The organism is Ferrovibrio sp., from assembly GCF_019636075.1.
GTDB lineage: Bacteria > Pseudomonadota > Alphaproteobacteria > Ferrovibrionales > Ferrovibrionaceae > Ferrovibrio.
Genome location: NZ_JAHBYG010000023.1, coordinates 1 through 55527, shown reverse-complemented (window position 1 = coordinate 55527; position 55527 = coordinate 1). Strand labels below are relative to the sequence as shown.

Below are 55527 nucleotides of genomic sequence, written 5' to 3'. Positions count from 1 at the left end.
GTGAACACCATCGTGGTGCTGGAAATCTTCTATCTGTTCAATGTGCGCTATCTGCGCATGACATCCTTCACCTGGCGCGGCGCGCTTGGCACGCCGGCGGTGCTACTGGCCCTGGTCGGCGTGGTGCTGGCGCAATTCGCTTTCACCTATCTGCCGATCATGCATGAATGGTTCGGCGCCAAGCCTGTTATGCTTTGGGATGGCTTGATGATCGTGGCTGCCGGCCTGGCGCTGATGCTGGTATTGGAAGTGGAAAAGGCAATCGTGCGCCGGTTCGAGCTGTTCGATCTACAGCAAGGTTGAGGCAAGGGAGACGCAGCATGAACGATCCGGCATGGCTGAACGGAAAACCCAGCAGTATTCTTCTGGCTACCGATCTGAGCGCCCGCTGCGACCGTGCGTTGGATCGTGCTGCCGCGCTGGCCGGCGAGTGGCAGGCGCGGTTGGTGGCGGTGCATGCCATCGAGGCGGCGCCGGACATGCTGGATGGCGAAGATACCGCCGTTGCGCATGATCTGGTGGACGCGCAGATCCGCCGTGATTTGCAACATCAGTTGCCCGATATCGGCGTTGTTGTGCAGGTGGGGCGGCCGGAAAAGATCGTGCTGCAAACCGCGCGGACAGAGCAGAGCGGCCTGATCGTTACCGGCATCGCGCGGGATGAATTGCTTGGTCGTTTCGGCCTGGGCAACAGCGTAGACAGCCTGCTGCGCGGCGCACGCACGCCTGTACTGATCGTCAAGCAGCGGCCCACCGGGCCTTATGGCGATATCCTGGTTGCCAGCGATTTTTCCGAATCCTCGGCCCATGCCTTGCGCCTGGCGTTGGCCTGGTTTCCGGATCGGCGGCTTACGCTGTTCCATGCTTTCGAGCCGCCGCCGCGCGGCCTGGCCGATACCACAGCCGCGGATATCGCCGCCCAGCGCGCCGTCTTGCAGGCCGAGGCTGCCGCCTTCCTGGATCGCAGCGGTTTGAGCGACGCACAGCAGCGCGGCCTCAATCTGTTGATCGAACCGGGCCAGCCGGCCGAATTGATTGCCAGCCATGTGCTTGATCGCGGTGTGGAGCTGGTGATCCTGGGCAGCCATGGCCGCAGCGCCGTGCTGGATATCCTGCTCGGCAGTACGGCCAAGGATATCCTGTCTGACCTGGCCTGCGATGCCCTGCTGGTGCGCGAGCCACGCGCGGCGGTGGCGGCGGATTGATGGCCGCGCTTTAGCGCTGGTAACGCTCCAGCACGGCTTTCAGCAGTAAGGTGATCACGGCAATAACGGTGAGCAGGCTGGCAGCGGCAAAGGCGCCCACGGCATTGTAATCGTGATAGAGCAACTCCACTTGCAGCGGCAGCGTGTTGGTCTCGCCGCGTATGTTGCCTGATACCACCGAAACCGCGCCGAATTCGCCGATCGCCCGCGCCGTGCAGAGCACTGCGCCATACAGCAACGCCCAGCGGATCGCGGGCAGGGTTACGCGGCGGAAAATCTGCCAGCCGCTGGCGCCCAGGGTGGCGGCAGCTTCCTCGGGATCGTTGCCTTGCACCTGCATCAGCGGAATCAATTCGCGCGCCACGAACGGGCTGGTGACGAACAGGGTGACCAGCACGATGGCAGGCCAGCTGAACATCAGACGAATGCCATAGCTTTCCAGCCAGCCGCCAAACAGGCCCTGGCTGCCGTATAGCAGCAGGTAGATCACGCCGGCCACGATCGGCGAAATCGAGAAGGGGAGTTCCAGCAGGGTGAGCAGCAGTTTCTTGCCGCTGAACTGGAATTTGGCAATGGCCCAGGCGGCGGCGATGCCGAACACGATATTGATCGGCACCACCACCACCGTGGTGGCCAGGGTGAGCAGCACGGCATGGATGGTGTCTGGGTCTTGCACGCTGGCCAGATAGAAGGCCAGGCCCTTGGAGAAGGCCTGCTCGAAGATCACGAAAATCGGCGTTGCGATGAAGCCCAGTGTCAGCAGCAGGCCGAGGCCGATCAGCAGTTTGGGCATTGCGCCGGCGGCCGGGATACGATGCGCCATGGCCTTATGCCCTGCCGTTATAGCGCAGATGCCAGGCCTGCAGCAGATTGGTCAGCAGCAGGGTGACAAAGGCGGCGGCCAGAACCACCACGGCCAGCGACGCAGAGGCCGGATAATCGAATTCCTCCAGACGGATGAAGATCAGCAGGGCGGTGATTTCGGTTTTCATCGGCAGATTGCCGGCGATGAAGATGATAGCGCCGAACTCACCCAAGCAGCGGGCAAAGCCCAATGCATTGCCGGTGAGATAGGCGGGCAGGATGGCGGGAAAGACCACCTTGCGAAACACCGTGAAAGGATAGGCGCCGAGCGTGCGTGCGGATTCCTCCACATCGGGTTGGATATCCTCAAGCACCGGCTGCACGGTGCGGATCACGAAAGGCGCGCTGGTGAAGGCCATGGCAATCGCCACGCCGATTATGGTGTAAACCACTTTGATGCCGGCAGGTTCCAGCACGGCGCCGAACCAGCCATTCTTGGCATAGAGCGCAGTGAGCGCGATGCCGGCCACGGCGGTGGGCAGCGCGAAGGGAATGTCGATCAATGCATCCACGATGCGGCGACCGGGAAAATCGTAGCGCACCAGGATCCAGGCCATCAGCAGGCCATAGAGCGCATTGAATGCGGTGGCGAGGGCTGCGGCGCCCAGGGTGATCTGAAAGGAAGCAAGCGCGCGCGGAGAGGTGACGATCTGCCAGAACCGCTCCGGCCCCACTTCCGCCGATTTCAGCAGCAGGGCGGCCAGCGGCAGCAGGATCAGCACGGCAAGATATAGCAGGGTCGCGCCCATGGTGAGCCCGAAGCCCGGAAGCACATGACGGGCCACGATGGACCCGTCATGCTTAACACTGTGAGACATGATGTTTTTCTAGATTACCGTTTTACAAAAACTTGATCGAGGATGCCGCCCTCGGCGAAATGGTCCTTGTTGGCCTTTTCCCAGCCGCCGAAAACCTGCTCCACCGTGATCAGCCGCAAGTCCGGGAATTGCGCCTTGTATTTTTCCTTCACCTTCGGATGGTGCACGCGGTTGAAATGCTTGGCCAGAATCTCCTGGCCGGCTTCGCTGTAGAGGTAATCGAGATACCCCTTGGCCACAGCCTGGGTGCCTTTGCGCTCGGCAACCTTGTCCACCACGCTGACCGGGAATTCCGCCAACAGGCTTACCGACGGCGTCACCAGTTCAAAGCCCTTGTCGCCGTATTCGCGCTTGATGCCGTTGGTTTCGGCCTCGAAGGTGATCAGCACATCGCCGATCTCGCGCTCCACGAAGGTGGTGGTGGAACCACGGCCCCCGGTGTCGAACACCGGCACATTGCCCAGCAAAGTCTTCACGAAGGCCTTGGCCTTTTCCTGGTCGCCTTTGTTCTGCTCCAGGGCAAAGCCATAGGCGGCCAGATAGGTGTAGCGCGCGTTGCCCGAGGTTTTCGGATTGGGGAATATCGATTGCACGTCGGCGCGCACCAGATCAGACCAGTCTTTCACCTTCTTCGGGTTGCCCTTACGGACCAGGAAGGCCGGCAGCGAATAATAGGGCGAGGCATTATTGGGCAGGCGCTTCTGCCAATCGGCTGCCACCAGATTGCCGCGATCATGCAGAATCTGCACATCCAGCACCTGATTGAAGGTCACCACATCGGCTTGCAGGCCTTCAAGAATGGCGCGGGCTTGGCGCGAAGTGCCGGCATGGCTCTGCTTAACATCCACGGTCTGGCCGGTCTTGGCCTTCCAGTCCGCGATGAAGGCGGGGTTGATCTGGGCAAACAGCTCGCGTGCGATGTCGTAAGAGACATTCAGCAGCTCCACCGGTTTATCCTGGGCGGCGGCCGGGCCCGCAAACAGGCCGAGGGCAAGCGTATAGGCGAGGAAGCGTTTCATGGCACTGTTATTCCTTGAGGGTGTTGTTAAAGGCTGCTGTGCAGAGCCGGGGCCTGCAGTTGTTGATCTTGCTGGTTGGCGGCATGCAAGGCGGGATGGAACACCCGGCCATGCTGGATATGCACGCGCACGGCATCGCCGCGGCGCAAGCTGCGGGCCAGCGGCGCCTCGCGCGGGATAATCACTTCCAGCGGTTTGGCATAGGAAGGCAGATCCACATCGAAGCGCAGCACCGGGCCGTTGGATGCAATGGCACGGATGCGGGCCGGCGCATCGCTGGCGGCTTCCAGCAGAATTTCATGCGGACGCACGAAAAGCTGGATGGCGCCGTCGCCGGCTGCCAGGCGTTGCAGCCCGTCGGTTTCCGCGCCGCTCACACTGATATGGCCATCGGCGATTTCGGCGGTGATTTCATTCACATTGCCCAGGAAGCGCGCCACGAAAGGGCTGGCTGGGGCGTCGTAGATTTCGTCGGGCGTGCCGATCTGTTCGATGCGGCCCTGGCCCATCACCACCACGCGGTCGGCCAGTTCAAAGGCTTCTTCCTGGTCATGGGTGACGAAGATGGTGGTCATGCCCAATTGCTCATGCAACTCGCGCAGCCAGCGACGCAGATCCTTGCGAATGCGGGCATCCAGCGCGCCGAAGGGTTCGTCCAGCAGCAGCAGCTTGGGCTTGATCGCCAACGCACGCGCCAGGGCCACACGTTGCCGCTGGCCGCCGGAAAGCTGCGAGGGGAAGCGGTCGCCGAGGTTGCCGATCTGCACCAGGTTGAGCAGTTCATCCACCTGGGCGCGGATTTCATCGGCGGCAGGGCGCTGGCCGCGCGGACGCACATTCAGGCCGAAAGCCACATTGTCGCGCACCCGCATATGCTGGAACAGCGCGTAATGCTGAAACACGAAACCGACATGGCGCTTCTGGGTTTCCAGCGCCAGCCAGTCGGTGCCATCCACCTGCACATCGCCCTGATCGGGCCAATCCAGGCCGGCCAGGATGCGCAGCAGGGTGGTTTTGCCCGAGCCCGAAGCACCCAGCAGGGCCACCAATTCGCCATCGGCGATATCGAGGTCGATGCCGCGCAATACGGGCGTGGTGCCGAAGCTCTTGGTGATGCCGCGAATGGCGATGCTCATGGCGTGCTCTCCCTATTGGGAATGAACGGTTGCGCTGACTGTCTGATTTTTATTTCACGGTGATAATATGGTTTCAATTTTATTTTACAATCAGAATGAACAAATATTTTTAAAATCATCATATTTATATGTGAAATAAGGTCATTTACACCTATTTGTTCCTATTTGTTTCACGTGAAACACGTCTGGAACCAGCCGATGACCGGCAAAAGGCGGCAAAGCTGTAGCGTTGGATTCATGAGTAAAACAGCCGGCAAGGGGCGGCGACCCCAGGGTCAGGCCGCCCCCGGCTGTCAGTTAATTGCTCGGCTGTGGCAGCAGGCCCAATTCCACCAGCACCTCGTTGGCGGCCTTGAAGGCGTCCAGGCCGGCGGGGATGCCGCTATAGATCGTGGCCTGCAGCAGGATTTCCTTGATCTCGTCCACGCTCACCCCGTTATTGATGGCGCCGCGCACGTGCAGTTTCACCTCAGGAATCTTCCCCAGGGCGGTGAGCATGGCGAGGTTGAGCATGCTGCGGGTCTTGCGTTCCAGGCCGGGCCGGTCCCACACATAGCCCCAGCACCATTCGCTGGTCACGCGCTGGAAGGCCATGGTGAAATCGTTGGCCTTGGCCAGCGACTGGTCCACATATTCCTTGCCCAGCACCTCGCGGCGGACCTTAAGGCCGCGCTCGAACAAGCTGTTGATCTGATCTTCGGCCATGTTGCCTCCTCCCGGTTGGAAAGCGGCAAGCATGGCATGAAGGGTCAGAAGCCGTATAGCGCGGCCGGATTGTGGCTGAGGATTTTTTCGATTGCCGCAGCATCCGGCGCCCAATCCAAAAGCAGGTCCAGCAAGGCCGCCTCGTCGGGATAGCCGAAGCGATGCGCTTGGGCATGAGGAAAGTTGCTGGCCCACAGCATGCGCTCGGGCGCGTGATGCGCCAGGATTTTCGCCAGTTGGCCGATATCGGCATAATCCGGTGCGCCGGATTGCGAGGTTTCGTAGATCGCCGCCAGCTTCACCCAGATGCGCCCGCTATCCACCAGCCGCAGCAGGCAGCGGAAGCTTTCATGTTCCGGCGGCACCGGCTGTTGGAATTTGCCGATATGATCGATCACCACCTTGCAGGGCAGGTTGCGCAGAATGGATTCATACTGCGGCAATTCGCGGCCATCCAGTTGCACGATCACATGCCAACCCATCGGCGCGATGCGATGCGCCGTGGCTTCCAGCTTGTCCATGCCCAGCGTGCCGCCCAGCAGCGCCATGATGCGCACGCCGCGCACGCCCTTGGCATGCAATGCCTGCAAATCCGCATCCGAGATATCCGGCGGCACCACAACGATGGCACGCGCGCAGTCGCCCAGTTCGGCCACCGCATTCAAGGTTACGGTATTGTCGAAGCCATAGGCATTGGGCTGCACCACCACAACGCGCTGGATGCCCAGCCAATCCATCACCTGCCGATAATCGGCCACGGTGGCGGCCGGCGGCTGCGGCGTGCCGGGTACGGCGGTCCAGCCCTCGGCATAGAAATGGATATGCGTGTCGCACATGCCGGCGGGGGCCTGCAGCTTGGGCTTCGGCCCGGTCAGGATGCGGGTATACATGCTGTGCCTCGCTATGAAACGCGGAAACGCGACAGGGTTTCGGGATCGGGGCGGAAGCCGAGGCCCGGTGCATCGGGAATGCGGATGCTGCCATTTTGCGGCAGCGGCATGTCCAGCCCGATCCAGCGCTCCGGCTTCACATAGAGGAATTCGAATTGCGCCACTGCCTCGCAATGGGCGGCCAGTTGCAGCGTGGCCCAATAGCCGGGGCCGAAATAGGGCGAATGCGGCATCACGCTGCGGCCCAGGCTTGCCGCATGCCGCACGGTCTTTATGAACTCGCAGATGCCGCCCAGCTTCACCACGCTGGGCTGTGGGAAGGCGAGGTTAGCCGACAGGCGTTCGAATTCCTTTGCCGTACAGGCGTTTTCGCCGGCTGCCAGCGCAACGCCATGGCGCTCGGCCAGCGCTGCATGGGTTTCATAATCTTCCGGCGGAAAGATCGGCTCTTCCACCCAATATAAATCCAGCGCCTTCATGCGCGGCAGCATCGCTTCGGCCTCTTCGCGGCTCCAAGCGCAATTCACATCGGTGATCAGTTTGATATCGGGGCCCAGTGCCGTCCGCGCTGCCGCGATGGGTTCGTAGGTGATTTCATGCAGCTTCACGCATTGATAGCCTTCCGCCGCCGCCTGCGCGGCCATGGCAGCAACCGGCCCCGGTGCGCCATAGCGCACCAGGCTGGCATAGGCGGGGATGCTCTCGCGCCAACGACCGTTTTGCCCGTGCCCCCCGAGCAATCGGCTGATGCTTTGGCCCGCGCGCTGGCCGGCCAGATCCCACAGCGCGATATCCAGACCAGACAGCGCGAATTGCGTGATGCCATAGCGGCCTTGGATATGCAGCTCCAATTGCAGCCACTGCATGAAGGCGGCGATATCGCTTATTTCACGGTTCAGTACGCGCGGCCGCACCATATCGCGCAGCACGGCTTCGGTGGCGGCGGGGCAGGCGAAGGCGAAAGCTTCGCCCCAGCCTTCATGGCCGGCATCGTCGGTCAGGCGCAGCAGAACATGATCGAACTGCGTCCAGCCGCGCGGCTTGTGGCGCGGCCCGGTATAGAGGTCGTCGAAAGGCAGATCGAGGCGCAGACTCTCGAATGCCGTAATCCGCATGGTCAGCGCGCCCTTTTATCGGCGTCGTATTCCTGGCTGCAGAACGGTCCGCCCTGATACAGATCGCCCAACGGATCGGGCGGCAATTTTGCCTGGCCGGCCATCGCAGCGGCCAGATGATCGGCCGAGCGGGCTTGCGGCTTGTAACCAAGCTCCAGCGCGCGGCGGTTATCCCACCAGGCCGAAGCATTGTCAGACATGCCATAGACCACTTCATAAACCAGGCCGGGCCGTTCCAGCCCGATGCGGATCAGCGATACCAGATCGTTCGGCTCGAGCCAGATCGACATGCGGCGCTGATCCAGCGGCTCCTCGCCCACATTGCCGATGCGGATGCTGAGCACGCCCAGGCCATGCTTATGGGCATAGAGCGCCCCCAGGCCCTCGCCGAACAGCTTGCTCACGCCATAGCGCGTATCGGGCAATGGCACGGTTTCGTTGCCGATCTTGGCATCGCGGCGATGAAAGCCGACCACATGATTGGAGGAGGCGAACACCACGCGCTTCACGCCCTGCCTGCGCGCGGCCTCGAACAGATTGTAGCAGCCGATGATATTGGCCTGCAGGATGGTATCCCACGGCCCTTCGATGGAATAGCCGCCCAGATGCACGATGCCATCGATGCCCTTGCCATCCGGGCCCGCGCAGGCCCGCGAAACCGCATCGGCATCGGCGAGATCGGCGGCGATGAATGTTTCATCGGGCCGCAGGTCCGCCGGCGGTTTCAAGTCGCTCAGGATCAGTTCGGGATAGAGTGGCTTCAGCAGCTTGCGCAGACGGGTGCCGACACCGCCCGAGGCGCCGGTGAGCAATACACGTCGCATCTTCGTCACTCCCTATTGCGGCCCTAGTTTGTCGATCAGGGCCTGCAGCATTTTATGTTCTTCGGGGCTGCAATCCACCAGCGGCGTGCGCACCGGCCCGGCATCATACCCCACCAGACGTGCGCCGGCCTTGATGATGCTGACCGCATAGCCCGGCCGCCGGTTGCGGATCGCGGCATAGGGCATAAAGAAATCATCCAGGATGCGGGTGGCGGTGGCTTCGTCGTTGTCGCGGATGGCGGCATAGAATTGCATGGCGGTTTTGGGAATGAAATTGAACACCGCCGAGGAATAGACCGGCACGCCCATGGCCTTGTAGGGCGCGGCGAAGAATTCCGCCGTGGGCAGGCCGCCCAGATAGGCGAAGCGGTCGCCCATGCGGCGGCGCACCGCCACCATCAATTCCAGATCGCCGATGCCATCCTTGAAGCCGATCAGGTTGGGGCAGAGTGCGGCCAGCTTTTCCAGCGCATCGGGCCCCAGGCGGCAGATGCCGCGATTATACACGATCACGCCGATCTTCACGCTGTTGCAGATCGCGGCCACATGGCGCGATATGCCTTCCTGGTCGGCTTCCACCAGATAATGCGGCATCACCAGCAAACCGGCCGCGCCGATCTGCTCGGCCTCGCGGGCATAGGCAATGGCCTGGCGCGTGCCGTAGCCGCAACCTGCGATGATCGGCACCTTGCCCTTGCAGGTTTCCACAGCCGTGCGTACCACCGCGCCATATTCATCGGGCGCCAGCGAGAAGAATTCGCCGGTGCCGCCGGCCGAGAACAGGGCCGTGGCACCATAGGGCATCAGCCATTCCAGCCGCCGGCGATAGCCCTTGGGCTCGAACTCGCCCGCCGCATCGAAATCAGTGACCGGAAATGACAGCAGGCCATGCGAAATCGCCGCCTTCAAAGCTTGCGGATCCATACTTCCCCCCGTTTAAGAATTGCCGCGATCCATGGCGCGGCGCAGCCTTTCGCGGCTGTTGCTGAGATGCAGGCGCATGGCCGAGCGCGCGGCATCGCTATCCTGCCGCGCAATGGCCTGATAAATGTCTTCATGCTCGCGGTTCACGCGGCGCAGGTAATCGGCGCGATCATCGGCGAAGAAGCGGAAGGTCTGCACCCGGGTGCGCGGAATCATCAACTGCCCGAGATAGCTGAACAGATGGGTGAAATGGCTGTTGCCGGTGGCTTCGGCGATGGTGCGGTGGAAATCCAGATCGGGCGACACGGCGTCGTCTTCCGCGTCGATGGCGGATTCCATGGCATCCAGGGCAACACGCATCGCTTCCAGGTGTTCGGGCTGCCGGCGCTGAGCGGCGAGGGCGCAGGCCTCGGCTTCCAGGCCGATGCGCAGCTCCAGCACGTTGATCACTTCCTTCAGTACGTTCAGGCCGGTTTCGTCAATGCGGAAAGGCTGGGCGAGGGCGGCCTGCTGCACGAACGCGCCGACGCCCTGCTGGGTTTCCACCAGGCCGGATGCACGCAAGCTCGAAATCGCCTCGCGCACCACGGTGCGGCTCACGCCGAAAGCCTCGATCAGCTCCTGCTCGCTGGGCAACTTGTCGCCAGGTCGCAATTCGCCGCGGGAAATGCGGTCGGTGAGGCTTTTCACCAATTGCGAGGTCAGGGTTTCGCGTCGACGGAGGGCCGTCACTGTCTCTCTCCCGGTTATTCTGCGGTTAGGTTTAGCACAGCCCATCTTGTATGACAACTGACATATGCTTGAGCGATTTTCTGTGGATAAACTGCGGTATCAAGCCCCGCCTTATAAATTAAGTATATGAAACTAAATATATATAATAAATTTTAGAGAATATTGATCGGCTTGCAATTTTCCAGATTGACAGAAATCATCGCTGATGTTGTATGATGACACTACGACTCAACGCCTTAAACGGCGGGTCACAAATGACGGCATCGGCATAGGCTGGGCCGCACCGGGAGGAATAGACGATGAAGCTCAAGCACACCCTTGCGGCCGCGCTCGGTCTGGCCGCCGTTTTCGGATTTGCCGCCCCGCAGGCGGCGATGGCCAAGGAATTCCGTTCGGCAGACGTGCATCCGGCCGATTATCCCACCGTGGTGGCGGTGAATTACATGGCCAAGCTGATCGGCGAGCGCACCGGCGGCAAGCATAGCATCAAGGTGTTCAACCAGTCGGTGCTCGGCTCCGAGAAGGACACCATCGAGCAGACCAAGATCGGTGCGCTCGACATGGTGCGCGTCAACATCTCGCCGTTCAACAACATCGTGCCGGAAACCATCGTTCCGGCGCTGCCCTTCGTGTTCAAGTCGAAGGAGCATATGCGCCGCGTGCTGGATGGCCCGGTGGGCGACGACATCCTGAAATCGCTGGAAAGCCAGGGCTTCATCGGCCTGGCCTTTTACGACAGCGGTTCGCGCAGCTTCTACACCACCAAGAAGCCTATCAAGTCGGTGGCCGACATGAAGGGCATGAAGATCCGCGTGCAGCAATCCGACATGTGGGTGGCGATGATGCAGGCGCTGGGCGCCAATGCCACGCCGCTGCCCTATGCCGAGGTGTATACCGCGCTGAAGACCGGCGTGGTGGATGGCGCCGAGAATAACTGGCCGTCCTACGACAGCTCGCGCCATTACGAAGTGGCCAAGATGTACAGCCTGACCGAACATTCCATGGCGCCGGAATTGCTGGTCTTCTCCAAGAAGGTGTGGGACACGCTGCCGGCCGACGAGCAGGCGGTGATCCGCAAGGCGGCGAAGGATTCCGTGCCGCATATGCGCGAAGTGTGGGATGCCCGCGAAGCCGCCTCGCGCAAGACCGTGGAAGGCGGCGGTTCGCAGATCATCTCCGATCTCGACAAGAAGTCGTTCCAGGATGCGATGGTGCCGGTCTATCAGAAGTTTGCCGGCGACGCGAAGCTGCAGGCTTTGGTCAAGCGCGTTCAGGAAACCAACTAAGCGTTCCGTCCACATTTAAGCGAACCCGGGAGTATCCATGCTGCGCTGGCTGTCGCCGATCAATGCCTGGATCTCCCGGTTTTGCATGATTGTGGCCGTGGTTGGCCTGCTTACCATCGTTGCCGTGGTGGCGCTGCAGGTTTTCGGTCGCTATGTGTTGAACGACACCCCCACCTGGGCGGAAAGCCTGGCTCTTGTGCTGGTGTTGTATGTAACCATGTTCGGCGCCGCCGTAGGCGTGCGCGATGCCGGCCATATCGGCCTTGAATCCATCCTGGTGATGCTGCTGCCCGAGCGGCATCGGATCTGGGTGGAAATCCTGATCCATCTGCTGGTGCTCAGCTTCGGCGTGTTCATGGCCTGGCATGCCGGCCTCATGGCGGAATCGGTGATGGGCTACAAGATTCCCACGCTGGGCCTGCCGGAAGGCCTCAACCATGTGCCGCTCAGCATCGCTGGTGTGCTGATCGTGCTGTTTTCCATCGAACACATATTGGCCCTGCTGGCGGGCAAAGAGGTGCGTCCGTCATGGCATTGACCATCCTGGCCCTGGCATTTTTCGGCCTGCTGCTGCTCGGCGTGCCGGTGGCTTTCGCCATCGGCCTGTCCGCTATCGCCACCATCCTCTACGAGGGCTTGCCGCTGGCGGTGGTGTTCCAGCGCATGACGGCGGGGATGAATATCTTTTCCTTTCTCGCCATCCCGTTTTTCATCTTTGCCGGCGAATTGATGCTGTATGGCGGCGTAGCCGACCGCATCGTGCAATTCGCCAAGAATCTCGTCGGCCATGTGCGCGGCGGCTTGGGTATGTCCAACGTCGTGGCCTGCACGCTGTTTGGCGGCGTGTCGGGTTCGCCGGTGGCCGATGTGTCGGCCATGGGCGCGGTGATGATCCCGATGATGAAGAAAGAGGGCTATGGCGCGGATTACGCGGTGAACGTAACCACCCATGCCTCGCTGGTCGGCGCGCTTATGCCAACCAGCCACAACATGATCATCTATTCGCTGGCGGCTGGCGGCAAAGTATCCATCGCAGCCTTGATCCTGGCCGGCATGATTCCGGCTGTGCTGCTCACCATCTGTATGCTGGTGGCGGCCTATCTGGTGGCGGTGCGGCGCGGTTATCCGGCCGGCGTGTTTCCGGGCTGGGATGTGGTGTGGCGTTCCGCCGCCGCTGCCGTGCCTGGCCTGTTCGTGGTGGTGATCATCATCGTGGGCATTCTCTCGGGCGTGTTCACCGCCACTGAATCCGCCGCCGTGGCTGTGATCTATGCCATCCTGCTGGCTACCTTGCTGTATCGCTCGCTCACCTGGAACCACTTGATCAAGGCGGCGGCCAAGGCGGTGAAAACCACCGGCATCGTGCTGCTGCTGATCGGCGTGTCCAACACCTTCGGCTATCTGATCAGCCTGTATTCGGTGGCCGATCTTACCGGCCAGGCGCTCAGCAGCATCACGTCCTCGCCCTGGATGATCTTCCTGCTGGTGAATGTGATCCTGTTCGTGCTGGGCACCTTCCTCGACATGGCCGCCACCATCCTGATATGCACGCCGATCTTCCTGCCGATCTGCATGCAATACGGCATGAGCCCGGTGCAGTTCGGCATGGTGATGCTGATCAACTGCGCGCTGGGGCTGAACACGCCGCCGGTGGGCACCACGCAATTCGTCGGCTGCGCCATCGGCGGGGTGAGCATCGGCACGGTGATGCGCACGATCTGGCCGTTTTACGGCGCCTTGATCGCCGCCATGCTGCTGGTGACATATGTGCCGGCTTTCTCGCTGTTTTTGCCCAATTACTTCCTGGGCGGCAGCCACTAGGCCGATGCACCAAGCCTCGTAAGCCGGGCGGCAACCTGCTATCCAGGATGGCGGACGGCGAATCGGCGCCGCCCACGGCATGGTTAGCTGACTGATGGCCTCCGATTCCGCCGCAGCGCTTGCGGCCCTGCACAGAGTTTTCGGTTTCGAGAGTTTCCGGCCCGGACAGGCGGAAATCGTGCAGGCCGTGCTGGATCGCCAGGATGTGCTGGCGGTGATGCCCACCGGTTCGGGCAAATCGCTCTGTTATCAATTGCCCGCCATTCTGATGAACGGCCTGGCCGTAGTGGTATCGCCGCTGATTGCGCTGATGCGAGACCAGGTGCGGCAATTGCAGGGCTTCGGCGTGAATGCCGCCGCGCTGAATTCCGCCACCGACGAGGCCGAACGCCAGCGTATTTTCCGCGACCTGCGGGCGGGCGACCTGCGCCTGCTTTATGTGGCGCCCGAACGGCTGGTGCGGCCCGAGACGGTGGCTTTTCTCAAGCGCGCCAATGCCGGCCTGCTGGCCATCGACGAGGCGCATTGCGTATCGCAATGGGGCCATGATTTCCGGCCGGAATATCTCGGTCTGGGGGCCATCCGCGAAGAATTAGGCAACCTGCCCACCATCGCGCTTACCGCCACCGCCGATGCGCCCACCCGCGCCGATATCGTGCAGAAGCTGTTCCAGTCCGGCCCGCGCGAATTCATCCGCTCGTTCGACCGGCCGAACCTGCATCTGCAGATGCGCCCCAAGGCCGCCGCGCGCAAGCAGATCGGCGATTTCATCCAGGCGCGCAAGGGCCTGAGCGGCATCGTCTATTGTTCGTCGCGCCGCCGCACCGAGGAAATGGCCGAGGCGCTTGTGGGCATGGGCCATCGCGCCTTGCCCTATCATGCCGGCATGGAGCAGGGCCAGCGCGATGCCAACCAGGATATCTTCCTGCGCGAGGATGGCGTGGTGATGGTGGCCACGGTGGCTTTCGGCATGGGTATCGACAAGCCCGATGTGCGCTATGTCTGCCATGCCGACCTGCCGCGCAATGTGGAAGCCTATTACCAGGAGATCGGCCGCGCCGGCCGCGATGGCCTGCCGGCGGAGACCCTCACGCTCTATGGCCTGGACGACATGCGCTTCCGCCGCATCCAGATCGAGGATGGCGAAACCTCCGAGGAGCGCAAGCGTATCGAGCGCCAGCGCTTCAATGCCCTGGTGGCGCTGTGCGAATCGCCGCGCTGCCGGCGACAGACTCTGCTGGCCTATTTCGGCGAGGCCTCCGAACCCTGCGGCCATTGCGATCTCTGCCAGGATGGCGTGGCCACCTTCGATGGCAGCATCGAGGCACAGAAGGCGATGTCGGCCATGCTGCGCACCGGACAACGTTTCGGCACCGAACATCTGGTGCAGATTTTGCTAGGCAACAGCACCGATGCCATCCTGCGCTATGAGCATGATCGTTTGCCCACTTTCGGCGTGGGCAAGGAGCATGATGCCAATACCTGGCGCTCGATCTTCCGCCAGCTTTACGGTGCCGGCCTGATCGAGCTGGATATCGCCGGCCATGGCGCCTGGCTGATCACCGATGAAGGCAAGGCGGTGCTGCGCAAGCAGCGCGATGTACAATTGCGGCGCGAGACCTTGCAGCCTGCCGAGCGCAAGCGGCGCGGCGCGGCGGCGGCCGTGGCGGAAGTCGGGGCGGCTGACCAACCGCTGTTGGCGGCGTTGAAGGAACTGCGTCGCAAGCTGGCCGCCGAATTGCAGCAGCCGGCCTATGTGATCTTCTCGGACCGCACCTTGATCGAACTCGCCGTGAAGCGGCCAACCGCGTTGCATCGGCTCACTGAAATCCACGGCATCGGCCAGGCCAAGCTGGAGCGTTTCGGCCAGGCCTTCCTCGATGTGGTGCTGGCGCACGGGACTCTCGAAGCGGCGGATTGAGCCCTTTTCCCAATCCGGAAGCCGCCACAAAAAAACGTCACCCTCGCAACAAGTGCGAGGGTGACGGTATGGAACTTCAGCCCAGCGTGGCTTCCAGGAAGGCCAAGCTGCGGCGGCGTGCCACGGCGGCGGCGAAGGCGTCGTAATTATTCGGCCGCTGATCGCAATTGAAGCCGTGATCGGCATCGTAGACATGCGTTGTGATGGTGGGGTGCTTGGCCTTCAGCGTTTCGGCCAGGCTGACCGGGATCATCCCGTCCTTGGCGCCGAAATGCAGCAGCGACGGACATTGCGGCGCGCGGTCGGCCAACTCGGCCCAGGGGCCGCCGTAATAGCCGATCGAGGCCGACAAGCCGGGCACCAGGGCGCCTGCCGCCCAGGCTACGCCGCCGCCATAGCAATAGCCGATAATGCCCACGCGGCCGGCGCTGCCGGCAGCGGCCACGGCGGTGGCGGTGTCCTTCATGCAATCGGCCCAGTTCATCTTGCCGCGCAATTCGCGGCCCTTGGCCACATCTTCCGCGCTATAGCCGAGATCGACATTGCGCTCGAAACGGTCGTATAGCGCCGGTGCCACGCAGCGATAGCCTTCGGCGGCATAGCCATCGGCCACTGCCTTGATATGGCTGTTCACGCCGAAGATCTCCATGATCACCACCAGGCCGCCCTTGGCCGGGCCGCGCGGCTCGGCGATATAGGCGGAAAAGCTGTGGCGGTCTTCGGCGGTGAGGCTGGTGATGCTGCCCATGGCGAAATGTCCCGATTGTCTATTGGCCCGGATGAATATTCTCGATGATCCAGGATGACCTGGAACGGTTACGGTGGCATGATCGTCACCGTCTCGCAACAATGCCTTTTTCCGTTCCGGTGCTTTTTCCTCCATGATCCTCTCTCCCCTGGTGATCGGCCTTGTGCTGTTCGCGGCGCTCACGCATGCGAGCTGGAACGCCATGGTCAAGAGCGATACCGACCGGCAGACCAGCCTGGCTCTGGTCTGCCTGGCCGGCAGCCTGTTCGGCGCTGCGTTGCTGCCCTTCACCGATCCTGATGGCATGACACCGGAAGCCTGGAAATGGGTGCTCGGTTCGGCGCTGGTGCATTGCTGTTATTACGCCTGCCTGCTGCAAGCCTATCGCTTCGGCGATCTGGGCCAGGTTTATCCGATTGCGCGCGGCACCGGGCCGCTGTTGCTGGCGTTGTTTTCCGGCGTGGTTTTCGGCGAGGCGCTGAACACCCGCGAATTCATTGGGGCCGGCATCGTATCGCTGGGTATTTTCAGCCTGGCCTTCGGCGGCAATGCCAACAGAACCCTGGCCGAGCGGCGCCATGCCATCGGTTTCGCGTTTCTCACCGGCTGTACGATTGCCAGCTATCTGATGATCGACGGGCGGGGCGTGCGCGCGGCCAATGATCCCTTTGCCTATATCGCTTGGATGAACATCATCGAGGGCCCCTGGGTGGCGGCCTTTGCATTGCTCACCCGCCGCACGGCGTTTATCTCGGCGGCGAAACGCGGCTGGAAGCGCGGCTTCGCCGGCGGTTTCATCGCCGCTTTGGGTTATGGCATTGCGATCTGGGCCTTCACCAAGGGCGGGGCGGCGCATGTGGCCAGCCTGCGCGAAACCAGCGTGATATTCGCCGCCGCCATCGGTGCGCTGCTGCTGAAGGAAGGCTTCGGCCTGCGCCGCATTCTGGCTGCGGCCCTGGTGGCCAGCGGCTTGATATTGATGAACTGGCGCGGCTGATTTCAGCGCGGCTTTCGCAAGCTCAGGCCGGTCTTCAACGCGGCTTTCGCAAGCTCAGGCCGATGCTGGTCATGGTCATGATCAGCGCGTCATGCTGGTTGAACACCTCGATCAGGAATTTTGCCGAGCCGATATCGGGCCGGCTTTTCGAGGGAGTCTTTTCGGTGCAGGTCCAACGCACGCGGATGGTATCGCCCGGACGCACCGGCTGTTTCCAGGTCAGATCGTCGAAACCCGGCGAGCCCAGCGAGGCGCGCACATCGATGGCGCTATCCACGATCAGCCGCATGGTTACCGAGGCGGTGTGCCAGCCCGAGGCGATGATGCCGCCGAAAATGTAATTCTTCGCTGCCGCCGGATCGGTATGGAAGGGTTGCGGGTCGAATTGCCTGGCGAAGGCGATGATGGCGTCCTCGGTGAAGGTGTGGCTGCCGGTCTCGATGCTGTCGCCGATATTGAGGTCGTCGAAATAGCGCATGGTTCAGCCCTCCTGGCCGGCCTGGGGCTGGGGGCGGCGGCCATACATGCCCTTGCCGCGCATGGTCATCACCACATCGCCATCCTGGTTGCGCATTTCATATTCGGTGGTGACAACGCCGCGATCGGGCTTGCTGGCCGATGCCTTGGTTTCCACAACGGTGCCGCGCAGGGTCAGCACATCGCCCGGTCGCACCGGCTTGATCCAGCGCAGGCGCTCCACACCCGGCGAGCCCATCGAAGCCGAACCGTTGATCAGGTGATCCACCATCAGCCGCATGGTCATGCCGATAGTATGCCAGCCCGATGCGATGATGCCGCCATAGGGCGTGCGCGCGGCGGCCTCGCGGTCGATATGGAAAGGCTGCGGGTCGTATTCCTTGGCGAAGGCGATGATTTCCGCCTCGCTCACCGGACGCGGCGGAAACTCGTTCACCTGGCCAACGGCGAAATCATCGAAATACCGCATCCCAACCTCCCTGAAACCGCCTCAGGTGTTGAAGCGGAAATGGAATACATCGCCATCCTGCACGATGTATTCCTTGCCTTCCAGCCGCAGCTTGCCGGCTTCGCGTGCGCCGGCCTCGCCCTTGCCGGATACGTAATCGGCATAGGCGATGGTTTCGGCGCGGATGAAGCCTTTCTCGAAATCGGTGTGGATCACGCCGGCGGCTTCCGGCGCGCGGGCGCCCTTATGCACGGTCCAGGCACGGGCTTCCTTGGGGCCCACGGTGAAGAAAGTGAGCAATTCCAGCAGGCCGTAGCCGGCACGGATCACGCGGGTCAGGCCGGTTTCCTCCAGGCCCAGATCAGCCAGGAAGGCCTGCTTCTCTTCGTCGGAATCGAGCTGCGCCACTTCCGCCTCGATGGCAGCCGAGATGATCACGCAGCCGGCATGCTGGGCCTCGGCCATCGCCTGCACCTTGGCAGTGAAGGCATTGCCGGTGGCGGCCGAAGCCTCTTCCACGTTGCACACATACAGCACCGGCTTGGACGTGAGCAGCATCAGCTCGCGGTAGATTTTCCGCTCGTCATCCTTGGGCGGTACGCTGCGGGCCGGCTTGCCATCGCGCAGGGCCACAAGGATGCGCTCGATCAGCGCCAGCCGCGCCTTGGCATCTTCATCGCCCTGCTTGGCCTTCTTGGCAAAGCCGTCCACGCGCTTTTCCAGGCTGTCCAGATCGGCCAGCATCAATTCGGTTTCCACCGTTTCGGCATCGGCCACCGGATCTACGCGGCCTTCCACATGGGTGATGTCGCCATCCTCGAAGCAGCGCAGCACATGGCAGATCGCATCCACTTCGCGGATATGTGCCAGGAACTGGTTGCCCAGGCCTTCGCCCTTGGAGGCGCCACGCACCAGGCCGGCGATATCCACGAAGCTGAGCTGGGTGGGGATGATCTTGGCCGAACCGGCAATGCCGGCCAGCACATCCAGCCGTGGATCTGGCACACCCACCAGGCCGGTATTCGGCTCGATGGTGCAGAACGGATAATTGGCTGCCTGCGCGGCGGCGGTTTGCGTCAGCGCGTTGAAAAGCGTGGACTTGCCCACATTGGGCAGGCCGACGATGCCGCATTTGAAACCCATCGTATCAATCCTTCGGTTTTTCGATCTTGGCAGGCTTGGGCGTTTCAGGCTTGGGCGGGGCCAGCTTCTGCGCCACGCGGGTGGCGAAGCCGGCATCGTCGCCCTTGCCGAGATAGGGAGCGAATTCGGCTATGGCATCCAGCAAGGGCTGCAGCCATTGCTTTTCTTCGCCTGAGAAATTCTGCAGCACAAAGCCCAGCACGCGCTCGCGGCCGGGATGGCCGATGCCGATGCGCATGCGGCGGTAATCCGGCCCCAATGCCGCATCCACCGAACGCAGGCCGTTATGTCCGGCATGGCCGCCGCCCAATTTGAGGCGGATCTTGCCCGGCGCGAGATCCAGTTCGTCATGCAGCACGAGGATTTCGGCCGGCGCCAGCTTGTAGAAATGCGCGGCTTCCTGCACGGCGCGGCCGGAATTGTTCATGTAGGTATGCGGCTTCAATGCCAGGGTTTTCACGCCGCCCAGCATGCCTTCCGCCGCCTCGCCCTGAAAGCGCTTGCGGAACGGGGCAAAGCCATGGCGTTCGGCAATGGCATCCACAGCCATGAAGCCGACATTGTGGCGCTGGTTTCGGTGTTCGGGGCCTGGATTGCCCAGGCCGACGAGAAGCAGCATGGGAGAGGTTCCGCCAGGCAGGGAAGAAAGGGGATACCGCGGCGGCCGGGATGATGATCCAGGCCGCCGCGGCGATAGGCGTTACTTCTTGCCGGCGGGCTTGGCAGCCGGCTTGGCAGCAGCGGCAGCCGGGGCAGCCTTGCCACCGGCAGCAGCGGCCGGAGCGGCCTTGCCACCAGCGGCCGGAGCGGCAGCAGCGGCAGCCTCGGCCTTCGGCTTCTCTTCCTCGGCCTTGCTCGGCGGGGCGATGGTGGCGACGGTGAAATCGCGATCCTGGATCACCGGCTTCAGGCTGTCGGGCAGATTGAAGGCGCTGATATGGATCGAATGGGTGATTTCCATGCCCGCCAGGCTGAGCGAGATATTCTCGGGGATCAGCTCGGGGTTCACGTAGAACTCCACCTCGTGACGCACCACGTTGAGCACGCCGCCCAGCTTCAGGCCAGGCGAGGCTTCGTGATCGGTGAACACCACCGGCACGAACACGCGGATGCGGCTATCCTTGCCCACGCGCTGGAAATCGACATGGATCGGCCGGTCGGAAACCGGATCGAGCTGCACGTCGCGGGCCAACACACGTTCGGAACGGCCGCCGAGATCGAGGTCGAACAAACGGGAGAAGAAGCTGCCCTTGTGCAGTTCCTTCATCAGTTCGCGGCTTTCGACGGAGATCAATTCCGGCGTCTTTTTGTCGCCGTAGATGACCCCCGGAACGCGCCCGTCGAGACGGGTTTTCCGGGCGGTCCCCTTGCCGGCCCTTACTCTCGCCGCAGCGGCGAGACTGGTTACTTCACGCATGATACACTCCTCTTGCGCTTTGCTCGCGGCCCGGCACCACGCCTAGGGCCGCTTCCGATGCCGGCCTCCAGGGGTGCCGCGCATCGAAACCGTGAAACTCTAAACCTCAGTCGAACAGGCTCGAAACCGAGCTTTCCTCGCTGATGCGGCGCATCGCCTCGCCGATCAGGGGCGCGATCGATACCTGCCGGATATTGCGGGCCAGCCGCTGGGCTTCGGTGGCCAGGATGCTGTCGGTGATCACCAGGCCTTCCAACTCGCTGGCGGTCACGCGCGCCACGGCGCCGCCCGAAAGCACGCCATGGGTCACGTAAGCGAAAACCGATTTGGCGCCATGCTTCTTCAGCGCTTCGGCGGCGTTGCACAGCGTGCCGGCGGAATCCACGATATCGTCCACCAGAATGCAGCGCCGGCCTTCCACATCGCCGATGATGTTCATCACTTCCGAAACCCCGGCGCGTTCGCGACGCTTGTCCACGATGGCCAGATCGCATTCCAGCCGCTTGGCGATGTTGCGCGCGCGCACCACGCCGCCCACGTCGGGCGATACAACCATCAGATCGTCGCGCGGGCCGGAAGCCAGCAGATGCTGCTTGATATCGGCGGTCAGCACCGGACCGGCCATCAGGTTGTCGGTCGGCAGATCGAAGAAGCCCTGAATCTGGCCGGCATGCAGGTCCAGCGTCAGCACGCGGTTGGCGCCGGCTGCGGTGATCAGGTTGGCCACCAGCTTGGCCGAGATCGGCGTGCGCGGACCGGGCTTGCGATCTTGCCGGGCATAGCCGAAATACGGGATCACGGCGGTGATGCGGCGGGCCGAGGCGCGCTTCAGCGCATCGATGCAGACCAGCAATTCCATCAGATGGTCGTTGGCCGGGTAGCTGGTGCTCTGGATCACGAACACGTCTTCGCCGCGCACGTTTTCGTGGATCTCGACGAACACTTCCATATCGGAAAACCGCCGCACGCTCGCTTTGGTGAGCGGCACGCTCAGGTAAGCGGCAATGGCTTCCGCCAGCGGACGGTTGGAGTTACCCGCTAAAACCTTCATGAAAACGCTCGTGCTGTGCTGGAAGCTCGGGGGGAGAAAAGCCGGGCGGAATATAGCCCCCGGACCCCGCCCTGTAAACCGCCAAAAAACCGTTTAATTCAAAGGCTTGGCAGAAAGGGGCGGGCCGAGGCGGGCCAGCAGGTCGCGCAGGCCCTCCGCGCCGCCCTGAGCGGCCAGTCTGGCCACCGGCCCCCAGGCGCCATCCAGCGTGCCGCGGGGCACCTGATTGGCCTGTCCCACATCGCCCAATCTGGTGCCGTCCGGACGTTGCAAAACCCAGTTCAGGCTCACGGTTTGGCGTTGCGGGCCGGCATCGTCCAGCTTCACCTCGCACAGCACCAGGTAATCGGCTTCCTGGCGATTCAGTACCACCCGGGCGGCCCCCATGCGCAACAGCCATTCGCGCAGCGCCACAGCCAGGGCCTGGTTGCCATCGCCCGGTGCGCCGGTGAATGGCAGCAGCGCTACTTTCGGCAAGGCGGCAACCGCTTCGGCGCTGCTGGCCGCAGCCGGAATGCCAGCGCGGGCATCCAGCGCCGCCGCCACGCGACTGGCCAGGGCAAGCGCCAGCCCCTCGCGGGTGCGCTCGTCGGCTTGGTTCAAGGCGGCTGCGGTCATGCCCAGGGGATAGTCTGGCCCATTCAGCGGCGCCGTGCGGGGGCGCGCCACCTGCCAGGCCCAGAGCAGCCGGCCGTTCTCATCCTCGATCAGCGCCGAGGTGAGATCGGACGAGCCGAGGCTGCGGGTGGCCGTGCTGGCGGGAATCTCGCGGGCCAGCAGGGCCGCGGCCACGCGCGCGGCCAGATCGCTATCCAGCGGCGGCTCGGCGCCCGTCACCGGCGCCACATACAGGCTCACCTCGCCGATCGGCATGGTGAGCGGAAATTCGCCTGGCACTTTCGAATCCGGCTGGAATGGCTGCGGTAGCGGCTGGCAGGCCGCCAGCAGCGCCATGCAGGCAAGGGCGATGCCTCTAGCCGATGACACAGCTTGCCACCATTGCCAGCAGGAACATGACCAGGAAGATGAAAAGATGCGGCATGGCATCGCTCAGTCGCTGAGTGCGATGGCGGCAATCTGCCGGCCGTAATCGGCCTCTCCAGCCAAGGTCATGCGGCGATAACTGTAGAAGCGTTCGGCATCCGAGCGGGTATCCAGGCCGCAATCCACCGCATCCACATGCAGGCCGCGCAAACGCTGCAGCAGATAGCCGGGCAGATCGAATTGCCAATGGCCGGGGCGTTGGCCGGCGCCGAACCAGGCAGCGTTGGCCGGTTCCTGCTTGAGGAATGTGTCGCGGAACGGATCGCTTACTTCGTAGCTGGCCTGGCGGATGCAGGGGCCGATGGCGGCCTTGATGCGGCTGCGCGCGGCGCCAAGCTGTTCCATCGCTGCAATCGTGGCATCCGCCGCGCCATACAACGCGCCGCGCCAGCCGGCATGGCAAGCGCCGATAACGCCGGCCTTGGCATCGGCGAACAGTACGGGCGCGCAATCGGCGGCCAGAATGCCAAGCGCCACGCCGCGTCGTTTCGTCACCAACCCATCGGCCTTGGGGCGTGCGGCAAAATCGTAAGCCTCGTCGATCACCACCACATCGCGGCCATGCACCTGATACAGCGTGGCCAAGCGGCCCGCTGCGCCCATATGGCCGGCCACGCGGGCGCGGTTGGTCTGCACGGCGGTGGCGTCGTCGGCCGAGCCGGGGCCGCAATTCAACGAGGCGTAAAGCCCGGTGGATACGCCGCCCTGGCGGGTGAAAAAACCATGGCGCAGGCCATCGGCGGCCAGATGCGGCAGGGTGATCGGTTCGAGATAGGAGGTGGTCTGCATCAGAATCCGGCGGGTCGGGCAGACTCGGCTGCCGTGAGGGCGATAGCCTGGAATAGATTGCCCATGGCATCGGCGGCGGTCAATCGCTGCATGGCTGCGCTGATTGCGGCGGATTGTTCCGGCGTGGCCTTCTGTTGCAGTTTCTCGGCGCGCATCTCGATGCCCAATCGGCGCAGCAAGTCGCCTTGCGCCACCGCGCCATGGGCTTTGATGCCGGCTTGATTTGCGGTGCGGGCCAGACTTGCGAAATCCACATGCGCGGTGAGATCGGCTTCGCCTGGATGCTGCAACGGATCGGCAAAGCCTTTATTGCGCAACGCCTGGAAAGTATCGCCGAAGCCGCTTTGCGCCGGGCCGTAATCCACGAACAGCGCCATGCCGCTCTGGCTTTGGATGCGCGCGGCGACTTCACCGATGAAGGCATGGGCGGCGGGGCAGGTTTCCAGGATCGCGCCGGGCGCTGCATCCCGGCTTTGCAGGGGGCGGGTCTGCAAGGGCAGCGTTTGGCTATCCAGCACGAAGCGCAGGCCGTTGCCATCTTCGCTCAAGGCCACACGGCGTTCATGCCAGCCGGTTTCGCCGCGCTGATATTGCCGGATCGGCAGGGCATCGAGAAATTCGTTGGCCAGCAGGATGAAGGGCGCGTCTGCTGGCAGGGCGGCGATATCCTCCAGCCACAGCGCGGCTTCGCCGCCCAGCGTCGCTTGCTGAATGGCGCGCAGTTTGGGCGAGGCCTCGATCAGCACCGGCGTTATGGCGGTGCGGAAGGGCGGCAATGCCCGGGCCGCGCGCAAGGCATCATGCATGAGCGTGCCGCGTCCCGGTCCGGCTTCCACCAGATAGAGTTTGGCCGGCCTGCCAAGCGCCTGCCAGCCATCGGCGGCCCACAGCCCCAGCAATTCACCGAACATCTGGCTGATCTCGGGCGCGGTGATGAAATCGCCGGCCATGCCGATGCTGTCATGCGTGGTGTAATAGCCGAAGCGCGGATGCAGCAGGCATTCCGTCATGTAATCGGCCAGCGATATCGGACCTTCCGCCGTGATGCGGGCCGCCAGATGCGCGAACAGGCCGGTGGTCATTCCCGGTATCAGGCTTCGGCTTTTTTGGCCCGGGCCATGAAATACAGCCCCACCAGCACCATGGGCAGCGACAGCCATTGCCCCATCGTGGTGCCGCCGATCAGATAGCCGATCTGCGCATCGGGCTGGCGGAACAATTCGCCGATGATGCGCGCCAAGCCATAACCGGCCAGGAACAGCCCGGCGGTGAAGCCCGGCTTTTCGCGATAGGCTGCAACGCGGAACACGATGTTGAGCAGGATGAACAGCGCCAGGCCTTCCATCGCGGCCTGATACAACTGGCTGGGATGGCGCGGCTCCGGCCCGCCGGTGGGAAACACCATGGCCCAGGGCACATCATGGGCCACGCGGCCCCAGAGTTCGCCATTGATGAAATTCGCCAGCCGGCCGAAAAACAGCCCGATCGGCGTAACCGTGGCAACGATATCGGCCAGCGCCAGAAAGCGCACATCGCTCAAGCGGGCATAAACCAGCATCGCCACGATCACGCCCAGCATGCCGCCGTGATACGACATGCCGCCATGCCACACGGCGAAAATCTCGCCCGGATGCTGCAGGAAATAGTCGAGATTGTAGAACAGCACATAGCCTAGACGGCCGCCGAGGATCACGCCCAATGTGGCCCATAGCAACAGGCCATCCACCTGTTCAGGCGTAACCAGCGAACCCGGCTTGCGCGCCAGATGCATCGCCAGCCGCCAGCCCAGCACGATGCCCACGATGTAGGACAGCGCATACCAGCGGATGGCGAACGGGCCGACCGCCACCAATACCGGATCGATCACCGGAAACGGTATCGCCAGCAGGGTCGGCATGGCCGCTCAGCCTTCGCCGCCAGTATCCCCGCCCTGGGCGTCTTCGCCGTCATGGCGCGGACGCAGGGTGGGGAAGGCGATCACTTCGCGGATGGTGGCCGAGTTGGTGAGCAGCATCGCCAGGCGGTCGATCCCGATGCCAAGGCCGCCCATCGGCATCATGCCGGCGGATTGCGCTTTCAGGAAATCCTCGTCGATGCGATGGGCTTCGTCGTCGCCTTCATCGCGCTGCGTCTGCTGCGCTTCGAAGCGGGCCCGTTGTTCCTGCGGATCGGCCAGCTCGGAAAACGCATTGGCGATTTCCCAGGTGTTGCAGAAGGTCTCGAACCGGTCGGCCACATGCGGGCGGGCATGGTTGGCCTTGGCCAGCGGCGAAATCGCCTTGGGCAATTCCACCACATGGGTGGGCTGGATCAGATTGGGTTCCACCTTCTGCTCGAAGCAGGCTTCCACCACCTTGCCCCAGCTGGCCTTCGGTTCCACCGCGATGCCGGCGGCCTTTGCGGCGGCACGCGCGGCTTCGTCGTTCAGGCCTTCCAGCTTCACGCCGGCATGTTCCTCGATCAGGTCCAGCATGGTGGCGCGGCGGAAAGGCGGGGTGAAATCCAGTTCATGCTCGCCGAATTTCACCTTGGTGCCGCCGGTGGCGGCGATGGCGGCCGCGGCGATGGTGCGTTCGGCGATATCCATCATGTCGGCATAATCGGCATAGGCCTGATACAGCTCGATGGTGGTGAATTCCGGATTGTGGCGCGGCGAGATGCCTTCGTTGCGGAAGCAGCGGTTGATCTCGAACACCTTCTCGCTCAAGCCACCGATCACCAGGCGCTTGAGATGCAGTTCCGGCGCGATGCGCATGAACAGCGGAATATCCAGCGCATTGTGATGGGTGATGAAGGGCTTTGCGATGGCGCCGCCGGGAATGGTGTGCAGCATCGGAGTTTCCACTTCCAGGAAACTCTCGTCGGTGAGGAAGCGGCGCACAGCCTGGATCATGCGGAAGCGGGTGCGCAGGGTGGTGCGGCTGTCTTCGTTGCCGATCAGATCGTATTCGCGGTGGCGATAGCGCTGCTCGACATTCTTGAGGCCGTGCCACTTTTCCGGCGGCGGCTCCAGCGCCTTGGCCAGCACAACGATATCGGTTGAATCCACCGTGATCTCGCCGCGCTTGGTGCGCCGTACATTGCCGCGCACGCCGATGATGTCGCCAAGGTCCAGCGCCTTCAGCAGCGGCGCCCATTCGCCCTGCACGCGATCCTTGGGCGTATAGACCTGCAGTTTCACCGTGTCGTCCAGGATGTCGATGAACAGACCGCTGTTGCGGATTGCCATCACACGGCCGGCCACCGCCACGCTGTCTTCGGTCCGCTCTTCGGGCTGCAGATGCGCGTAGGCCTCGTGCACCGCCGCGTTCTTGTGCGATTTCGGGAATTTCGGCTGGTTATAGGGATCCAGCCCCATCTGGCGCAGGGTCTGCAGTTTGGCTTCGCGGCTGGCGCGTTCGCCGGTAACGTCTGGAGTGGTTTGCGGGCTGGTCACGGCTGATATCAAGCTTATGTGCAAAGGGGTGCGGACCCTATCACCCGATGCATTGCATTCCAAGCCATGCGGGGCCATATAGGCTTTGCACCGCACGACCGGAGGCCGCCATGCAGTCAGACAACCGCTTGCTCGATGATCTCTCCCGCATTGCCAGCGGCGCCATGGGCGCCTTGCAGGGCGTGAAGGGCGAGGTGGAACAGGCTTTCCGCGCCCGGCTGGAACAGGCGCTGGATGGTATGGAACTGGTCAATCGCGAGGAATTCGAGGCCGTGAAGGCGATGGCGGCCGCCGCCCGCGAGGAGAATATCCAGGCCCGCGAAGAGAATATCCGGCTGGCCGAGCGCATCGCGGCGCTGGAAGCGAAGCTGGAGTCGAAATAGCCGGACTTCGATCGACCGGAACTTCAATCGACCGGAACTTCAATCGACCGGAACTTCAATCGAATCGCCTCGCTACGATTCGCGTTTTTCCCGCATAGCGATTCGGCACTTGATCGCCTTTTCTACCCACAGCTTTTTCTGTCGCGCGGCAGCGAATTCATGAATTTTTCGTAAATCGACTCTTGCACCGGAATCCTGCGGCGCCTAACCTAAATCTATGGTGTTCAGTGTTTCGCGGCACCACATCTTGCTCGCCGGTCCTGGCGATTCGTCGCCAGGAAAGTTGGGTGGGATGGTTCCCCGGGCGGGTCCACGGCAGCAGCCAAATCGCTGTGCCGGCGCCGGGTGGAACGGCGAGAGGGCCAAATTCCCATCCTTGGCCGTCCGGTTTTGTAGAGACCGGGTTTGCCGAGGGGCTGCGCAGGCAGCGGGGGAAGCAACTGCGGGGGCGCGTATATGCGGTCGCTAGTCGACATCGAAACCACGTCCGCCCTGAGCAATCCTCTGGATCTCGTAGAACAGATCGTCGGCGAGCATGAATGGCCGTTCGACCGCCAGGGTTCCGATGAACTCACCGTCGGCGTGTCGGGCCGCTATTGCGAACACCAGATGTGGTTTTCCTGGCGCGAGGAACTGGGTGCGCTCAGCTTTACTTGCGCCTTCGACATGAAGCTGCCGCCCAATCGCAAGCGCGATCTGCATTCGCTGCTGGCTTATGTGAACGAAAAAGCGCTGATCGGCCATTTCGATTACTGGTCGGAAGAGGGCATGGTGGTGTTCCGCCAGGCTTTGCTGCTGCGCGGCGGGCTGGGCGCCACATCCGAGCAGATCGAGGATCTGATGGAAATCGGCCTCGGCGAATGCGAACGCTTCTATCCCGCCTTCCAGTTCCTGGTCTGGGGCGGCCGCACGCCGGAAGAGGCAGTGGCGGCCGCGATGTTCGAGACTGTCGGAGAAGCCTGATCCCATGTCCTCGCCACGGATTCTGCTTGTCGGCTGCGGCAAGATGGGCAGCGCCTTGCTGCGCGGCTGGGTTGGCCAGGGTGTGCTCGCCAGCGGCATCGTGGTGGTGGAACCCACGCCGATAGCCGATCTGCCGGCCGGTGTGCGCCAGGCGCGCGAGGCAACGGCGATTCCCGCTGATTTTCAGCCCGATCTGATCCTGCTGGCGGTGAAGCCGCAGGTGATGGACCAGGTGGCGCCGAGCTATGCGCGCTATGCCGGCCCGCAGGTCTGTTTCCTTTCGGTGGCCGCTGGCAAAACCATTGCCACGCTTGGCCGGCTGCTGGGCGAGAAAGCCATCATTGTGCGCTCGATCCCCAACACGCCGGCTGCCATCGCCCAGGGCATCACGGCCTGCTGTGCCGGGCCCGGCGTGGGCGATGCTCAGCGCATCTTGTGCAACCGGCTGCTCAGCGCGGTAGGCGAGGTGGTGTGGGTGGAGCAGGAGGCGCTGATCGATACCGCCACGGCGGTGTCCGGTTCCGGGCCGGCCTATGTGTTCTGGCTCACCGAATGCCTGGCCGCCGCCGGCGCCAAGGCCGGCTTGCCGCCTGAACTGGCCACCCAACTGGCGCGGGCCACGGTGGCTGGTGCCGGTGCGCTGATGCGCCAGAGCGGCGAGGATGCCGGCCAGCTGCGCCGCAATGTCACCAGCCCGAACGGCACCACCCAGGCTGCCCTGGATGTGCTGATGGCGGAAAACGGCCTCGGCCCGTTGATGGATCGCGCCGTGGCCGCCGCCGATAAGCGCTCGCGCGAACTGGCCGGCTGACTTTCCGGCTTGCCGTAGCGGGCCCGAGCCCCCATCTTATCGGCATCGCCAAAGGAGCATGCCATGGCCAAGCGCAAGGCAAGCAGCAAATCCACCGCCATTCCTGCCGCCGCCGATCCGGTGGATGCCGCCCTGGAATTGATTGCCGAAGCCGGCTGGCTGCGCCTCACTTTGCATGGGGTGGCCGAGCGGTCCGGCCTCAGCCTGGCCGAACTTTATCGCCGTTATCCCTCCAAAGGCGCTCTGCTGCGTGGATTTGCCGCTCGTATCGACGATGCCATGCTGACCGCGCTGGGTGGGCTTCCTACTGAAACCATGGCCGAAACAATGGCCGAGGATGCCGTGCGCGACCGGCTGTTCGAGGCCGTGATGGCCCGGCTGGATGCGCTGGCGTCATACAAGCCGGCGATGCATGTGCTGGCCCGCGAATTGCCGCGCGACCCCGTCGTGGCGCTCTGTTTTGCCGCCGATGGCCTTACCAAGGCACTGGATTGGACCTTGGCGGCTGCCGGGCTGGATGCGGGTGGTCTGCGCGGCCTGCTGCGGCGCAAGGCACTGGGCGCGGTCTACCTCGATACAGTGCGGATCTGGCTGACCGACGAGGAACCCGAGCTTTCGCGCACCATGGCGCATCTCGACAAACGGTTGCGGCAGGCGCTGCCATTCCTCACAGGCAATGGCGGCGCTTTCTCGCTTTTGCGAAAGAAAACTGCCTAGATTTATTATAAGTTATTGTTTTTAATGTTATAAATATTTTTGTGCAGTGCACAAAATTTGCTTGACGATTGTACAGGCCGCCCTTAAATTAGGCACGAGTTCATTGAGACCCCGCCCGGTGGCTGTTTTCTCGCCCTGCGGCATGTTTGAGGAGCCATTCCCATGAGCAAGACCGAGTTCCCGTTCGCCAATTTCGATTTCAACAAGCTGTTCGACCCGTCCAAGATGTTCGACGCCCAGAAGATGTTCGGCGATTTCAAGCTGCCCGGCTTCGATGCCGAAGCCTTGGCTGCCACCCAGAAGAAGAATCTGGAAGCCATCGCCGCTGCCAACAAGAAGGCTTTCGAGGGCTATCAGGCGCTGGCCGCCCGCCAGGCCGAGATTTTCCAGCAGGGCATGGACGAGCTGTCCTCCCTGGTGAAGGACGCCGTGTCGAAGGGCGCCAAGGATGCCAATCCGGCCAAGCAGGCCGAACTGGTGAAGGCTGCCGTGGAACGCGCGCTGGCCAACCTGAAGGAACTGGCCGAACTGGCCGCCAAGACCAACACCGAAACCTTCGAGACCCTGAACAAGCGTGCCAATGAAAGCCTGGAAGAGCTGCGTGCAACGCTCTCCAAGCTGGTGAAGCAGTAACAGCGGCGTAGGTTTAACTCTCCCCAGAGTATGCGTTACTATCGAACGGGCGGGATCATCCCCGCCCGTTTTTTATTTCCTGGGGTTTGTTTCGTTGTGTGAGGGAGCCAGAAAATGACCGGAACCGGCATGATCAGCTATGCGGATTTCGAGCAGGTGGATATCCGCGTCGGCACCATCGTGGGGGCCGAGCCGTTTCCCGAGGCACGCAAGCCAGCGATCAAGCTGCGGGTGGATTTCGGCCCCGCGATCGGCGTGAAAAAATCATCCGCCCAGATCACCACCTATTACGAGCCGGCGGCGCTGCTCGGTAAGCAGGTATTGGCCGTGGTTAATTTCCCGCCCCGGCAGATCGGCCCTTTCATGTCGGAAGTGCTGGTGCTGGGTGTGCCGGATCCCGATGGCAAGGTGGTGTTGATCGGGCCCGATATTGCAGTGCCGAATGGCGGCAAGATGTTTTGATTCAGCCTGATTAACCTGTTCACGCGGTTGACCGCTGCCCCTGCCTGTGCCGAGTATCCCATCATGAAACCTGGTCTTTCGATTGTCGCCGTCATGGCGCTGTTTGCGTTTGCCCCTGCCGCATCCTTTGCGCAGCCGTCGGGCCATGATTGCGTGGTGCGTCAGTTCGTCACCGCGCAAAATGTTCTGAACCTGGAGCCGCAGGGCGAAACCGATGCCTATCCCGCCGGCACCGAGCGGGCCTATGCCTTCGCGCGGCTGGATTGCATCAATGTCAGCGGCGGCGAAACCTTCTGGTTCACCTGGCTGCAGGGCGACCGCGAGCAAGGCCGTTCACGCGCCCGCGTGGATGTCAGCCGCAACTGGCGCATCTGGTCGCAATCGCGGCTCACGCCCGGCGAATGGACCGTGCAGTTGAAAGACAGCGCCGGCCGGCTTCAGGCCGAACGCAAATTCACCGTGGCCGCGCCGCCGGAGTCGCAATAGCCAGCGCCGGCCTTATCTGGCTGCGGGCTTATCAGGTTGCGGCCGGGAAAAATTCGGTATGGGTGTCGCCGTTGCGGCCGAAATAAAGCACCCGCCTGCCGATGAACGATACGATATAGCCCGCGCAGCCGGCTTTGGCCGCTTCGTTGCAAAAGCCTTTGTAGGTATATCCGGGCGTCTGCATCTGCGCCTTGCGGATCGATTGCCTGATCGCCTCGGTATCGAAGCGTTCCGCCACCGGCACGCCGACCGGCGCGGTTGGCAATACCGCCACTTCGCCATCGGGGCGATAGAAGCTCCGCGTGGCCCCGCGCAGATCCACGCTATAGCCATCCAGGCCGGCTTCGATCAGCCGTTTCACGGCTTCGGGAAAACTCATCGTATCGTTTTCCGAGCCTATAATGGTGGTCTGGGCAATGTCTTTCCAATGCATGGCGAGTCTTTCGTTGCTGGTTGTGCGGTCGATGACGGTCAATCGACAGGCAGGGATTTCAGGCCATGGGCTTGCACCAGCGTTTGCAGGATACGCAACAGAGCGGCGCGGTCGTGGGCTGGCAGGGTCTTGAAGAATTCGGCATCGTTGGCATCGGCCAACCGGGCCAGTTTCGGCACCAGGCTGCGGGCCGCGGGTGTGAGTGAAAGCATCTGCGCACGGCCATCCTTGGGATCGGTGAGGCGCAGCAGCAGGGATTTGGCGCTCAGGCGATCGGCCAGCTTGGTGATGGCGCCGCGCGTCATGCCCAGGCGATCGGCCAGTCGGCTGGGGGGCGAAGGCTCGATCTCCAGCAATTGGCGCAGCAAAACCCATTCCGCCACGGTTACGCCATGGGTCTCCACCTTGCGTGCAAAAGCTTGCGAAACGTGGTTCGAAACGAACCTCAGCCAATAGCCCAGATGGTCGGTCAATTCGGATGTGGCAGGCATGGCGGCTCCTTTGATTGACTAGGAAACTATATCAATATAATTTACTAGTCAACCATATTCCCGAAGTGAATTCCTAATCTGGATATGCGGCAACGATGGCAGCAGGCGCTATAGCGGCAACCGGATCGCCACCCGCAGGCCGCCCAGCGGAGATTCGGTCAGCTGGATTTCGCCGCCATGGGCCAGCACGGCATCGCGGGCGATGGTGAGGCCCAGGCCCACATTGCCGCCGCCGGAATGCCGTGCCGGATCGGCACGGTAGAAGGGCCTGAACACCTTGTGGCGTTCCTTCTGCGGAATGCCGGGGCCATCATCGTCGATATTGATATCCACGTGGCCATCGCCGCGCAGCACCTGCAGGCGCACCTTATGGCCGAAGCGCAGGCCATTCTCGATCAGGTTCGACAGCGCCCGCTTGAAGCCGAGGCGGCGCAGCGGCAGGGTGGGGGCGTTGGCGGTGTCCACCTCCAATTCGCGGCCGCGCCGGCGCACATCGTCGGCCAGTTCCTGCACCAGCAGGCCAAGATCGGTGGCTTCCGTGCTCTGCTCCACCTGGCCGCGCGCGAAAGCCAGATAAGCCTCGATCATGGTTTCCATCTCGGCCACATCGCGCTTCAGCTCGGCGGCATCGGGATCGCTGGCCATCATCGAAAGCTGCAGCTTCATGCGGGTAAGCGGCGTGCGCAGATCGTGGCTCACGCCGGCCAGCATGTCGGTGCGTTCGCGGATATGGCGCCGGATACGGTCGCGCATGGCCAGGAAGGCCAGGGCTGCCGAGCGCACCTCGGTGGCACCCGAGGGATGGAAATCCGGTGCATCGCGGCCCTTGCCGAAGGCATCGGCGGCTTCGGCCAGGCGGCGGATCGGCCTGATCTGGTTGCGCAGGAACAGCACCGCGATGCCCAGCAGCAGCACCGAGCCAGACGCGATCCAGATGATGAAGATATAAGTGCTGGTGGAATAGACGCGCTTGGAGCGGGCCAACACCACCATCAATTCGTTGGGCAGTTCCACCAGCACGGCGATGTTGTCGTCGTTGCGCTGGGTGTCGATGGCAAAGGGTTCGTCCAGCCGTTCGCTCAGTGCCTGGGTCAGCATGTTGTCGAGGATCGACCACCAGCGCGGTGGCGGCAGATTGTCGGGCAGGCTCTTGCCGGGCAGGAACCGCACGTCGATTTCCATGTTGTTATAGGCAAGATTCATCAGCTGTTCGTGGCGCGGATCGCCGATGAAAGCTTCGTGCATGTCGATGGCCATCGAGATATCGCCGGCCAGGCCGAGCGCCAGGCGGCGGCTCACGGTATCCCAATGGCGGGCATAGAAGGCATAGGTGGTGAGGATCTGCAGCAGCAGCACCGGCAATGCCAGCATCAGCAGCCAGCGGCCAAACAGGCTGCGTGGCAACAGGCGCCGCATCAGCCGGCTCGTCGTCATCGGCCAGTCTTATTCTGCCCAGAGAACATAACCTTCGCCCCACACGGTTTGCAGGAAACGCGGATTGCGCGGATCGTCCTCTATCTTGCGGCGCAGGCGGGTGATCTGCACATCCACCGCGCGGCTTTCGTTGGCGGCATTCGCAGCTGACGCGCCAGGACCGGCATCGGCCAAAGCGGCGCGTGGCACGGTTACGCCGGGATTGCGCGCCAGGATGCGCAGCAGGCCGGCTTCGCCGGTGGTGAGCGGCACGATTTCCTCGCCGCGGCGCAAGTCGCCACGCACGATATCGAAACGGAATTCGCCAAAACGCACCGGGCGGCTGGCGCTGGCCGGCGCCGGGCGGTTGCTGCGCTTGAGAATGGCCTGGATGCGCAACAGCAATTCGCGCGGCTCGAACGGCTTGGCCAGGTAATCATCGGCGCCGGTTTCCAGGCCCTGGATGCGGTCCTCGGCCTCGGTGCGCGCGGTCAGCAGGATCACCGGCACGGGATTGCCTTGTCCGCGCAGTTCGGTGACGAATTCAAAGCCGTTCTTGCCCGGCATCATCACATCCACCACCAGCAGATCGTAATGCACAGGCGCCAGCTTGGCCCAGGCATCCTCGGCGCTTTCAGCCGAGGTGACGCGATAGCCGTTGCCGGTGAGGAAGCGGGCCAGCAGGGTGCGGATGCGCTCGTCGTCATCCACCACCAGCAGATGCGGCTGTTCGGCTTCCATGGCGTTCAACCGCGCTGTATGGCGCGCAGCACCTGCGCGCGATCATCATCGTCGATCAGGCCCGACAGCACCTTGCGATAGCCGGCCACGGCTTCGGCCCCGGCATCGCGGTAGGCCTGGGCCACCTTGGCCTGTTGCAGCGAAGCGATGCGCTTTTCCAGGCCACGGCCTTTTTCGGTGAGAAAAAGCTGGCGCTGGCGGCGGTCGCGCGTGCCTTGCTGCTGGCGCACGAAATCCTGGGCGATCAATGCCGACAGCACGCGGGCCAGGCTCTGCTTGGTGATGCGCAGGATGCTCAGCAATTCCGCCACCGTGATGCCAGGATGGCCGCCGATGAAATGCAGCGCCCGATGGTGCGCCCGGCCGAAGCCGTATTGCTCCAGGATCTCATCGGGTCCGCGGGTGAAATCGCGATAGGCGTAGAACAGCAGTTCTATGCCCTGCCGCAATTCGTCTTCGCGCAGAAACAACGGGTTGGGCACGGATTTCAGATCGCTCATGGCTGTTTATATGGGGCATGGCGGCGAGTCTCCGCAAGAGCAGTGCTCTCGGCAGAGCAGGTATCTCGGCAGGGCAGGGCGGGGTTGCGCTTTTGGGCAAAAAGAGGGGCGGCCAGTGAGGACGAGAAAAATACGACAGCATTGTTGACGTATTTCCATACGAATGTTACTTTAAAAACAATTGAAAGGTAATTATATTACCTTAAAGCCGTAAAAACCCTTATCACCCATGGATTTGCCGGGAGACGTACAATGTCGAGCGCCGCTTATGATGATCGCGATGGCTGGATCTGGTTCGATGGCCAGTTCATTCCGCACCGCGAGGCCAAATTGCATGTGCTGAGCCATGCCTTGCATTACGCCTCGTCGGTATTCGAGGGCGAGCGCGCCTATGGCGGCCAGGTGTTCAAGCTGACCGAACACAGCCAGCGCCTGATCGACAGCGCCCGCCTGCTGGATTTCGAAATCCCCTACAGCCTGGACGAAATCAACCGCGCCACCAACGATACGGTGGCCAAGAACGGCCTGAAGGATTGTTATATCCGCCCGATCGCCTGGCGCGGTTCGGAGATGATGGGGGTTTCGGCGCAAAGCTCGAAAATCCATCTCGCCATCGCGGTGTGGGAATGGCCGAGCTATTTCTCGCCGGAAGCCAAGATGAAGGGCATCCGCCTGATGCTGTCTGACTGGCGCCGCCCGGCCCCCAACACCGCGCCCACCAAGGCGAAGGCGGCGGGGCTTTACATGATCTGCACGCTGTCGAAGCACAAGGCGGAGAAGCTGGGCTTCCAGGATGCGCTGATGCTGGATTGGCGCGGCCAGGTGGCCGAGGCCACCGGCGCCAACGTGTTCTTCGTGCAGGATGGCAAAATCCACACGCCGGTGCCGGATTGCTTTCTGGATGGCATCACCCGGCGCGCGGTGATTGGCATGGCCAAGGCCCGCGGGCTTGAGGTGATCGAACGGGCGATCCAGCCCGAGGAGATGGCCGGTTTCAGCGAATGCTTCCTCACCGGCACGGCTGCCGAAGTGACGCCGGTTTCCGAGATCGGGCCGTATCGCTTCACGCCCGGCGCGGTGTGCAAGACCCTGATCAATGCTTTCGAGCAGGAAACCCGCCCCAAGCAGGCGGCGGCGGAATAAATCTTATTTGTTCCAGCGGGCAGCGGCGTCATCGTCGCTGCCCCGGCTTTCCACCCATTCCCGCATTGCGCCGCTTTGCTCAAGCTTCCAGAACGGCGCTTTGGTCTTCAGCCAGTCGATCAGGAATTCGCAAGCCTCGAACGCGGCCTTGCGGTGCGGCGATGCGGCAATCACCAGCACGATCCGGTCGCCCGGCAACAGCCTGCCATGGCGATGCACCACCAGGCAGCCATTCAGCGGCCAGCGCTGCCAGGCCTGTTCGGCAATCGCCATGATCTGCCGCTCGGTCATGCCGGGATAATGTTCCAGCGTCATGCTGCTGTCGGATTTTTGATCGGCGAAATCGCGCACCAGACCCACGAAACTCACCACGGCGCCGATGCCGGTATCATCCTGCGTCAGCCGCTGCAATTCCTGCCCGGGATCGAAATCCTCGGCCTGCACGCGGATTTCCGGGCCGCTGCGCTTGCTGTTGCCAGGCTTGGCTTCAGCCGCCATGGCCTTAGCCGCCCGTCACCGGCGGAAACAGCGCCACTTCGTCGCCGGCCCGCACCGGATCGGTCAATGCCGCGTAATCCTGGTTCACGGCAACGCGTACCATGTTCGGGTCGCACAGCGCAGCGGCGTGATTGGGGCTTTGTTCGCGCAGCCATGCCAGCAGCGTGCCCACATCTTTCACATCGGGCGGCAGGCTGAGGCTTTCTTCCGGCACGCCCACGCGCTCGCGCAGCAATGCGAAATACAGCAACTTGATCATGCCGGCGCGCCTGTTTGCGGGCCGGTCTCTTTATCCGTTTTTTCGGTTTTCGGTTTGGCCTCGGGCGCCGGGCGCGGATCGGCGGCCATATGGCGCAGGCCGGTGATCAGGTAATCCCAGCCGGTATAGAGCGTGAGCAGGGCGGCAACCCACAGCATCACTTCGCCGATCATGCGCACCGGCAGCCAGCCGGGGCCGTAATGGCCGACGATCAGAAAGCCCAGCGCAATCAATTGCACGGTGGTTTTCCATTTCGCCAGCTGGCTTACCGGCACCTTCACGCGCAACTCGGCCAGAAATTCGCGCAAGCCGGTCACGGTGATTTCGCGGCACATGATCACCACGGCGGCCAGCAGGCTGATTTTGTCGATCCGTTCGAAGGCGATCAGCATCATGATCACGGCGCAGACCAGCAGCTTGTCGGCCACCGGATCGAGGAAGCGGCCCAGATCGCTCATCTGCCCCCATTTGCGCGCCAGATAGCCATCGAACCAGTCGGTGATGCCGGCGGCGGCGAACAATCCCAGGGGCAGCCAGGCGCTCCAGGAACCGGGCAGGTAAAACGCCGCGCAGATGGCCGGAATGGCCAGAATGCGCGAGATCGTCAGCAGATTGGGCAGGCTGTTCAACATATGACTTTCATCGCACGGCGAGGGGCCGCATTACAGCGTTTGGCCGGCCCGGATACAAGACCCCGGACACAAGATTTGGGGCGTGGGGAGCGGGAATTCAACCGCCATGAAAATGGTCGTAAACCTTTTTCGCCACGGTTTTGGAAATTCCGCCCACGGCTTCCAGGTCGGCCAGCCCGGCCTGCGCCACGCTCTTGGCCGATCCGAAATGCAGCAGCAAGGCTTTTTTGCGCGCGGCGCCGATGCCGGCTATCTCATCCAGCGGCGACCGGAACTGATCCTTGCTGCGTTTCGCGCGATGCGTGCCGATGGCGAAACGATGCGCCTCATCACGCAGACGCTGCAGGAAAAACAACACCGGATGCCGTGCTTCCAGCATGAAGGGCTCGCGGCCCGGCATGAAAAACACTTCGCGGCCGGCATTGCGCTCGGGCCCCTTGGCAATCGCGGCCACCGGCTGTTCGGGGATTCCCAATTCCTGCAACACCTGCTGCGCCGCAGCAAGCTGGCCCTTGCCGCCATCCACCAGGATCAGATCGGGCCAGTCGATCTCCGGCTGCGGGGCATCCGTATCCGGGATATCGGCATCGGGCTCTATCGCCGGCGTTTCCGCAGCCTCCGCTTCCGCAGCCTCCGCTTCCACAGCCTCCGCTTCCGCAGCCTCCGCTTCTGATGCATCGCGGGCTTTCAGCAGGCGCTGAAAGCGGCGGGTCAGCACCTCGCGCATCATGCCGTAATCGTCGCCGGGCGTGATGTCTTCGCTGCGGATATTGAATTTGCGATAAGCGTTCTTGCGCAGGCCTTCAGGGCCGGAAACGATCATGCCGCCCACGGCATGGCGGCCCTGGATATGGCTGTTGTCGTATACTTCGATGCGGCGCGGCGGCGCTTCCAGGCCAAAGATCTCTGCCACGCCGGCCAGCAATTTTTGCTGCGTTGCGGATTCCGCCAGCCGTCGCCGCAGGGCGTCGCGGGCATTGTCCAGCGCATGCTCCACAAGGTCGCGTTTGCCGCCGCGCTGCGGGCAATGCAGTTCCACGCGATGGCCGGCATGCAGGCTCAACGCATCCTGGATCAATGCAGCGCCTTCCACCGGATCGCTGATCAGCACCAGCTTGGGCGGTTCGCGCTCGGCATAGAACTGGCCGATAAAGGCATCCAGCACATCGCTCACCTCGGCATCGCGGGCATGGGCGGGGAAATAGGCATGGTTGCCGAAATTCTGTCCGGCGCGGAAGAACACCACCTGCACACAGACATTGCCGCCTTCGGTAACTGCCGCAATCACGTCGGCATCGCCCAGATCGACCAGGCTGACATCCTGCTTCTGGCTGATATAGGCCAGCGCGCGGATACGGTCGCGCAATTCCGCGGCCTGTTCGAAATCCAGCGCGTCCGACGCCGTCTGCATGCGGGCCTGCCATTCGCTGAGCAAGCCGCGATTGCGGCCGGACAGAAAATCCTTCGCCTCGCCCAATATGCGCGCATAGCCCGGTGCATCGATGCGGCCTACGCAGGGCGCACGGCAGCGTTTGATCTGATATTGCAGGCAGGGGCGCGCGCGGCCGGCGAATTCGCTGTCGGAGCAGGTACGCAGCGGAAAGGCGCGGGCCAGCGTGTGCATCATGGTGTTCACCGCGCCGGTGGAAGCAAACGGGCCGAAATAATCCCCCGCTGCATCGCGCGCGCCGCGATGCTTCTCGATGCGCGGGAAATCATGGTCGCGACCGATCATGATGTAGGGGAAGGATTTGTCGTCCTTCAGCAGGATATTGTAGATCGGCTGCAGCTTCTTGATCAGGTTGGCTTCAAGCAGCAAAGCCTCGGCTTCGGTATGGGTGACCGTCACGTCCAGCCGCGCCACGCGATGCACCATGCGCTGGATGCGGATGCTCAGGCCCGCCAGCTTGGTGTAGTTGGTCACGCGCTTTTTCAGGCTGCGTGCCTTGCCGATATAAAGCAGCACGCCCTCGGCATCGAACATGCGATACACGCCGGGGCCGGCGGGCAATGTCTTCAATGCCGCCTGGATCACTCCGGCGCCTGCCAGCAGCGGCGCATCGGCTTCGTGATCAGTGCCGCTCACCCGTCCGACTCCTTCATCCACATGTGAAAACCTAATGATTCCACAGCTTTGAGCAAAGCGCCCCAAGCCTGTGGATAACTTTGTGGGGAAACTTGACTCAATTTGACGAGTGCGGCGCAAAATGCTCGCCCCAAAGCCGAAGCGGCGTCTGCGTTGGTGATTATAGCGCAATGATGCATAACGATTTTCTGTGCTTATCCACAGACCATCACGGGTTCGTCATCACAGCGTTACATGCCGGCTGCGGGTAATTTTGCCTGTGCACAACATCGTTCCGGCAACTCGAAATCCCAGCCAGAGTCAAGGCCTAATAGCAGGGCTGTAACGGAATCTTTCTTTTCTTAACGGCGGTATCTTTCGATCTCGACGCCGGCGCCGGCAGCCTCTGGTATTGCAGCGGGTTTTTCCACGCAAACCCGTACACGGCGAACGCGAGAATCTTCCAGGCAAAGCGCGGCCAGGCGCTCGGCCATGGTTTCAACCAGATCGATATGGCCCTCGGCCAGCAGGGCCTTGGTGCGCTGCACCAGGCCGTCATAACAAACCACGTCGGCGTAATCGAGCGGGCCATTGCCACCTATGGCGGCTTGCGGGGTTTCGCGCACCCAAAGCTCGAGGTCGATGATCACATCCTGCGGCCGCAGTTTTTCTTCCGCATACACGCCGATGCGGGCGGGCAGGCGCAATTCGCGCACGAAGACGCGGCGGAAGCTTTCCGGCACATTGGGCAGCGGGATGTCGCTCCAGGCGGCCCGGGCGCGGTCGTGAATGGTCATGTCATTCCTCCGGGTCGCGGCTATGCCCCGTGGGCGGCGGCCAGGGCAGGTGCTGGCCGCCATCGAGGGCGATCATTTGGCCGGTCATGGCCGGCGCGTCAAGCAGGAATAGCAGGCCTGCGGCAATCTCTTCCGGCGCTGCCCCGCGTTGCAGCGGCGTGGAAGCCCATTGCCGGGCGAATTGTTCGGCGCTTTGGCGCGTGGAAGGCAGCACCGGGCCCGGTCCGATGCCATTCACCCGGATGCGCGGCGCCAGCGCCATGGCCAGGGTCTGGGTCAGACTCCAGAGCGCGGATTTCGACAGCGTATAGCTGGCGAAATGCGGCGTGAGGCGCCACACCCGCTGGTCGATGATGTTGACGATATCGCCCTTGCGATCGTCCGGCAAAGCGGCGGCGAAGGCCTGGCTGAGAAAGAACGGCGCCCGCAGATTGGCATCCATATGCATCGCCCAGCTTTCCGGCGTGGCGCTCTGGATATTGTCGTATTCAAACAGCGAAGCGTTGTTCACCAAGATGTCGATCGGCCCCAGCGCCTGCTGTGCAAGCGGCAGCAAAGCCTGACAGGCGGCGATATCGCGCAGATCGGCTTGCACGGCCATGGCGCGGCCGCCCTTGCCGGCAATCTCGGCCACCAGCGCATCGGCTGCGGTGCGCGAGGTGTTGTAATGCACCGCCACGCCATAGCCGCGCGCGGCCAGGGCAAGACTGATGGCGCGGCCGATGCGCACCGCGCCGCCGGTAACGAGGGCGTTTCTTGTGGGTGTGGTGCGCGTCATTTCTTGCGGCCCCGATAGGTGCGGCGGCTGCCCGCCTTGCCGGCGGTGGAGCGCGGCGCGGGGGCGCTGTATTTGGCGCCGTCCTCGGCCAACCCCATGGGTTTCACCGCCACGCTGCCGCCGAGTTCCAGTTCGCTCATTTCCAGCCGTTTGATTTCATCGCGCAGACGGGCGGCTTCCTCGAATTCCAGGTTGCCGGCGGCCTCGCGCATGCGTTTATCCAGGTCGGCCAGATAGGCCTTCAGGTTATGGCCCACCAGATGGCCATCCTTGGCATGTTCCACATCCACTGTGTAATGGTCATGCTCGTACACGCTTTGCAGGATGTCGCCGATCTGTTTGCGCACACTTTCCGGCGTGATGCCGTGTTCGGCATTATAGGCCTGTTGCTTGGCGCGGCGGCGGGCGGTTTCGTCCAGCGCGCGCTTCATGCTGTTGGTCATCTTGTCGGCATAGAGGACGACATGGCCATCCACGTTGCGTGCGGCGCGGCCGATGGTCTGGATCAAAGAGGTTTCGCTGCGCAGAAAGCCTTCCTTGTCGGCATCCAGGATGGCCACCAGCCCGCATTCGGGAATATCGAGGCCCTCGCGCAGCAGGTTGATGCCGATCAGCACGTCGAACGCCCCCAGCCGCAGATCGCGCAGGATTTCGATGCGTTCCAGCGTGTCGATATCGGAATGCAGATAGCGCACTTTCAGGCCGGCATCGGTGAGGTATTCGGTCAGGTCTTCCGCCATGCGCTTGGTCAGGGTGGTCACCAGCACGCGATAGCCCTTGGCGATGGTCTTGCGCGCCTCGCTCAGCAGGTCGTCCACCTGATGCTCCACCGGGCGGATTTCGGTTTCCGGATCGATAAGCCCGGTCGGGCGGATCACCTGTTCGGTGAACACGCCGCCGGTGCGCTCCATCTCCCATTTACCGGGCGTGGCGGAAACGAACACGGTTTGCGGTCGCAGGCTTTCCCATTCGCGGAATCGTAGCGGCCGGTTGTCGATGCAGGAGGGCAGGCGGAAGCCATATTCCGCCAGCGTGGCCTTGCGCCGGAAGTCGCCGCGAAACATGCCACCGATTTGCGGCACGGTCACATGGCTTTCATCCACGAACAGGATGGCGTTTTCCGGCAGATATTCAAACAGCGTGGGCGGCGGCGCGCCGGGCGGGCGGCCGGTGAGATAGCGTGAATAATTTTCGATGCCGGCACAGGCGCCGGTGGCGATCATCATTTCGATATCGAAGGTCGTGCGCTGTTCCAACCGCTGCATTTCCAGCAGGCGGTTCTGCTTGGCCAGTTCGTCCAGCCGCAGCTTGAGGTCCACCTTGATCTGCTCCACCGCCTGTTGCAGCGTGGGCTTCGGCGTCACGTAATGGCTGTTGGCGAAGAGTTTCACGCTTTCCATCGTGGCGCTGCGCTCGCCGGTCAGCGGATCGAATTCCACGATGCTTTCCAACTCGTCGCCGAACAGCGAAAGCCGCCAGGCGCGGTCTTCCATATGCGATGGGAAGATTTCGATGCCATCGCCGCGCACGCGGAAGGCGCCGCGCTGGAAGGCGGCATCGTTGCGGCGATATTGCAGATCCACCAGGCGGCGCAGCAATGTGTCGCGGTCGATGATCTGCCCGGCCTTCAGCGGCAGGGTCATTTCGGAATAGGTTTCCACCGAACCGATACCGTAGATGCAGGAAACCGAGGCCACCACGATCACATCGTCGCGCTCCAACAGGGCGCGGGTGGCCGAGTGGCGCATGCGGTCGATCTGCTCGTTCACCGCCGAATCTTTTTCGATATAGGTGTCGGTGCGGGCCACATAGGCTTCCGGCTGGTAGTAATCGTAATAGGAGACGAAATACTCCACCGCGTTGTTGGGGAAGAAATTTTTCATCTCGCCATAAAGCTGGGCGGCCAGGGTCTTGTTCGGCGCCAGCACCAGGGCGGGCCGGCCGGTGCGGGCGATCACCTGGGCCATGCTGAAGGTCTTGCCCGAGCCGGTGACACCCAGCAGCACCTGGTCGCGCTCGCCGCCCACAACCCCCTCGGTCAGTTCCGCGATGGCGGTGGGCTGGTCGCCGGAAGGCTGGTAGGGGGCCTGCAGGTCATAGGCGATGCCGCCCTGGCTCTTTTCCGGGCGTTCCGGGCGATGCGGCACGAAATCCGGGAAATTCGCATCGGCGAAAACGTCCGGGTCTTCGATTTCTCGCTCGACGGTGGATGCTGTAGCGGGCTTGGCCATGGCGGGAATATGGCGCGGGCCGGCGCGGCTTGCCAGTGCCTGACGCGTTCTGGCCCTTTCTTCGCCGCAATTGCATGGGTATATCTGTGGGAAAGCAAGGAAAATTGCCATGACAGTGATCGTTACCGGCGGTGCCGGATTTATCGGTTCGGCCCTGGTCCGCCAGCTTAATGCGGCGGGCGAGTCGGTGGTGACGGTGGATAAGCTCACCTATGCCGGCAACCTGGATAACCTGGCCGACCTGAAGCAGCCCGCGCTGCACCGTTTCGAGCGTATCGATATCTGCGACCGTGCGGCGATCCGTGCGCTTTATGCCGAAGTGAAACCGAAAGCCGTGTATCACCTGGCCGCCGAAAGCCATGTGGATCGTTCCATCGACAGCCCGGCAGCCTTCATCGAAACCAATGTGACCGGCAGCCTGGTGCTGCTGGAAGCCGCCGTTGAATATTGGCGCGGTCTGGACGATGCCGGCAAGGCGGCGTTCCGGCATCTGCAGGTTTCCACCGACGAAGTCTATGGCGATGCCGAGCCGGACGAATTCTTCACCGAGGCCAGCCCCTACAAACCGAATTCGCCCTATGCCGCCAGCAAGGCTGCCTCCGATCATCTGGCACGCGCTTTCGGCCGCACCTATGGCCTGCCGATCCTGGTGACCAATTGCGGCAACAATTACGGGCCGTATCAGTTTCCGGAAAAGCTGATTCCGCTGATGATCCTGAATGCCCTGGAAGGCCGTCCGCTGCCGGTCTATGGCAAGGGCGACCAGATCCGCGATTGGATCCATGTGGATGATCACGCCGCCGCCTTGCGCCAGGTGATGGCGAAAGGCCGTGTGGGCGAAACCTATCTGATCGGGGCGCGCGGCACCCGGCGCAATCTGGAGCTGGTGCATACCATCTGCGCGCTGCTGGATGATTTCGCGCCGCAGCCCACGGGCCGCAAATACGCCGAATTCATCCGCTATGTCACCGACCGGCCGGGCCATGATTCCCGCTATGCCATCGATCCCGGCAAATGCGAGAGCGAATTGGGCTGGAAGCCGGTTTATGATGTCACCTCCGGCCTGCGCCAGACGGTGAAATGGTATCTGGAAAACCGCGCCTGGTGCGAGCGCGCCGGCAAGCATTACGACCGCGACCGTATCGGTCTGGCAAAGCAGGGATGAGGAAACCATGAAGGGTATCGTGCTGGCCGGCGGCACCGGCTCGCGTCTGCATCCCGCCACCTCGGTGGTGAGCAAGCAATTGCTGCCGGTCTACGACAAGCCGATGGTGTTCTATCCGCTCACCACGCTGATGCTGGCCGGCATCCGCGACATCCTGATCATCACCACGCCGCGCGACCAGGCAGCCTTCAGCGATCTGCTGCAGGATGGCAGCCAATGGGGCGTGAATATCCAATATGCCGTGCAGCCCGAGCCCAACGGCATCGCCCAGGCCTTTCTGATCGGCCGCGATTTTCTGGCCGGCGACCATGCTGCCCTGGTGCTGGGCGACAACATCTTCTACGGCGAAGGCTTCGGCGACATTCTGCGCCGTGCGGCCAGCCGCGAGCAGGGCGCCACGGTGTTCGGCTATTGGGTGGCCGATCCGGAACGTTACGGCGTGTTGGATCTGGATGCGCAAGGCGGCGTGAAGGCGATCATCGAAAAGCCCAATCCGGCGCCCACCAACTGGGCCGTAACCGGCCTGTATTTCTACGACAACCAGGTGAGCGATATCGCGGCTGCGCTGAAACCCAGCAAACGCGGCGAACTGGAAATCACCGATCTCAACAATGCCTATCTGGCGCGCGGCCAGTTGAGCGTGGAGAAATTCGGCCGTGGCTTCGCCTGGCTGGATACCGGCACGCCCGACAGCCTGCTGGATGCGGCCAATTTCATGGCCACGGTGGAAAAGCGCCAGGGTTTGAAGATTGCGGTGCCCGAGGAAGTGGCTTGGCGGCTGGGCTTCATCGACCGGGCGCAGGTGGAACGCCGCATCGCCTTCTACAAGAACAACGCCTATGCGCAGTATCTCAGCCGGATATTGAATCAGGCCGGCTGAGATTGCATGCGGTTCAGGCGTTGCGCTTTTGCCACCAGCCGATGAGTTCGCCGACGATACCGCGGCGGAAGGCCATCACCACCACCACGAAGATCGCGCCCTGGATCACCAGCACATATTCGGCGAAGCCGGCCAGATAATTCTGCATGGTCACGATCACGGCGGCCCCCACGGCAGGGCCCAGGATGGTGCCCATACCGCCCACCAGGGTCATCAACACCACTTCGCCCGACATCTGCCAGGCCACGTCGGTGAGCGAGGCAAGCTGGAATACCAGCGCCTTGGTGGCGCCCGCCATGCCGGCCAGGGCGGCGGACAGCACGAAGGCCAGCAGCTTGTAACGATCCACCCGATAGCCCAGCGACACGGCGCGGGGCTCGTTTTCGCGGATCGCCTTCAGCACCTGGCCGAACGGCGAGTGGATGGTGCGGTGGATGATGGTGAAGCCGATCACGAAGACAGCCAGCACCACGTAATAGAAATGCAGGTCGTTGGTGGTTTCGATGAAGCCGAAAACCGCACGGCGCGGCACGGCCTGGATGCCGTCTTCGCCGCCGGTGAATTTGGTCTGCAGGCAGAAGAAAAACACCATCTGCGCCAGCGCCAGGGTTACCATGGCAAAATAGATGCCCTGGCGACGGATGGCGATGAGGCCGGCCACCAGGCCCAAAGCGGCAGCCACAGCCGTGCCGGCCAGGATGCCGAATTCCGGCGACCAGCCCCAGCTTTTCACCACATAGGCGCTGATATAGGCGGCGCCGCCGAAGAACATGGCATGGCCGAACGAGAGCAGGCCGACATAGCCGATCAGCAGATTGAAGGCGCATGCGAACAGCGCAAAGCACAGCACCTTCATCAGAAAGACCGGATAGACGATGGCGGGCGCCACCAGCAGCAGGGCCAGCAGGGCGGCGAAAATATGAGTTTCACGCAGCTTCATGATGCCAGCCTCACTTCGGGGTGCCGAACAGGCCGGCCGGCTTTATCATCAGCACGATGGCCATGATGATGAAGATCACCGTACTCGATGCCTCGGGATAGAATACCTTGGTCAATCCCTCGATCAGACCCAGGGTGAAGCCGGTGACGATGGAACCCATGATCGAGCCCATGCCGCCGATCACCACCACCGCAAACACCACGATGATCAAGTTGGATCCCATCGTGGGGTTCACATTGTAGATCGGTGCTGCCATCACGCCGGCCAAAGCGGCCAAGCCTACGCCGAAGCCATAGGTGAGGGTGATCATGCGCGGCACGTTGATGCCGAAGGCCTGCACCAGTTCCGGCTTCTCGGTGGCGGCGCGCAGATACGAGCCAAGCTTGGTGCGTTCGATCATGTACCAGGTGCCGAGGCAGACGATCAGCGAGGCCACCACCACCCAGGCGCGGTAATTGGGCAGGAACATGAAGGGCAGACGCTGGCCGCCGGGGATCGGATTTTCATAAGGCAGGCCCGACGAGCCGAAGGCTTTGCGGAACAGGCCTTCCACGATCAACGCCAGGCCGAAGGTAAGCAGCAGGCCGTAGAGATGGTCGAGGTGATACAGCCGGCGCAGCAGCAGGCGCTCCAGCACCATACCGAAAGCCGCCACGATGATCGGCGCCAGGAGCAGTGCACCCCAATAGGGAATACCCAGCCAGTTGAGCAGCATCCAGGCCACGAAGGCGCCCATCATGTATTGCGCGCCGTGGGTGAAGTTGATCACGTTCAGCAGGCCGAAGATCACGGCCAGGCCGAGACTCAACATCGAATAGAAGGCGCCGTTGATCAGTCCGAGCAATAGCTGCCCGAACAAGGCCTGTGGCGGTATGCCGATCAGCTCGAACATCGCTGAAGCGTCCCCTTGTTTTGGTCCCTGTTAAACACGTCGCCTTTTAGCCCGTACTGGTTGGCACCGTATCGGTTGGCACCGTATCGGTTAGCACCATGCTGGGCCTTTTCGGCGTCTTATGGGGGCGGGCCGGATGGGCTTGAAACCTGGCCCGCCGCCATAAGGCGCGTGCGGAAAGCAGGGCCGCCGGTTGCCCGGCGGCCCCGTTACGCGATTACTTCACCAGCGGGCAATTGCCTTCTGCCATCGGGCGGAAAGCTTCTGCGGCGGGGATGGTCTTCTTCACGGTGAGATAATCCCAGGCATACTTCGATTCGCCGGGCTTCTTCACTTCCACGAGATACATGTCGTGCACGTGACGGCCATCCTTGCGCAGGGTGCCCTTGCCGAACAGCTTATCGTCGCTGGGCATTTCCTTCATCTTGTCCACCACCTTCACGCCGTCGGCATCGCTCTTCAGCGCTTCCACGGCCTTCAGGTAATGGATCACGCCGGAATAGATGCCGGCATGCACCATGGTGGGCATCTTGCCGCCATTGGCCGCCGCGAATTCCTTGGCGAATGCGCGGTTGTTGTCGTTGGCATCCCAATACCAGGCGGTGGTGAAGTTCAGGCCCTGGGCGGTCTTCAGGCCGAGCGAATGCACATCGGTGATGAACATCAGCATGCCGGCCAGCTTCTGGCCGCCTTCGACGATGCCGAATTCAGCCGCCTGCTTGATCGAGTTGATGGTGTCGCCGCCGGCATTGGCGAACGCCACGATCTGCGCCTTGGAGGCCTGCGCCTGCAGCAGGAAGGACGAGAAGTCGGTGCCCGGGAAGGGGTGCCGCACGGCGCCCACCACGGTGCCGCCATTGGCCTTCACCACATTGCCGGTATCGCGCTCCAGCGCATGGCCGAAGGCGTAATCGGCGGTGACGAAGTACCAGCTCTTGCCGCCGGTCTGCACGATCGCCTTGCCGGTGCCGTTGGCCAGCGCCCAGGTGTCGTAGGTCCAATGCGCGGTGTTGGGCGAGCAGGCCGGGCCGGTCAGATCGGAGGTGGCAGGGCCGGAGCCGATGAACACCTTGTTCTTTTCCTTGGTGATCTGGTTGATCGCCAGGGCCACCGACGAGGTCGGCACGTCCACGATGGCATCCACCTTGTCCACGTCATACCACTGGCGGGCGATGTTGGAGCCGATATCGGGCTTGTTCTGGTGATCGCCGAAAACCACTTCCACCTTGAAGCCGCGCTTCTCGATGCCGGAATCGGCCACAGCCTTGCGGGCAGCCCAGGTGCCGCCGGGGCCGGACACGTCGGCATAGAGGCCGGACTGGTCATTCAAAACGCCGAGCTTGATCACGCCATCGCTGACTTGCGCCTGGGCGGCACCGGCGGCCAGCACGATTGCCGTGGTGGCGAAAAGGGTCTTGATCTGCATTGTTTCCTCCTCAGGGTTTCAACTGGTTACACGCCGAGATACTGCTCCAGTTTTGCGGTATTATTGGCAATCTGATCGTTCGGAATCATGTCGATCACCTTGCCGTGTTCCACCACATAGTGGCGGTCAGCCACCGTGCTGGCGAAGCGGAAATTCTGCTCCACCAGCAAAACGGTGAATCCCTTCTGCTTCAGCAGCCGGATCATTGCGCCAATCTGCTGCACGATCACCGGGGCCAGGCCCTCGGTGGGTTCGTCCAGCAGCAGGAAGGTTGCGCCGGTGCGCAGGATGCGCCCGATGGCCAGCATCTGCTGTTCGCCGCCAGATAGCTTGGTGCCCTGGCTTTTCAGGCGTTCCTTCAGGTTGGGGAAGATCTGGTAGATTTCCTCCAGCGACATGCCGCCGCCTTTGACCACCGGGGGCAGCGTGAGATTCTCATACACATTCAGGCTGGAGAAGATGCCGCGTTCCTCGGGGCAGAAAGCCAGGCCGATGCGGGCGATCTTGTTGGAGGACAGGTGGATCAGTTCCTGGCCTTCGAAACTCACCGAGCCCGAACGCTGGGCCAGCATGCCCATCACGGCCTTCATCGTGGTGGTCTTGCCGGCGCCGTTGCGGCCCAGCAGGGTGACAACCTCGCCCTTTGCCACATGGAATTCCATGCCATGGAGAATGTGGCTCTCGCCGTAGAATCCATGCAGGTCTTTTACGACAAGCTGCGCCTCAGCCATGACCGGTCCCCATATACGCCTCGATCACTTCCGGATTCTTCGAGACCGTTTCGTAATTGCCTTCGGCGAGGATTTCGCCGCGGCGCAGCACGGTGATGGTGTCAGACAGCTTGGCCACCACCGACAGGTTATGCTCCACCATCAGCACCGTGCGGTTTTTCGCCACGCGCTTGATCAGGTCGGAAATCTTTTCGATATCCTCGTGGCCCATGCCGGCCATCGGCTCGTCCAGCAGCATCATTTCCGGCTCGAGCGCCAGGGTGGTGGCGATTTCCAGCGCGCGCTTGCGGCCGTAAGGCAGTTCAACGGCGGTGAGATGGCGGAAATCGCTCAGGCCCACGGCATCGAGCAATTCCTCGGCGCGGGCATTCAGCTTTTCCAGGCTGCGCTCCGAACGCCAGAAATGGAAGCTGGTGCCCAGCGGCCGCTGCAACGCGATGCGCACATTTTCCACCAGTGTGAGGTGCGGGAACACCGCAGAAATCTGGAAGGAACGCACAAGGCCCGAGCGCGCGATATCCGCCGGCTTGGCCGAGGAGATGTCGCGCCCGTTATAGCTGATCCGGCCCCTGCTCAGCGGCAGGAACTTGGTCAGCAGGTTGAAACAGGTGGTCTTGCCGGCGCCATTCGGCCCGATCAGGGCATGAATGCTGTGGCGGCGAACGCTCAGATTCACGTCCTTCACAGCCACGAAGCCGGCAAATTCTTTGGTAAGACCCTCTGTGGTAAGGATATAATCGTCCGCCATCGGTTCGGCTTATCCTTGTTTTATATCGTATCACTCCCTGGCCGCCGGTTCGTTTTCCAAACCTGACGACAGCGTCATGTAACGGTATTCAGTCGGGGAAGTAAATAGCTGTTTTGGCAAAAATAATGCGCCCGATAGCGGGATTAATCCTGCATCGGTTCATTTTTGCGGCATTATCAAACGATTATTTGATGGCGGGTTCGGCCAGATCGCCCGCTTTGCTTAATTTGTGCTCACGGAAGGCTATATAGCAGGTGGAAGCGAAGATGATGCTGCCGCCCAGCCAGGTATAGAAATCAGGCACCTGGCCGAAAATCATGAAGCCGAGAATCGCTGCGAAAATCAGCTTGGTGAATTCCAGCGGCATGATCACCCCGGTATCGGTATGGCGGAAGGCCTCGGTGAACAGCACCTGGCCGATCGAACCCAATACGCCAAGCAGCAGAAGCAACATGAATTGCGGTGCATTGGGCATCTGCCAGAACGGCAGCGATACACCGAATGAAATCGGAATCGCGAAAACCAGCATGTAGGTGGAGATGGTGAGGCTGGAATCCGTGCGGGCAAGAATCTTGATATCGATCATCGAAATCGCCCATAGCACGGTGGCGCCCAGGATCAGCATCTGCCCCAGGCCGATCTCGGCAAAGCCCGGCCGCAGGATGACAAGCATGCCGAGAATGCCAATGAGCAGGGCGGCGATGCGGCGGGCACGGATGCGTTCGCCCAGCACCACAACGGCGCCGATGGTAACGAAAAGCGGCGCGGCATAGGATAGCGCGGTCACCTCGGCCAGCGGGATCATGCTCAGGCTGGTGAAGAACAGCAGCATCGAACAGCCATTCACCACGCCGCGCAGGGCATGCAGGCCGATCTTTTTCGTGCGCAGGGCGGTGAAACGGCTACGGATCAGCAGCGGCATCAAGGCCAGCAGGCCGAAAACGTTGCGGAAGAAGGCGACCTGGAAGGGGTGAAGCTCTTGCGTCAGCTTGGCCACCGTTGCATGCATGCAACTGAAGCATAATGTGGCAATCAGCATCAAACCCATGGCTTTCAGAAGCAGCATGCGGCTGCTCTGATTCATGGCAAAAGGTATGTCGGACATGAAACCCCGGCGGATTATGAATCGGCAGTATCCAGGATAATTACGGTTCCGAGCATTGCGAAAACTGCAACTCTCCCATGTCCTGCCTATTGAGGCGACGGTGCCGGCGATCCAGGCAGCCCTGGCAAAGCCAGATCTGGCAAGCCCAGATTTGGCAGGCCCCGATCCGGCGTTGCCTAATCTGGTCATACAGGCGCCGCCCGGTTCGGGCAAGACCACGCTGATTCCGCTGGCGCTGCTGGACGAAGCCTGGCTGTCTGGCCGCAGTATCATCATGCTGGAGCCGCGTCGTCTGGCCGCGCGCATGGCAGCCCGGCGGATGGCCTATCTGCTTGGCGAGTCCGTAGGGGAAACCGTGGGCTACCGGGTCCGGCTGGAAAGCAAGGTGGGGCCGCGTACCCGCATCGAGGTGGTGACCGACGGTGTATTCCTGCGCCGGCTGCAGCGTGACCCTGAACTGAGCGGCGTGGCCGCGATATTGTTCGACGAAGTGCATGAGCGCGGGTTGGAAACCGATCTGGCGCTGGCGCTTTGCCGCGAGGCGCAGCAGGCATTGCGGCCCGATCTGCGGCTGGTAGCGATGTCGGCCACCCTGGATGCGGCGCCCTTTGCCGCGCTGCTTGGCGATGCCCCGGTGGTTACTGCCGAAGGCCGGGCCTTTCCGGTGGAAATTCGCTGGCGCCCGCCTGCCGCAAATACCCGCATAGAGCAGGCCACGACGGATTGCATTCGCCAGGCTATGGGCGAGACCGAAGGCGACATGTTGGTGTTTCTCCCCGGTCAGGGAGAAATCCGGCGCACCATGACGCGCCTGCAGGATGCCGGCTTGCCCGAAAACGTTAGCGTGATGCCGCTCTATGGCGATCTGTCGCCTGCCGAACAGGACGCCGCCATTCAGCCCAGCCCGGCCGGTCGGCGCAAGGTGGTGCTGGCCACCAGCATCGCCGAGAGCAGCCTCACCATCGAGGGTGTGCGTGTGGTGGTGGATGCCGGGCTGATGCGCCAGGCCAGCTTTTCGCCGCGCACCGGCATGAGCGGCCTGGAAACCGTGAAGGTCAGTCAGGCCTCGGCCGAGCAGCGCGCCGGCCGTGCCGGTCGTGTGGCGCCGGGTGTTTGCTATCGGCTCTGGGCAGAGGCGGCCCATGGCGGCCTGGCAAAATTCTCCGCGCCGGAAATCGCCAATGCCGATCTGGCGCCTTTGGCTTTGGACCTGGCTGTGTGGGGCGCGCGCGATGCTGCCGCCTTGCCCTGGCTCGACCCGCCGCCGGCGCCGGCTTTGGCGCAGGCGCGCAAATTGCTGCACGATCTCGGCGCGTTGGATCATGCCGGCGTGGGAGAGGGCAATGTCACGCCCCATGGCCGCGCCATGGCCGAATTGCCGCTGCATCCGCGCCTGGCGCATATGGTGATACGCGGCCAGGCAAAAGGCCTGGGGGCTTTGGCCTGCATGCTGGCGGCGCTGCTGTCTGAACGCGACATAGTTCGTTCCGGCGGGCCACATGGGCCGCGCGATGCCGATCTGCGCTGGCGGTTGGATATGCTGTTGCGGGCAGACCGCAAGGCAGCGCCTCATGGCATGCGGGTGCCTCATGGCATGCGGGTGCCCCCTGGCATGCGGGTGGATGAAGGCGCAGTGCGGCAGATCCGCAAGCTGGCGGAAGATTGGCGCCGCCGCATCGATGCCAGGCCGCATCATGGCGATACCGAGGCGACCGGCCTGCTGCTGGCGCTGGCTTATCCCGATCGCGTGGCGAAGAAGCGCGGCCAGCAGGCCGGCAGCTATCTGATGAGCGGCGGTCGCGGCGCGCGGCTGGATGAACTGGATGCGTTATGCCGCGAGCCCTATCTGGCAATCGGCGAATTGGATGGGGCGCAGGCGGATGCGCGGGTTTATCTCGCCGCGCCTTTGAGCGAAGCCGAGATCGAGGCCGAATTGGGCGATGCGATCCAGACCACTGAAAGCGTGGTCTGGGATGATCGTGAGAAGGCGGTGCTTGCGCGGCGCCAGCGCCGGCTGGGCGCCCTGGTGCTGAAGGAACGCATGCTCGATAAGCCGGATCCCGATGCCCTGCGCGCCGCTTTGCTGGAAGGCATTCGCAAGGCCGGGCTGGATGCCCTGCCCTGGACCGCCGGCCTGCGGCAATGGCAGGCCCGCGTGGCGCTGTTGCGCCGCACGCTGCCGCAGGCCGCAAACTGGCCCGATTGCAGCGATGCGGCCTTGCTTGAAGGACTGGATGACTGGCTGTCGCCTTATCTCGATGGCCTTGGCAAGCTGTCGCAGCTTGCCGGTATCGATCTGCATGCCGCGCTTACCGGCCGTTTGAACTACGCCGAACGGAAATTGCTGGATGCGGAAGCGCCAACCCATTGGATCGTGCCCACCGGCAATGCGCTTGCCATCGATTATGCGGCCGGCGACATGCCGGTGCTGGCCGTGCGTTTGCAGGAAATGTTTGGCGAGCGTGAAACTCCCAGCATTGCCGGCGGCCGGATGAAACTTTTACTGCATCTGCTGTCGCCTGCACGCCGGCCCTTGCAGGTGACAGCCGATCTCGCCGGCTTCTGGCAATCCAGCTATCGCAGCGTGCGTGCCGAGATGCGCGGCCAGTATCCCAAGCATGAATGGCCGGAAGATCCCGCCAATGCAGCGCCGACCGCACGCGCAAAGCCGCGCGCGCGTTAAACACCAGAGCGAGTGTTTGTCATTGGTATGTCTATGATCGATTCTATATGCCGGCCTGGATACATATCGCATCGATATTTGCTGCGAGCCGATTGCAGAACCCATACTTGTTGTGGGCAGGCGTAGGCGTTAAGCTCGGTCTTGCATGAAACCGGAATTCCGCCGCGATATCAGCATCCTGTTCGGCGACGGCAAGTCGGCGATGCGCAATCTCTATCGTCAGGCCCTGCTGGGCGCTGGGTTCCTCAAGCTGCGTGAATTCGACAGCATGGTGGGCTTCACCGATCTGCTGCATATTGTGCAGCCTGATGTGATCCTGATGGAAATCGAGATGCCTGAGGGCGATGCCTGCGCCACGGTGCATGGCTTGCGCCATGGCCTGCTGGGCGACAATCCGTTTCTGCCGGTGATCCTCACCACCTGGGATGCGGAAAGCACCAATGTGCGCCGCGCGGTGAATGCCGGCGCCGACGATCTGCTGGTGAAGCCGGTCAACACCAAAACCCTGGTGGAGCGTATCGAGGCGCTGGCGCTGGCGCGCAAGCCTTTCGTGGTGACCGCCGATTATATCGGGCCGGACCGGCGCAAGGCCTCGGCGCGCGATGGAAACAGTGCGCCGCTGATTCAACCGCCCAATCCGCTGCTGGCCAAACTGCGTGGCGAGCCGGTGGATACCACGGCGATACGCGACGCGGTGCAGCAGGCCAACGAGCAGGTGCGTTTGCAGCGTTTGCGGCAATCGGCCTTCCGTATTGCCTTTTCCGCCCAGCAGGTGGTGCCAGCCTTCCGCGAGGGCCGGGTGGATGATCGCATCCGGGGCTTGTTGCGCGACCTGATCGAGTCGGTGGATGAGATTTCACGTCGCGTGGCCGGCAGCGACGTGGCCCATGTGGGCAAGATCTGCGAGCCGCTGCTATCCACCGCCCGCCGGCTGGCGGCCAATGAACTGCCCGATCCGAAAACCCCGGAAGGCAGCAAGCCGCTGGATCTGCTGCAGGCGCTGGCAAATGCCGTGCTGGCGTTTTTCAACCCGGGACGCGAGGCCGGCCAATTGGCCAACGAAGTCGCGTCTGCCGTCGCGCGGTATCGCGCGCGGGTCGGTTAGCTGCGCGGTATCGCGCGCGGGTCGGTTAGCTGCGCGCTATTGCTGGACGAAGCGGCAGGTGAGGGGCGGCTTATTTATTGCCGCCCACCACATCGTAAACCTGGAATCCGCCATCCCAGATCATCCGCAAGGCCACGTAGAAGATGATCAGCAGGCCGATATAGGCGATCCAGTGATAGCGGTCGAGCAGACGCGCGATCAGCTTCGATGCCATCGCCATCAGGGCGATGGAAAGCACCAGGCCGAATGCCAGGATATAAGGATGGTCGCGGGCGGCGCCGGCCACCGCCAGCACATTGTCGAGCGACATCGACACGTCGGCCATCACGATCTGGGTGATTGCCTCGCGCTTGCTCTTGGGGGCGGGCTTGCCGGTATCGGCATCTTCCGCCTGGCCATCGGCCTTGGCGTGGGCGCGCAATTCGCGCCACATCTTCCAGCTCACCCAGAGCAGCAGCAGGCCGCCGGCCAGGGTGAGGCCGATGATCGAGAGCAACTGCACCGCCACAGCGGCGAACATGATGCGCAGCAATGTGGCGGCCAGAATGCCGTAGAAGATGATCTTGCCGCGCTCATTGGGCGCCAGGCCGGCCACCGCCATGCCGA

Annotated in this window: 60 protein-coding genes (1 of these 60 only partly in view); 19 read left to right on the top strand and 41 right to left on the bottom strand. The window is 62.6% G+C overall.

Translation table 11 applies throughout. The features are described 5' to 3' along the window. On the top strand, positions 1-303 hold the 3' end of the coding sequence (locus tag KF827_RS11335) for a cation-transporting P-type ATPase (protein ID WP_291005121.1). It extends 2424 nt beyond the left edge of the window; only the last 303 of its 2727 coding nucleotides appear in the window; its start codon lies off the left edge, out of view; the stop codon is at positions 301-303. A gap of 17 nt (positions 304-320) precedes the next feature. Next, positions 321-1205, top strand: coding sequence for a universal stress protein (locus tag KF827_RS11330; RefSeq protein WP_291005118.1), 885 nt, complete (start codon positions 321-323; stop codon positions 1203-1205). A gap of 10 nt (positions 1206-1215) precedes the next feature. Here the strand turns inward: KF827_RS11330 and cysW are convergent, their stop codons facing one another. The 10 genes from cysW to KF827_RS11280 form a co-directional block, all read right to left on the bottom strand. Next, positions 1216-2028, bottom strand: a complete 813-nt coding sequence (gene cysW / locus KF827_RS11325; protein WP_291005115.1) for a sulfate ABC transporter permease subunit CysW — start codon at positions 2026-2028, stop codon at positions 1216-1218. Positions 2029-2032: 4 nt separating this feature from the next. Beyond that, positions 2033-2887 carry a sulfate ABC transporter permease subunit CysT gene (gene cysT, locus KF827_RS11320; protein WP_291005112.1) on the bottom strand — a complete coding sequence of 285 codons (855 nt, stop codon included), beginning with the start codon at positions 2885-2887 and terminating at the stop codon, positions 2033-2035. A 14-nt stretch (positions 2888-2901) separates the two neighbouring features. Continuing rightward, positions 2902-3906, bottom strand: coding sequence for a sulfate ABC transporter substrate-binding protein (locus KF827_RS11315; protein ID WP_291005109.1), 1005 nt, complete (start codon positions 3904-3906; stop codon positions 2902-2904). Positions 3907-3932: 26 nt separating this feature from the next. Next, complete coding sequence (locus KF827_RS11310; protein WP_291005106.1) at positions 3933-5042, bottom strand: sulfate/molybdate ABC transporter ATP-binding protein; 1110 nt, start codon at positions 5040-5042, stop codon at positions 3933-3935. A gap of 297 nt (positions 5043-5339) precedes the next feature. Next, the gene (locus tag KF827_RS11305; RefSeq protein ID WP_291005103.1) at positions 5340-5747 is read right to left on the bottom strand and encodes a carboxymuconolactone decarboxylase family protein; all 408 of its coding nucleotides are present in this window, start codon (positions 5745-5747) and stop codon (positions 5340-5342) included. Between the two features lie 44 nt (positions 5748-5791). After that, the gene (locus KF827_RS11300) at positions 5792-6637 is read right to left on the bottom strand and encodes an amidohydrolase family protein (RefSeq protein WP_291005100.1); all 846 of its coding nucleotides are present in this window, start codon (positions 6635-6637) and stop codon (positions 5792-5794) included. A gap of 11 nt (positions 6638-6648) precedes the next feature. Beyond that, positions 6649-7752, bottom strand: a complete 1104-nt coding sequence (locus KF827_RS11295) for a mandelate racemase/muconate lactonizing enzyme family protein (RefSeq protein WP_291005098.1) — start codon at positions 7750-7752, stop codon at positions 6649-6651. A 2-nt stretch (positions 7753-7754) separates the two neighbouring features. After that, positions 7755-8576 carry an NAD(P)-dependent oxidoreductase gene (locus tag KF827_RS11290; RefSeq protein WP_291005095.1) on the bottom strand — a complete coding sequence of 274 codons (822 nt, stop codon included), beginning with the start codon at positions 8574-8576 and terminating at the stop codon, positions 7755-7757. A 12-nt stretch (positions 8577-8588) separates the two neighbouring features. Beyond that, positions 8589-9500, bottom strand: a complete 912-nt coding sequence (kdgD, locus tag KF827_RS11285; protein WP_291005091.1) for a 5-dehydro-4-deoxyglucarate dehydratase — start codon at positions 9498-9500, stop codon at positions 8589-8591. Positions 9501-9512: 12 nt separating this feature from the next. Continuing rightward, a complete protein-coding gene (locus tag KF827_RS11280) occupies positions 9513-10232 on the bottom strand; it encodes a FadR/GntR family transcriptional regulator (RefSeq protein ID WP_291005088.1) in 720 nt (239 codons plus the stop codon). 299 nt (positions 10233-10531) lie between these two features. Between KF827_RS11280 and KF827_RS11275 the strand changes: the two genes are divergently transcribed. The 4 genes from KF827_RS11275 to recQ all read left to right on the top strand — a co-directional run bounded on the left by KF827_RS11275 (position 10532) and on the right by recQ (position 15260). After that, positions 10532-11518 (top strand): TRAP transporter substrate-binding protein, encoded by a 987-nt coding sequence (locus KF827_RS11275; RefSeq protein WP_291005085.1) that lies wholly within the window; start codon positions 10532-10534, stop codon positions 11516-11518. A gap of 37 nt (positions 11519-11555) precedes the next feature. Next, positions 11556-12056, top strand: a complete 501-nt coding sequence (locus tag KF827_RS11270) for a TRAP transporter small permease (protein WP_291005082.1) — start codon at positions 11556-11558, stop codon at positions 12054-12056. Further along, positions 12047-13339, top strand: a complete 1293-nt coding sequence (locus KF827_RS11265) for a TRAP transporter large permease (protein ID WP_291005079.1) — start codon at positions 12047-12049, stop codon at positions 13337-13339. Before KF827_RS11270 ends, KF827_RS11265 begins: the two co-directional genes overlap by 10 nt. Positions 13340-13433: 94 nt before the next feature. Next, complete coding sequence (gene recQ, locus KF827_RS11260) at positions 13434-15260, top strand: DNA helicase RecQ (protein WP_291005076.1); 1827 nt, start codon at positions 13434-13436, stop codon at positions 15258-15260. 76 nt (positions 15261-15336) lie between these two features. On the opposite strand, the gene KF827_RS11255 is transcribed toward recQ, so the two are convergent. Beyond that, positions 15337-16008, bottom strand: coding sequence for a dienelactone hydrolase family protein (locus KF827_RS11255; protein ID WP_291005074.1), 672 nt, complete (start codon positions 16006-16008; stop codon positions 15337-15339). A 133-nt stretch (positions 16009-16141) separates the two neighbouring features. Here KF827_RS11255 and KF827_RS11250 point away from each other — a divergent pair, with 133 nt between their 5' ends. After that, positions 16142-17005: an EamA family transporter gene (locus tag KF827_RS11250; RefSeq protein ID WP_291005071.1), complete on the top strand. Its 864-nt coding sequence runs from the start codon at positions 16142-16144 to the stop codon at positions 17003-17005. 34 nt (positions 17006-17039) lie between these two features. Here KF827_RS11250 and KF827_RS11245 read toward each other — a convergent pair whose 3' ends face one another. From KF827_RS11245 to lysS, 11 genes are all read right to left on the bottom strand, one after another. After that, on the bottom strand, positions 17040-17483 hold the full coding sequence (locus KF827_RS11245) for a MaoC family dehydratase (protein ID WP_291005068.1): 444 nt from the start codon (positions 17481-17483) through the stop codon (positions 17040-17042). Between the two features lie 3 nt (positions 17484-17486). Beyond that, positions 17487-17951, bottom strand: coding sequence for a MaoC family dehydratase (locus KF827_RS11240; protein ID WP_291005065.1), 465 nt, complete (start codon positions 17949-17951; stop codon positions 17487-17489). A gap of 21 nt (positions 17952-17972) precedes the next feature. Beyond that, positions 17973-19073 (bottom strand): redox-regulated ATPase YchF, encoded by a 1101-nt coding sequence (gene ychF, locus KF827_RS11235; protein ID WP_291005061.1) that lies wholly within the window; start codon positions 19071-19073, stop codon positions 17973-17975. A gap of 4 nt (positions 19074-19077) precedes the next feature. Beyond that, the gene (pth, locus tag KF827_RS11230; protein ID WP_291005057.1) at positions 19078-19692 is read right to left on the bottom strand and encodes an aminoacyl-tRNA hydrolase; all 615 of its coding nucleotides are present in this window, start codon (positions 19690-19692) and stop codon (positions 19078-19080) included. Between the two features lie 81 nt (positions 19693-19773). Continuing rightward, positions 19774-20490 (bottom strand): 50S ribosomal protein L25/general stress protein Ctc, encoded by a 717-nt coding sequence (locus KF827_RS11225; protein WP_367273140.1) that lies wholly within the window; start codon positions 20488-20490, stop codon positions 19774-19776. Positions 20491-20596: 106 nt separating this feature from the next. Further along, positions 20597-21541 carry a ribose-phosphate pyrophosphokinase gene (locus tag KF827_RS11220; RefSeq protein ID WP_291005053.1) on the bottom strand — a complete coding sequence of 315 codons (945 nt, stop codon included), beginning with the start codon at positions 21539-21541 and terminating at the stop codon, positions 20597-20599. A gap of 93 nt (positions 21542-21634) precedes the next feature. After that, entirely contained in the window at positions 21635-22528 is an 894-nt protein-coding gene (locus KF827_RS11215; RefSeq protein ID WP_291005050.1) for a hypothetical protein, read from the bottom strand. Between the two features lie 63 nt (positions 22529-22591). Continuing rightward, the gene (gene pgeF / locus KF827_RS11210; RefSeq protein WP_291005047.1) at positions 22592-23374 is read right to left on the bottom strand and encodes a peptidoglycan editing factor PgeF; all 783 of its coding nucleotides are present in this window, start codon (positions 23372-23374) and stop codon (positions 22592-22594) included. Beyond that, positions 23374-24456 (bottom strand): SAM-dependent methyltransferase, encoded by a 1083-nt coding sequence (locus KF827_RS11205; protein WP_291005044.1) that lies wholly within the window; start codon positions 24454-24456, stop codon positions 23374-23376. The genes pgeF and KF827_RS11205 overlap by 1 nt, the downstream gene beginning before the upstream one ends. Before the next feature lie 8 nt (positions 24457-24464). After that, a complete protein-coding gene (gene lgt / locus KF827_RS11200) occupies positions 24465-25271 on the bottom strand; it encodes a prolipoprotein diacylglyceryl transferase (protein WP_291005041.1) in 807 nt (268 codons plus the stop codon). Between the two features lie 6 nt (positions 25272-25277). After that, entirely contained in the window at positions 25278-26810 is a 1533-nt protein-coding gene (lysS, locus tag KF827_RS11195; protein ID WP_291005038.1) for a lysine--tRNA ligase, read from the bottom strand. 110 nt (positions 26811-26920) lie between these two features. On the opposite strand from lysS, the gene KF827_RS11190 reads away from it, so the two are divergent. The 7 genes from KF827_RS11190 to KF827_RS11160 all read left to right on the top strand — a co-directional run bounded on the left by KF827_RS11190 (position 26921) and on the right by KF827_RS11160 (position 31265). Further along, entirely contained in the window at positions 26921-27193 is a 273-nt protein-coding gene (locus tag KF827_RS11190) for an accessory factor UbiK family protein (protein WP_291005035.1), read from the top strand. Between the two features lie 456 nt (positions 27194-27649). After that, positions 27650-28156 (top strand): YbjN domain-containing protein, encoded by a 507-nt coding sequence (locus tag KF827_RS11185; RefSeq protein ID WP_291005032.1) that lies wholly within the window; start codon positions 27650-27652, stop codon positions 28154-28156. A gap of 4 nt (positions 28157-28160) precedes the next feature. Further along, on the top strand, positions 28161-28967 hold the full coding sequence (proC, locus tag KF827_RS11180; protein ID WP_291005028.1) for a pyrroline-5-carboxylate reductase: 807 nt from the start codon (positions 28161-28163) through the stop codon (positions 28965-28967). A gap of 63 nt (positions 28968-29030) precedes the next feature. Continuing rightward, positions 29031-29684, top strand: coding sequence for a TetR family transcriptional regulator (locus tag KF827_RS11175; RefSeq protein WP_291005025.1), 654 nt, complete (start codon positions 29031-29033; stop codon positions 29682-29684). A gap of 162 nt (positions 29685-29846) precedes the next feature. After that, on the top strand, positions 29847-30317 hold the full coding sequence (locus tag KF827_RS11170) for a phasin family protein (protein ID WP_291005022.1): 471 nt from the start codon (positions 29847-29849) through the stop codon (positions 30315-30317). A gap of 114 nt (positions 30318-30431) precedes the next feature. Continuing rightward, positions 30432-30779 (top strand): tRNA-binding protein, encoded by a 348-nt coding sequence (locus KF827_RS11165; protein WP_291005017.1) that lies wholly within the window; start codon positions 30432-30434, stop codon positions 30777-30779. A 63-nt stretch (positions 30780-30842) separates the two neighbouring features. Further along, positions 30843-31265 (top strand): DUF2914 domain-containing protein, encoded by a 423-nt coding sequence (locus tag KF827_RS11160; protein WP_291005014.1) that lies wholly within the window; start codon positions 30843-30845, stop codon positions 31263-31265. Positions 31266-31296: 31 nt separating this feature from the next. On the opposite strand, the gene KF827_RS11155 is transcribed toward KF827_RS11160, so the two are convergent. The 5 genes from KF827_RS11155 to KF827_RS11135 all read right to left on the bottom strand — a co-directional run bounded on the left by KF827_RS11155 (position 31297) and on the right by KF827_RS11135 (position 34843). Continuing rightward, positions 31297-31698: a DUF1398 family protein gene (locus tag KF827_RS11155; RefSeq protein WP_291005011.1), complete on the bottom strand. Its 402-nt coding sequence runs from the start codon at positions 31696-31698 to the stop codon at positions 31297-31299. A gap of 38 nt (positions 31699-31736) precedes the next feature. Beyond that, a complete protein-coding gene (locus tag KF827_RS11150; protein WP_291005008.1) occupies positions 31737-32189 on the bottom strand; it encodes a MarR family transcriptional regulator in 453 nt (150 codons plus the stop codon). A 108-nt stretch (positions 32190-32297) separates the two neighbouring features. After that, a complete protein-coding gene (locus tag KF827_RS11145) occupies positions 32298-33623 on the bottom strand; it encodes an ATP-binding protein (RefSeq protein ID WP_291005003.1) in 1326 nt (441 codons plus the stop codon). Positions 33624-33632: 9 nt separating this feature from the next. Continuing rightward, positions 33633-34343: a response regulator gene (locus KF827_RS11140; RefSeq protein ID WP_291005000.1), complete on the bottom strand. Its 711-nt coding sequence runs from the start codon at positions 34341-34343 to the stop codon at positions 33633-33635. A 5-nt stretch (positions 34344-34348) separates the two neighbouring features. Further along, a complete protein-coding gene (locus KF827_RS11135) occupies positions 34349-34843 on the bottom strand; it encodes a MarR family transcriptional regulator (protein ID WP_291004997.1) in 495 nt (164 codons plus the stop codon). A 252-nt stretch (positions 34844-35095) separates the two neighbouring features. Between KF827_RS11135 and KF827_RS11130 the strand changes: the two genes are divergently transcribed. After that, a complete protein-coding gene (locus KF827_RS11130; protein ID WP_291004994.1) occupies positions 35096-35986 on the top strand; it encodes a branched-chain amino acid aminotransferase in 891 nt (296 codons plus the stop codon). A 3-nt stretch (positions 35987-35989) separates the two neighbouring features. On the opposite strand, the gene KF827_RS11125 is transcribed toward KF827_RS11130, so the two are convergent. The 7 genes from KF827_RS11125 to uvrB form a co-directional block, all read right to left on the bottom strand. Beyond that, positions 35990-36484, bottom strand: coding sequence for a molybdenum cofactor biosynthesis protein MoaE (locus tag KF827_RS11125; protein ID WP_291004991.1), 495 nt, complete (start codon positions 36482-36484; stop codon positions 35990-35992). Between the two features lie 4 nt (positions 36485-36488). Further along, entirely contained in the window at positions 36489-36740 is a 252-nt protein-coding gene (gene moaD / locus KF827_RS11120) for a molybdopterin converting factor subunit 1 (protein WP_291005138.1), read from the bottom strand. Continuing rightward, positions 36740-37375 (bottom strand): CDP-diacylglycerol--glycerol-3-phosphate 3-phosphatidyltransferase, encoded by a 636-nt coding sequence (pgsA, locus tag KF827_RS11115; protein ID WP_291004988.1) that lies wholly within the window; start codon positions 37373-37375, stop codon positions 36740-36742. Before pgsA ends, moaD begins: the two co-directional genes overlap by 1 nt. A 97-nt stretch (positions 37376-37472) precedes the next feature. Next, positions 37473-39461 carry an excinuclease ABC subunit UvrC gene (gene uvrC / locus KF827_RS11110; RefSeq protein WP_291004984.1) on the bottom strand — a complete coding sequence of 663 codons (1989 nt, stop codon included), beginning with the start codon at positions 39459-39461 and terminating at the stop codon, positions 37473-37475. Positions 39462-39802: 341 nt separating this feature from the next. Beyond that, positions 39803-40237 (bottom strand): dihydroneopterin aldolase, encoded by a 435-nt coding sequence (folB, locus tag KF827_RS11105; protein ID WP_291004981.1) that lies wholly within the window; start codon positions 40235-40237, stop codon positions 39803-39805. 1 nt (position 40238) lies between these two features. After that, positions 40239-41015: an SDR family oxidoreductase gene (locus tag KF827_RS11100; RefSeq protein ID WP_291004978.1), complete on the bottom strand. Its 777-nt coding sequence runs from the start codon at positions 41013-41015 to the stop codon at positions 40239-40241. Further along, positions 41012-43246, bottom strand: a complete 2235-nt coding sequence (gene uvrB / locus KF827_RS11095; RefSeq protein WP_291004975.1) for an excinuclease ABC subunit UvrB — start codon at positions 43244-43246, stop codon at positions 41012-41014. Before uvrB ends, KF827_RS11100 begins: the two co-directional genes overlap by 4 nt. Positions 43247-43355: 109 nt before the next feature. Between uvrB and rfbB the strand changes: the two genes are divergently transcribed. Then, positions 43356-44411 carry a dTDP-glucose 4,6-dehydratase gene (gene rfbB, locus KF827_RS11090; protein WP_291004972.1) on the top strand — a complete coding sequence of 352 codons (1056 nt, stop codon included), beginning with the start codon at positions 43356-43358 and terminating at the stop codon, positions 44409-44411. Between the two features lie 7 nt (positions 44412-44418). Then, positions 44419-45291, top strand: coding sequence for a glucose-1-phosphate thymidylyltransferase RfbA (gene rfbA / locus KF827_RS11085; RefSeq protein WP_291004969.1), 873 nt, complete (start codon positions 44419-44421; stop codon positions 45289-45291). A 13-nt stretch (positions 45292-45304) separates the two neighbouring features. Here the strand turns inward: rfbA and KF827_RS11080 are convergent, their stop codons facing one another. The 6 genes from KF827_RS11080 to KF827_RS11055 form a co-directional block, all read right to left on the bottom strand. After that, the gene (locus KF827_RS11080) at positions 45305-46231 is read right to left on the bottom strand and encodes a branched-chain amino acid ABC transporter permease (RefSeq protein WP_291004966.1); all 927 of its coding nucleotides are present in this window, start codon (positions 46229-46231) and stop codon (positions 45305-45307) included. A gap of 10 nt (positions 46232-46241) precedes the next feature. Next, entirely contained in the window at positions 46242-47123 is an 882-nt protein-coding gene (locus tag KF827_RS11075) for a branched-chain amino acid ABC transporter permease (protein ID WP_291004963.1), read from the bottom strand. Positions 47124-47340: 217 nt separating this feature from the next. Continuing rightward, entirely contained in the window at positions 47341-48549 is a 1209-nt protein-coding gene (locus KF827_RS11070; protein ID WP_291004960.1) for an ABC transporter substrate-binding protein, read from the bottom strand. Between the two features lie 26 nt (positions 48550-48575). Then, positions 48576-49280, bottom strand: coding sequence for an ABC transporter ATP-binding protein (locus tag KF827_RS11065; protein WP_291004957.1), 705 nt, complete (start codon positions 49278-49280; stop codon positions 48576-48578). Further along, on the bottom strand, positions 49273-50028 hold the full coding sequence (locus tag KF827_RS11060) for an ABC transporter ATP-binding protein (protein WP_291004955.1): 756 nt from the start codon (positions 50026-50028) through the stop codon (positions 49273-49275). The genes KF827_RS11065 and KF827_RS11060 overlap by 8 nt, the downstream gene beginning before the upstream one ends. Before the next feature lie 184 nt (positions 50029-50212). After that, positions 50213-51133, bottom strand: coding sequence for a DMT family transporter (locus KF827_RS11055; RefSeq protein ID WP_291004952.1), 921 nt, complete (start codon positions 51131-51133; stop codon positions 50213-50215). A 100-nt stretch (positions 51134-51233) separates the two neighbouring features. Between KF827_RS11055 and hrpB the strand changes: the two genes are divergently transcribed. Further along, on the top strand, positions 51234-53816 hold the full coding sequence (gene hrpB / locus KF827_RS11050; RefSeq protein WP_291004949.1) for an ATP-dependent helicase HrpB: 2583 nt from the start codon (positions 51234-51236) through the stop codon (positions 53814-53816). Positions 53817-53961: 145 nt separating this feature from the next. Beyond that, positions 53962-54921 carry a response regulator gene (locus tag KF827_RS11045; RefSeq protein ID WP_291004946.1) on the top strand — a complete coding sequence of 320 codons (960 nt, stop codon included), beginning with the start codon at positions 53962-53964 and terminating at the stop codon, positions 54919-54921. Positions 54922-54991: 70 nt separating this feature from the next. On the opposite strand, the gene KF827_RS11040 is transcribed toward KF827_RS11045, so the two are convergent. Further along, the coding region (locus KF827_RS11040; protein ID WP_291004943.1) for a YjbE family putative metal transport protein at positions 54992-55527 on the bottom strand (536 nt) is incomplete at its 5' end.

Excerpts from the sequence above, each read along its gene's own strand:
- KF827_RS11330 (WP_291005118.1), top strand. The coding sequence starts at position 321 with ATGAACGATCCGGCATGGCTGAACGGAAAACCCAGCAGTATTCTTCTG.
- cysW (WP_291005115.1), bottom strand. The coding sequence starts at position 2,028 with ATGGCGCATCGTATCCCGGCCGCCGGCGCAATGCCCAAACTGCTGATC.
- cysT (WP_291005112.1), bottom strand. The coding sequence starts at position 2,887 with ATGTCTCACAGTGTTAAGCATGACGGGTCCATCGTGGCCCGTCATGTG.
- KF827_RS11315 (WP_291005109.1), bottom strand. The coding sequence starts at position 3,906 with ATGAAACGCTTCCTCGCCTATACGCTTGCCCTCGGCCTGTTTGCGGGC.
- KF827_RS11310 (WP_291005106.1), bottom strand. The coding sequence starts at position 5,042 with ATGAGCATCGCCATTCGCGGCATCACCAAGAGCTTCGGCACCACGCCC.
- KF827_RS11305 (WP_291005103.1), bottom strand. The coding sequence starts at position 5,747 with ATGGCCGAAGATCAGATCAACAGCTTGTTCGAGCGCGGCCTTAAGGTC.
- KF827_RS11300 (WP_291005100.1), bottom strand. The coding sequence starts at position 6,637 with ATGTATACCCGCATCCTGACCGGGCCGAAGCCCAAGCTGCAGGCCCCC.
- KF827_RS11295 (WP_291005098.1), bottom strand. The coding sequence starts at position 7,752 with ATGCGGATTACGGCATTCGAGAGTCTGCGCCTCGATCTGCCTTTCGAC.
- KF827_RS11290 (WP_291005095.1), bottom strand. The coding sequence starts at position 8,576 with ATGCGACGTGTATTGCTCACCGGCGCCTCGGGCGGTGTCGGCACCCGT.
- kdgD (WP_291005091.1), bottom strand. The coding sequence starts at position 9,500 with ATGGATCCGCAAGCTTTGAAGGCGGCGATTTCGCATGGCCTGCTGTCA.
- KF827_RS11275 (WP_291005085.1), top strand. The coding sequence starts at position 10,532 with ATGAAGCTCAAGCACACCCTTGCGGCCGCGCTCGGTCTGGCCGCCGTT.
- KF827_RS11270 (WP_291005082.1), top strand. The coding sequence starts at position 11,556 with ATGCTGCGCTGGCTGTCGCCGATCAATGCCTGGATCTCCCGGTTTTGC.
- KF827_RS11265 (WP_291005079.1), top strand. The coding sequence starts at position 12,047 with ATGGCATTGACCATCCTGGCCCTGGCATTTTTCGGCCTGCTGCTGCTC.
- recQ (WP_291005076.1), top strand. The coding sequence starts at position 13,434 with ATGGCCTCCGATTCCGCCGCAGCGCTTGCGGCCCTGCACAGAGTTTTC.
- KF827_RS11255 (WP_291005074.1), bottom strand. The coding sequence starts at position 16,008 with ATGGGCAGCATCACCAGCCTCACCGCCGAAGACCGCCACAGCTTTTCC.
- KF827_RS11250 (WP_291005071.1), top strand. The coding sequence starts at position 16,142 with ATGATCCTCTCTCCCCTGGTGATCGGCCTTGTGCTGTTCGCGGCGCTC.
- KF827_RS11245 (WP_291005068.1), bottom strand. The coding sequence starts at position 17,483 with ATGCGCTATTTCGACGACCTCAATATCGGCGACAGCATCGAGACCGGC.
- KF827_RS11240 (WP_291005065.1), bottom strand. The coding sequence starts at position 17,951 with ATGCGGTATTTCGATGATTTCGCCGTTGGCCAGGTGAACGAGTTTCCG.
- ychF (WP_291005061.1), bottom strand. The coding sequence starts at position 19,073 with ATGGGTTTCAAATGCGGCATCGTCGGCCTGCCCAATGTGGGCAAGTCC.
- pth (WP_291005057.1), bottom strand. The coding sequence starts at position 19,692 with ATGCTGCTTCTCGTCGGCCTGGGCAATCCAGGCCCCGAACACCGAAAC.
- KF827_RS11225 (WP_367273140.1), bottom strand. The coding sequence starts at position 20,490 with ATGCGTGAAGTAACCAGTCTCGCCGCTGCGGCGAGAGTAAGGGCCGGC.
- KF827_RS11220 (WP_291005053.1), bottom strand. The coding sequence starts at position 21,541 with ATGAAGGTTTTAGCGGGTAACTCCAACCGTCCGCTGGCGGAAGCCATT.
- pgeF (WP_291005047.1), bottom strand. The coding sequence starts at position 23,374 with ATGCAGACCACCTCCTATCTCGAACCGATCACCCTGCCGCATCTGGCC.
- KF827_RS11205 (WP_291005044.1), bottom strand. The coding sequence starts at position 24,456 with ATGACCACCGGCCTGTTCGCGCATCTGGCGGCCCGCATCACGGCGGAA.
- lgt (WP_291005041.1), bottom strand. The coding sequence starts at position 25,271 with ATGCCGACCCTGCTGGCGATACCGTTTCCGGTGATCGATCCGGTATTG.
- KF827_RS11190 (WP_291005035.1), top strand. The coding sequence starts at position 26,921 with ATGCAGTCAGACAACCGCTTGCTCGATGATCTCTCCCGCATTGCCAGC.
- KF827_RS11185 (WP_291005032.1), top strand. The coding sequence starts at position 27,650 with ATGCGGTCGCTAGTCGACATCGAAACCACGTCCGCCCTGAGCAATCCT.
- proC (WP_291005028.1), top strand. The coding sequence starts at position 28,161 with ATGTCCTCGCCACGGATTCTGCTTGTCGGCTGCGGCAAGATGGGCAGC.
- KF827_RS11175 (WP_291005025.1), top strand. The coding sequence starts at position 29,031 with ATGGCCAAGCGCAAGGCAAGCAGCAAATCCACCGCCATTCCTGCCGCC.
- KF827_RS11170 (WP_291005022.1), top strand. The coding sequence starts at position 29,847 with ATGAGCAAGACCGAGTTCCCGTTCGCCAATTTCGATTTCAACAAGCTG.
- KF827_RS11165 (WP_291005017.1), top strand. The coding sequence starts at position 30,432 with ATGACCGGAACCGGCATGATCAGCTATGCGGATTTCGAGCAGGTGGAT.
- KF827_RS11160 (WP_291005014.1), top strand. The coding sequence starts at position 30,843 with ATGAAACCTGGTCTTTCGATTGTCGCCGTCATGGCGCTGTTTGCGTTT.
- KF827_RS11155 (WP_291005011.1), bottom strand. The coding sequence starts at position 31,698 with ATGCATTGGAAAGACATTGCCCAGACCACCATTATAGGCTCGGAAAAC.
- KF827_RS11150 (WP_291005008.1), bottom strand. The coding sequence starts at position 32,189 with ATGCCTGCCACATCCGAATTGACCGACCATCTGGGCTATTGGCTGAGG.
- KF827_RS11145 (WP_291005003.1), bottom strand. The coding sequence starts at position 33,623 with ATGACGACGAGCCGGCTGATGCGGCGCCTGTTGCCACGCAGCCTGTTT.
- KF827_RS11140 (WP_291005000.1), bottom strand. The coding sequence starts at position 34,343 with ATGGAAGCCGAACAGCCGCATCTGCTGGTGGTGGATGACGACGAGCGC.
- KF827_RS11135 (WP_291004997.1), bottom strand. The coding sequence starts at position 34,843 with ATGAGCGATCTGAAATCCGTGCCCAACCCGTTGTTTCTGCGCGAAGAC.
- KF827_RS11130 (WP_291004994.1), top strand. The coding sequence starts at position 35,096 with ATGTCGAGCGCCGCTTATGATGATCGCGATGGCTGGATCTGGTTCGAT.
- KF827_RS11125 (WP_291004991.1), bottom strand. The coding sequence starts at position 36,484 with ATGGCGGCTGAAGCCAAGCCTGGCAACAGCAAGCGCAGCGGCCCGGAA.
- pgsA (WP_291004988.1), bottom strand. The coding sequence starts at position 37,375 with ATGTTGAACAGCCTGCCCAATCTGCTGACGATCTCGCGCATTCTGGCC.
- folB (WP_291004981.1), bottom strand. The coding sequence starts at position 40,237 with ATGACCATTCACGACCGCGCCCGGGCCGCCTGGAGCGACATCCCGCTG.
- KF827_RS11100 (WP_291004978.1), bottom strand. The coding sequence starts at position 41,015 with ATGACGCGCACCACACCCACAAGAAACGCCCTCGTTACCGGCGGCGCG.
- uvrB (WP_291004975.1), bottom strand. The coding sequence starts at position 43,246 with ATGGCCAAGCCCGCTACAGCATCCACCGTCGAGCGAGAAATCGAAGAC.
- rfbB (WP_291004972.1), top strand. The coding sequence starts at position 43,356 with ATGACAGTGATCGTTACCGGCGGTGCCGGATTTATCGGTTCGGCCCTG.
- rfbA (WP_291004969.1), top strand. The coding sequence starts at position 44,419 with ATGAAGGGTATCGTGCTGGCCGGCGGCACCGGCTCGCGTCTGCATCCC.
- KF827_RS11080 (WP_291004966.1), bottom strand. The coding sequence starts at position 46,231 with ATGAAGCTGCGTGAAACTCATATTTTCGCCGCCCTGCTGGCCCTGCTG.
- KF827_RS11075 (WP_291004963.1), bottom strand. The coding sequence starts at position 47,123 with ATGTTCGAGCTGATCGGCATACCGCCACAGGCCTTGTTCGGGCAGCTA.
- KF827_RS11070 (WP_291004960.1), bottom strand. The coding sequence starts at position 48,549 with ATGCAGATCAAGACCCTTTTCGCCACCACGGCAATCGTGCTGGCCGCC.
- KF827_RS11065 (WP_291004957.1), bottom strand. The coding sequence starts at position 49,280 with ATGGCTGAGGCGCAGCTTGTCGTAAAAGACCTGCATGGATTCTACGGC.
- KF827_RS11060 (WP_291004955.1), bottom strand. The coding sequence starts at position 50,028 with ATGGCGGACGATTATATCCTTACCACAGAGGGTCTTACCAAAGAATTT.
- KF827_RS11055 (WP_291004952.1), bottom strand. The coding sequence starts at position 51,133 with ATGTCCGACATACCTTTTGCCATGAATCAGAGCAGCCGCATGCTGCTT.
- KF827_RS11045 (WP_291004946.1), top strand. The coding sequence starts at position 53,962 with ATGAAACCGGAATTCCGCCGCGATATCAGCATCCTGTTCGGCGACGGC.